Source organism: Thermococcus sp. 21S7, from assembly GCF_012027615.1.
GTDB lineage: Archaea > Methanobacteriota_B > Thermococci > Thermococcales > Thermococcaceae > Thermococcus.
In genome coordinates this window covers 1-53030 of sequence record NZ_SNUT01000008.1, presented here as the reverse complement: position 1 = coordinate 53030, position 53030 = coordinate 1, and the positions used below count along the sequence as shown (strand labels likewise).

62 protein-coding genes, 1 tRNA gene and 1 pseudogene (1 of these 64 running past the window's edge) are annotated in these 53030 nt (G+C 54.8%); 31 read left to right on the top strand and 33 right to left on the bottom strand.

The window, feature by feature from the left end; genetic code table 11:
* The 3 genes in view from E3E51_RS11975 to E3E51_RS11965 are tightly spaced (at most 4 nt apart) and all read right to left on the bottom strand, a layout consistent with a single transcriptional unit that may run on beyond the window.
* Nucleotides 1-744: the 5' portion of a biotin-dependent carboxyltransferase family protein gene (locus E3E51_RS11975; RefSeq protein ID WP_167913389.1), read on the bottom strand. 261 nt of this gene lie to the left of the window's left edge; the window shows 744 of its 1005 coding nt (coding positions 1-744); it begins with the start codon at nucleotides 742-744; its stop codon lies beyond the left edge, outside the window.
* Nucleotides 737-1432 carry a 5-oxoprolinase subunit PxpB gene (pxpB, locus tag E3E51_RS11970; protein ID WP_167913335.1) on the bottom strand — a complete coding sequence of 232 codons (696 nt, stop codon included), beginning with the start codon at nucleotides 1430-1432 and terminating at the stop codon, nucleotides 737-739. The genes E3E51_RS11975 and pxpB overlap by 8 nt, the downstream gene beginning before the upstream one ends.
* 4 nt (nucleotides 1433-1436) lie before the next feature.
* On the bottom strand, nucleotides 1437-2204 hold the full coding sequence (locus tag E3E51_RS11965) for a 5-oxoprolinase subunit PxpA (protein WP_167913388.1): 768 nt from the start codon (nucleotides 2202-2204) through the stop codon (nucleotides 1437-1439).
* A gap of 59 nt (nucleotides 2205-2263) precedes the next feature.
* Here E3E51_RS11965 and E3E51_RS11960 point away from each other — a divergent pair, with 59 nt between their 5' ends.
* Nucleotides 2264-2767 carry a type II toxin-antitoxin system VapC family toxin gene (locus E3E51_RS11960; protein WP_167913334.1) on the top strand — a complete coding sequence of 168 codons (504 nt, stop codon included), beginning with the start codon at nucleotides 2264-2266 and terminating at the stop codon, nucleotides 2765-2767.
* Nucleotides 2768-2886: 119 nt separating this feature from the next.
* Here the strand turns inward: E3E51_RS11960 and E3E51_RS11955 are convergent, their stop codons facing one another.
* The 4 genes from E3E51_RS11955 to E3E51_RS11940 are packed head-to-tail and all read right to left on the bottom strand — an operon-like array spanning nucleotide 2887 to nucleotide 4753.
* Nucleotides 2887-3285 carry a hypothetical protein gene (locus E3E51_RS11955; protein WP_167913333.1) on the bottom strand — a complete coding sequence of 133 codons (399 nt, stop codon included), beginning with the start codon at nucleotides 3283-3285 and terminating at the stop codon, nucleotides 2887-2889.
* Nucleotides 3286-3312: 27 nt separating this feature from the next.
* Nucleotides 3313-3645 (bottom strand): hypothetical protein, encoded by a 333-nt coding sequence (locus E3E51_RS11950; protein ID WP_167913332.1) that lies wholly within the window; start codon nucleotides 3643-3645, stop codon nucleotides 3313-3315.
* Entirely contained in the window at nucleotides 3642-4472 is an 831-nt protein-coding gene (locus tag E3E51_RS11945) for a DNA-3-methyladenine glycosylase (protein ID WP_167913331.1), read from the bottom strand. The genes E3E51_RS11950 and E3E51_RS11945 overlap by 4 nt, the downstream gene beginning before the upstream one ends.
* On the bottom strand, nucleotides 4454-4753 hold the full coding sequence (locus tag E3E51_RS11940) for a hypothetical protein (RefSeq protein ID WP_167913330.1): 300 nt from the start codon (nucleotides 4751-4753) through the stop codon (nucleotides 4454-4456). The genes E3E51_RS11945 and E3E51_RS11940 overlap by 19 nt, the downstream gene beginning before the upstream one ends.
* 93 nt (nucleotides 4754-4846) lie before the next feature.
* On the opposite strand from E3E51_RS11940, the gene E3E51_RS11935 reads away from it, so the two are divergent.
* From E3E51_RS11935 to E3E51_RS11910, 6 genes are all read left to right on the top strand, one after another.
* On the top strand, nucleotides 4847-6184 hold the full coding sequence (locus tag E3E51_RS11935; protein WP_167913329.1) for a nodulation protein NfeD: 1338 nt from the start codon (nucleotides 4847-4849) through the stop codon (nucleotides 6182-6184).
* A gap of 1 nt (nucleotide 6185) precedes the next feature.
* Nucleotides 6186-7034 carry a slipin family protein gene (locus E3E51_RS11930; protein WP_167913328.1) on the top strand — a complete coding sequence of 283 codons (849 nt, stop codon included), beginning with the start codon at nucleotides 6186-6188 and terminating at the stop codon, nucleotides 7032-7034.
* A 172-nt stretch (nucleotides 7035-7206) separates the two neighbouring features.
* Nucleotides 7207-7986, top strand: a complete 780-nt coding sequence (gene minD / locus E3E51_RS11925; RefSeq protein WP_167913327.1) for a cell division ATPase MinD — start codon at nucleotides 7207-7209, stop codon at nucleotides 7984-7986.
* Nucleotides 7986-8234 (top strand): hypothetical protein, encoded by a 249-nt coding sequence (locus tag E3E51_RS11920; RefSeq protein ID WP_167913326.1) that lies wholly within the window; start codon nucleotides 7986-7988, stop codon nucleotides 8232-8234. Before minD ends, E3E51_RS11920 begins: the two co-directional genes overlap by 1 nt.
* An 89-nt stretch (nucleotides 8235-8323) precedes the next feature.
* The gene (locus E3E51_RS11915; RefSeq protein ID WP_167913325.1) at nucleotides 8324-8572 is read left to right on the top strand and encodes a hypothetical protein; all 249 of its coding nucleotides are present in this window, start codon (nucleotides 8324-8326) and stop codon (nucleotides 8570-8572) included.
* 125 nt (nucleotides 8573-8697) lie between these two features.
* Entirely contained in the window at nucleotides 8698-10209 is a 1512-nt protein-coding gene (locus E3E51_RS11910) for an AMP phosphorylase (protein ID WP_167913324.1), read from the top strand.
* Between the two features lie 13 nt (nucleotides 10210-10222).
* Here E3E51_RS11910 and E3E51_RS11905 read toward each other — a convergent pair whose 3' ends face one another.
* The 6 genes from E3E51_RS11905 to E3E51_RS11880 all read right to left on the bottom strand — a co-directional run bounded on the left by E3E51_RS11905 (nucleotide 10223) and on the right by E3E51_RS11880 (nucleotide 15572).
* A complete protein-coding gene (locus E3E51_RS11905; protein ID WP_167913323.1) occupies nucleotides 10223-11218 on the bottom strand; it encodes a class I SAM-dependent methyltransferase family protein in 996 nt (331 codons plus the stop codon).
* 82 nt (nucleotides 11219-11300) lie between these two features.
* Nucleotides 11301-11377, bottom strand: a tRNA-Val gene (locus tag E3E51_RS11900).
* Between the two features lie 38 nt (nucleotides 11378-11415).
* Complete coding sequence (gene tgtA / locus E3E51_RS11895; RefSeq protein ID WP_167913322.1) at nucleotides 11416-13158, bottom strand: tRNA guanosine(15) transglycosylase TgtA; 1743 nt, start codon at nucleotides 13156-13158, stop codon at nucleotides 11416-11418.
* Between the two features lie 41 nt (nucleotides 13159-13199).
* Nucleotides 13200-14108: an inorganic phosphate transporter gene (locus E3E51_RS11890; RefSeq protein WP_167913387.1), complete on the bottom strand. Its 909-nt coding sequence runs from the start codon at nucleotides 14106-14108 to the stop codon at nucleotides 13200-13202.
* A 91-nt stretch (nucleotides 14109-14199) separates the two neighbouring features.
* Nucleotides 14200-15249 carry a glycosyltransferase family 2 protein gene (locus E3E51_RS11885; protein WP_167913321.1) on the bottom strand — a complete coding sequence of 350 codons (1050 nt, stop codon included), beginning with the start codon at nucleotides 15247-15249 and terminating at the stop codon, nucleotides 14200-14202.
* 44 nt (nucleotides 15250-15293) lie between these two features.
* On the bottom strand, nucleotides 15294-15572 hold the full coding sequence (locus tag E3E51_RS11880) for a hypothetical protein (RefSeq protein WP_167913386.1): 279 nt from the start codon (nucleotides 15570-15572) through the stop codon (nucleotides 15294-15296).
* 90 nt (nucleotides 15573-15662) lie between these two features.
* Between E3E51_RS11880 and E3E51_RS11875 the strand changes: the two genes are divergently transcribed.
* Nucleotides 15663-19841, top strand: coding sequence for a DEAD/DEAH box helicase (locus E3E51_RS11875; RefSeq protein WP_167913320.1), 4179 nt, complete (start codon nucleotides 15663-15665; stop codon nucleotides 19839-19841).
* On the opposite strand, the gene E3E51_RS11870 is transcribed toward E3E51_RS11875, so the two are convergent.
* On the bottom strand, nucleotides 19833-20537 hold the full coding sequence (locus E3E51_RS11870) for an ATPase domain-containing protein (protein WP_167913319.1): 705 nt from the start codon (nucleotides 20535-20537) through the stop codon (nucleotides 19833-19835). The genes E3E51_RS11875 and E3E51_RS11870 overlap by 9 nt on opposite strands.
* Nucleotides 20538-20670: 133 nt before the next feature.
* On the opposite strand from E3E51_RS11870, the gene E3E51_RS11865 reads away from it, so the two are divergent.
* Both E3E51_RS11865 and E3E51_RS11860 read left to right on the top strand, forming a co-directional pair.
* Nucleotides 20671-20943: a hypothetical protein gene (locus E3E51_RS11865; protein ID WP_240924337.1), complete on the top strand. Its 273-nt coding sequence runs from the start codon at nucleotides 20671-20673 to the stop codon at nucleotides 20941-20943.
* Nucleotides 20944-20985: 42 nt separating this feature from the next.
* Nucleotides 20986-21912, top strand: coding sequence for an SDR family oxidoreductase (locus tag E3E51_RS11860; protein ID WP_167913317.1), 927 nt, complete (start codon nucleotides 20986-20988; stop codon nucleotides 21910-21912).
* Here the strand turns inward: E3E51_RS11860 and E3E51_RS11855 are convergent.
* Together E3E51_RS11855 and pfdA are read right to left on the bottom strand one after the other, a co-directional pair.
* Nucleotides 21897-23318 carry a hypothetical protein gene (locus E3E51_RS11855; protein WP_167913316.1) on the bottom strand — a complete coding sequence of 474 codons (1422 nt, stop codon included), beginning with the start codon at nucleotides 23316-23318 and terminating at the stop codon, nucleotides 21897-21899. The genes E3E51_RS11860 and E3E51_RS11855 overlap by 16 nt on opposite strands.
* Nucleotides 23319-23400: 82 nt before the next feature.
* On the bottom strand, nucleotides 23401-23841 hold the full coding sequence (gene pfdA, locus E3E51_RS11850) for a prefoldin subunit alpha (protein ID WP_167913315.1): 441 nt from the start codon (nucleotides 23839-23841) through the stop codon (nucleotides 23401-23403).
* Nucleotides 23842-23941: 100 nt separating this feature from the next.
* On the opposite strand from pfdA, the gene E3E51_RS11845 reads away from it, so the two are divergent.
* Entirely contained in the window at nucleotides 23942-24781 is an 840-nt protein-coding gene (locus E3E51_RS11845) for a hypothetical protein (protein WP_167913314.1), read from the top strand.
* On the opposite strand, the gene E3E51_RS11840 is transcribed toward E3E51_RS11845, so the two are convergent.
* Nucleotides 24782-25669 carry an ATP-binding protein gene (locus E3E51_RS11840; RefSeq protein WP_167913313.1) on the bottom strand — a complete coding sequence of 296 codons (888 nt, stop codon included), beginning with the start codon at nucleotides 25667-25669 and terminating at the stop codon, nucleotides 24782-24784.
* Nucleotides 25669-26538, bottom strand: coding sequence for an ATP-binding protein (locus E3E51_RS11835; RefSeq protein ID WP_167913312.1), 870 nt, complete (start codon nucleotides 26536-26538; stop codon nucleotides 25669-25671). Before E3E51_RS11835 ends, E3E51_RS11840 begins: the two co-directional genes overlap by 1 nt.
* Before the next feature lie 72 nt (nucleotides 26539-26610).
* On the opposite strand from E3E51_RS11835, the gene E3E51_RS11830 reads away from it, so the two are divergent.
* From E3E51_RS11830 to E3E51_RS11820, 3 genes are all read left to right on the top strand, one after another.
* Entirely contained in the window at nucleotides 26611-27018 is a 408-nt protein-coding gene (locus E3E51_RS11830) for a NifB/NifX family molybdenum-iron cluster-binding protein (RefSeq protein ID WP_167913385.1), read from the top strand.
* A gap of 189 nt (nucleotides 27019-27207) precedes the next feature.
* Nucleotides 27208-27696 carry a tRNA (N6-threonylcarbamoyladenosine(37)-N6)-methyltransferase TrmO gene (gene tsaA / locus E3E51_RS11825; RefSeq protein WP_167913311.1) on the top strand — a complete coding sequence of 163 codons (489 nt, stop codon included), beginning with the start codon at nucleotides 27208-27210 and terminating at the stop codon, nucleotides 27694-27696.
* A gap of 96 nt (nucleotides 27697-27792) precedes the next feature.
* Nucleotides 27793-28239, top strand: coding sequence for a CGGC domain-containing protein (locus tag E3E51_RS11820; protein ID WP_167913310.1), 447 nt, complete (start codon nucleotides 27793-27795; stop codon nucleotides 28237-28239).
* A gap of 35 nt (nucleotides 28240-28274) precedes the next feature.
* On the opposite strand, the gene E3E51_RS11815 is transcribed toward E3E51_RS11820, so the two are convergent.
* Nucleotides 28275-29084: a hypothetical protein gene (locus E3E51_RS11815; RefSeq protein WP_167913309.1), complete on the bottom strand. Its 810-nt coding sequence runs from the start codon at nucleotides 29082-29084 to the stop codon at nucleotides 28275-28277.
* Nucleotides 29085-29211: 127 nt separating this feature from the next.
* Between E3E51_RS11815 and E3E51_RS11810 the strand changes: the two genes are divergently transcribed.
* The 7 genes from E3E51_RS11810 to E3E51_RS11780 all read left to right on the top strand — a co-directional run bounded on the left by E3E51_RS11810 (nucleotide 29212) and on the right by E3E51_RS11780 (nucleotide 32931).
* Nucleotides 29212-29829 carry a NifB/NifX family molybdenum-iron cluster-binding protein gene (locus E3E51_RS11810; protein WP_167913308.1) on the top strand — a complete coding sequence of 206 codons (618 nt, stop codon included), beginning with the start codon at nucleotides 29212-29214 and terminating at the stop codon, nucleotides 29827-29829.
* 56 nt (nucleotides 29830-29885) lie between these two features.
* Nucleotides 29886-30107, top strand: coding sequence for a hypothetical protein (locus E3E51_RS11805; protein WP_167903380.1), 222 nt, complete (start codon nucleotides 29886-29888; stop codon nucleotides 30105-30107).
* 55 nt (nucleotides 30108-30162) lie between these two features.
* Nucleotides 30163-30621 (top strand): NifB/NifX family molybdenum-iron cluster-binding protein, encoded by a 459-nt coding sequence (locus E3E51_RS11800; protein WP_058937848.1) that lies wholly within the window; start codon nucleotides 30163-30165, stop codon nucleotides 30619-30621.
* A 119-nt stretch (nucleotides 30622-30740) separates the two neighbouring features.
* Nucleotides 30741-30929 (top strand): hypothetical protein, encoded by a 189-nt coding sequence (locus E3E51_RS11795; RefSeq protein ID WP_167913307.1) that lies wholly within the window; start codon nucleotides 30741-30743, stop codon nucleotides 30927-30929.
* Nucleotides 30930-30948: 19 nt separating this feature from the next.
* Nucleotides 30949-31965, top strand: a complete 1017-nt coding sequence (locus E3E51_RS11790) for a hypothetical protein (RefSeq protein WP_206204573.1) — start codon at nucleotides 30949-30951, stop codon at nucleotides 31963-31965.
* Between the two features lie 63 nt (nucleotides 31966-32028).
* A complete protein-coding gene (locus E3E51_RS11785) occupies nucleotides 32029-32328 on the top strand; it encodes an antibiotic biosynthesis monooxygenase (RefSeq protein WP_206204577.1) in 300 nt (99 codons plus the stop codon).
* Nucleotides 32329-32334: 6 nt separating this feature from the next.
* Entirely contained in the window at nucleotides 32335-32931 is a 597-nt protein-coding gene (locus E3E51_RS11780; RefSeq protein ID WP_167913305.1) for a DUF998 domain-containing protein, read from the top strand.
* On the opposite strand, the gene E3E51_RS11775 is transcribed toward E3E51_RS11780, so the two are convergent.
* From E3E51_RS11775 to E3E51_RS11765, 3 genes are all read right to left on the bottom strand, one after another.
* Nucleotides 32906-33109, bottom strand: a complete 204-nt coding sequence (locus E3E51_RS11775; protein WP_167913304.1) for a helix-turn-helix transcriptional regulator — start codon at nucleotides 33107-33109, stop codon at nucleotides 32906-32908. The two genes, E3E51_RS11780 and E3E51_RS11775, sit on opposite strands and share 26 nt — an antisense overlap.
* 5 nt (nucleotides 33110-33114) lie before the next feature.
* Nucleotides 33115-33537, bottom strand: coding sequence for a hypothetical protein (locus E3E51_RS11770; protein WP_167913303.1), 423 nt, complete (start codon nucleotides 33535-33537; stop codon nucleotides 33115-33117).
* Nucleotides 33538-33645: 108 nt separating this feature from the next.
* Entirely contained in the window at nucleotides 33646-34068 is a 423-nt protein-coding gene (locus E3E51_RS11765; protein ID WP_167913302.1) for a PPC domain-containing DNA-binding protein, read from the bottom strand.
* 57 nt (nucleotides 34069-34125) lie between these two features.
* Here E3E51_RS11765 and E3E51_RS11760 point away from each other — a divergent pair, with 57 nt between their 5' ends.
* A complete protein-coding gene (locus E3E51_RS11760; protein WP_167913383.1) occupies nucleotides 34126-34743 on the top strand; it encodes a hypothetical protein in 618 nt (205 codons plus the stop codon).
* Here E3E51_RS11760 and E3E51_RS11755 read toward each other — a convergent pair.
* Both E3E51_RS11755 and E3E51_RS11750 read right to left on the bottom strand, forming a co-directional pair.
* A pseudogene (locus E3E51_RS11755) lies at nucleotides 34712-35129 on the bottom strand (chromate resistance protein ChrB domain-containing protein). The gene E3E51_RS11760 and the pseudogene E3E51_RS11755 overlap by 32 nt on opposite strands.
* A 94-nt stretch (nucleotides 35130-35223) precedes the next feature.
* The gene (locus tag E3E51_RS11750; RefSeq protein WP_167913382.1) at nucleotides 35224-35682 is read right to left on the bottom strand and encodes a 6-carboxytetrahydropterin synthase; all 459 of its coding nucleotides are present in this window, start codon (nucleotides 35680-35682) and stop codon (nucleotides 35224-35226) included.
* Nucleotides 35683-35777: 95 nt separating this feature from the next.
* Here E3E51_RS11750 and E3E51_RS11745 point away from each other — a divergent pair, with 95 nt between their 5' ends.
* Nucleotides 35778-36131 carry a DUF134 domain-containing protein gene (locus E3E51_RS11745; protein WP_167913301.1) on the top strand — a complete coding sequence of 118 codons (354 nt, stop codon included), beginning with the start codon at nucleotides 35778-35780 and terminating at the stop codon, nucleotides 36129-36131.
* A gap of 360 nt (nucleotides 36132-36491) precedes the next feature.
* On the opposite strand, the gene E3E51_RS11740 is transcribed toward E3E51_RS11745, so the two are convergent.
* The 3 genes from E3E51_RS11740 to purB all read right to left on the bottom strand — a co-directional run bounded on the left by E3E51_RS11740 (nucleotide 36492) and on the right by purB (nucleotide 39633).
* Entirely contained in the window at nucleotides 36492-36806 is a 315-nt protein-coding gene (locus E3E51_RS11740; RefSeq protein WP_167913300.1) for a hypothetical protein, read from the bottom strand.
* A complete protein-coding gene (locus E3E51_RS11735) occupies nucleotides 36803-37528 on the bottom strand; it encodes a hypothetical protein (RefSeq protein WP_167913299.1) in 726 nt (241 codons plus the stop codon). The genes E3E51_RS11740 and E3E51_RS11735 overlap by 4 nt, the downstream gene beginning before the upstream one ends.
* Nucleotides 37529-38277: 749 nt before the next feature.
* Nucleotides 38278-39633 (bottom strand): adenylosuccinate lyase, encoded by a 1356-nt coding sequence (purB, locus tag E3E51_RS11730; RefSeq protein WP_167913298.1) that lies wholly within the window; start codon nucleotides 39631-39633, stop codon nucleotides 38278-38280.
* Between the two features lie 191 nt (nucleotides 39634-39824).
* On the opposite strand from purB, the gene albA reads away from it, so the two are divergent.
* The 3 genes from albA (at nucleotide 39825) to E3E51_RS11715 (ending at nucleotide 41453) form a co-directional block, all read left to right on the top strand.
* Nucleotides 39825-40100 carry a DNA-binding protein Alba gene (gene albA / locus E3E51_RS11725; RefSeq protein ID WP_048165212.1) on the top strand — a complete coding sequence of 92 codons (276 nt, stop codon included), beginning with the start codon at nucleotides 39825-39827 and terminating at the stop codon, nucleotides 40098-40100.
* Nucleotides 40101-40212: 112 nt separating this feature from the next.
* The gene (locus E3E51_RS11720) at nucleotides 40213-40869 is read left to right on the top strand and encodes a helix-turn-helix domain-containing protein (RefSeq protein ID WP_167913297.1); all 657 of its coding nucleotides are present in this window, start codon (nucleotides 40213-40215) and stop codon (nucleotides 40867-40869) included.
* A gap of 50 nt (nucleotides 40870-40919) precedes the next feature.
* A complete protein-coding gene (locus E3E51_RS11715; protein WP_167913296.1) occupies nucleotides 40920-41453 on the top strand; it encodes a CBS domain-containing protein in 534 nt (177 codons plus the stop codon).
* On the opposite strand, the gene E3E51_RS11710 is transcribed toward E3E51_RS11715, so the two are convergent.
* Nucleotides 41443-41985 (bottom strand): NTPase, encoded by a 543-nt coding sequence (locus E3E51_RS11710; RefSeq protein WP_167913381.1) that lies wholly within the window; start codon nucleotides 41983-41985, stop codon nucleotides 41443-41445. The two genes, E3E51_RS11715 and E3E51_RS11710, sit on opposite strands and share 11 nt — an antisense overlap.
* 55 nt (nucleotides 41986-42040) lie before the next feature.
* Here E3E51_RS11710 and mtnA point away from each other — a divergent pair, with 55 nt between their 5' ends.
* Complete coding sequence (gene mtnA / locus E3E51_RS11705; RefSeq protein WP_167913380.1) at nucleotides 42041-43108, top strand: S-methyl-5-thioribose-1-phosphate isomerase; 1068 nt, start codon at nucleotides 42041-42043, stop codon at nucleotides 43106-43108.
* Here the strand turns inward: mtnA and E3E51_RS11700 are convergent.
* Nucleotides 43060-43350, bottom strand: a complete 291-nt coding sequence (locus E3E51_RS11700; protein ID WP_167913295.1) for a hypothetical protein — start codon at nucleotides 43348-43350, stop codon at nucleotides 43060-43062. The genes mtnA and E3E51_RS11700 overlap by 49 nt on opposite strands.
* 119 nt (nucleotides 43351-43469) lie before the next feature.
* On the opposite strand from E3E51_RS11700, the gene E3E51_RS11695 reads away from it, so the two are divergent.
* Complete coding sequence (locus tag E3E51_RS11695) at nucleotides 43470-44606, top strand: iron-containing alcohol dehydrogenase (RefSeq protein ID WP_167913379.1); 1137 nt, start codon at nucleotides 43470-43472, stop codon at nucleotides 44604-44606.
* Here E3E51_RS11695 and E3E51_RS11690 read toward each other — a convergent pair.
* Together E3E51_RS11690 and E3E51_RS11685 are read right to left on the bottom strand one after the other, a co-directional pair.
* The gene (locus tag E3E51_RS11690; RefSeq protein WP_167913294.1) at nucleotides 44594-45472 is read right to left on the bottom strand and encodes a M23 family metallopeptidase; all 879 of its coding nucleotides are present in this window, start codon (nucleotides 45470-45472) and stop codon (nucleotides 44594-44596) included. The two genes, E3E51_RS11695 and E3E51_RS11690, sit on opposite strands and share 13 nt — an antisense overlap.
* A 50-nt stretch (nucleotides 45473-45522) precedes the next feature.
* Entirely contained in the window at nucleotides 45523-47001 is a 1479-nt protein-coding gene (locus E3E51_RS11685) for an MFS transporter (protein ID WP_167913293.1), read from the bottom strand.
* A 95-nt stretch (nucleotides 47002-47096) separates the two neighbouring features.
* On the opposite strand from E3E51_RS11685, the gene E3E51_RS11680 reads away from it, so the two are divergent.
* Genes E3E51_RS11680 through E3E51_RS11670 form a run of 3 tightly spaced genes read left to right on the top strand, consistent with a single transcriptional unit; the run spans nucleotide 47097 to nucleotide 50517 of the window.
* On the top strand, nucleotides 47097-47300 hold the full coding sequence (locus E3E51_RS11680; protein ID WP_167913378.1) for an antitoxin family protein: 204 nt from the start codon (nucleotides 47097-47099) through the stop codon (nucleotides 47298-47300).
* Entirely contained in the window at nucleotides 47284-47733 is a 450-nt protein-coding gene (locus tag E3E51_RS11675; protein WP_167913292.1) for a PIN domain-containing protein, read from the top strand. The genes E3E51_RS11680 and E3E51_RS11675 overlap by 17 nt, the downstream gene beginning before the upstream one ends.
* Before the next feature lie 3 nt (nucleotides 47734-47736).
* A complete protein-coding gene (locus tag E3E51_RS11670; RefSeq protein ID WP_167913291.1) occupies nucleotides 47737-50517 on the top strand; it encodes a DEAD/DEAH box helicase in 2781 nt (926 codons plus the stop codon).
* Nucleotides 50518-50546: 29 nt separating this feature from the next.
* Here the strand turns inward: E3E51_RS11670 and E3E51_RS11665 are convergent, their stop codons facing one another.
* Together E3E51_RS11665 and E3E51_RS11660 are read right to left on the bottom strand one after the other, a co-directional pair.
* Entirely contained in the window at nucleotides 50547-51863 is a 1317-nt protein-coding gene (locus tag E3E51_RS11665; RefSeq protein WP_167913377.1) for an ATP-binding protein, read from the bottom strand.
* 81 nt (nucleotides 51864-51944) lie between these two features.
* Nucleotides 51945-53030, bottom strand: a 1086-nt coding sequence (locus tag E3E51_RS11660) for an ATP-binding protein (protein ID WP_346765970.1), incomplete at its 5' end; no start/stop codon positions are given.

Genomic DNA, 53030 nt, shown 5'->3' with positions numbered 1-53030 from the left:
GAGCATCACTATTGGCTTTCCGTTGGCCGGAACCTGAATCGAGCCTGTCGGTATGGCGTCCGTCACTATCCCTGCGCCCTTCTCCGAGTGCTCTATGGCCTTTCCATCGAGACGGTAGCCCATCCTGTCGGACTCGGGAGTTACGGTGTAGGACTCGCTCAGGAAGGTCTCTATCCCCTCCCCGGTGAAGTGGTCGAGGTTGGGGCCGAGAACAACGCGAACGGTCTTTTCTTTCGCTGAATAGTCCGGCCTCAGTTCCGGAGGGAGGTATCTCCCATCCTTCCCGGTCAGTATCGCGTAGCCGATGTTCAGAACATCCCCGGCCTTCAGCGGCCTTCCAAGCCCGGCCTTGGGATAGGCCGAGCAACTCCCGAGGAGCGGCTCACACTTTATCCCTCCAGCGAAGGCTATGTAACCGTAGAGCCCACTTTTCAATGCGCCAACCTCAAGGATATCCCCCCTCTTTGCCCAGTGGCTCATCCAGGGTTCTACGGGGGTGCCGTTGAGCTTCACGTCAACGTCCCCAGCAACAGCAAAAACGCAGGAAGCGTTGAACCTGAGCGTTGGGCCGGCGAGGAGGAACTCAAGGAGGGGCGCGTCACCGGGGTTTCCGACGAGGTAGTTCGCTATCCTCGCGGAGTAATCATCCATGAAGCCGGAAACAGGGACACCGAGCTTTCGGTAGCCCCTCCTGCCGGAGTCCTGAACGGTGAGGAGTGAAGGAACGTTGAGGAGCTCAATCATCTCCATTCCCCCATTCGGCCTCGTAGAGCTCCCGGAACTCGGACTCGTCGATTGGGACGAACCTCACCATGTCACCGGGCCTTAGAAGGGTCGGGGGTTCCCTCTCAGGGTTGAACAGTCTGAGCGGAGTCCTTCCAATGAGCCTCCAGCCGCCGGGGCTTTCGAGGGGATAGATGCCGGTCTGCTTCCCCGCTATTCCAACGGAGCCGGCGGGAACCTTCAGTCTGGGCTTCTCAAGGCGGGGTGTCGCTATACGCTCGTCCATGCCTCCGAGGTATGCGAAGCCCGGCAGAAAGCCGAGGAAGTAGACGCGGTAGGTCGGCTTGGAATGTATCTCGATAACGTCATCGACGGCCAGGCCGTTGTGGTCCGCCACAAAGCCGATATCCGGGCTGTACCGGCCGCCGTAAACTACGGGTATCTCGACGAGCTTCCCCTTGAAGGATTCCGGCGGAACCTGAAGGAGGGGCTCAATGGCTGCCTTCACCTCGCTGAAGCTCGCCTTGATGGGGTCGTAGAAGACGTAGACCGTCGAGTAAGCCGGCACCACCTCAACGAGCCATTCAAAGTCAGCCCTCTCCACTGCATCGGCAATGGCATGGACTCTGGCGTTTACTTCCTCGTCGATGACCTCGCCGAAGGACACGAGCAGCGCTGAATCGCCGGCGGGTTTTATCGTTGGTTGCATGGTCTCACCGCACGACTTCCCTCATCGGCACTACCCTAACGCCCTCCTCCTCAAGGACCCTCCTTATCCTCGCCGCGAGTTCAACCGCCCTTGGGTTGTCACCGTGGACGCAGATTGTATCTGCTCTAAGCTCGACCCATTCCCCGTTTATTGCCCTGACTCCACCGTCCTTGACCATCGAGACCACGCGCTCCGCTATCTCCTCCACCTCGTGGATAACCGCTCCGGGCTTCGAGCGCGGGACGAGCGTTCCGTCGGGGTTGTACGCGCGGTCCGCGAAGACCTCGTGGGCTACCTTAACCCCCATCTCCTCCGCTATCTCTGCAGGTCTTGAGCCGGAGAGGGCCACGAATATCAGGTTCCTATCGAAGTCCGCTATTCCCTCTATCACAGCTCTCGCGAGCTCTTCCTCTTTAACGAGGGCGTTGTAAAGTGCCCCGTGCGGCTTGACGTGCTGGAGCTCGATTCCTTCCGCCCTCGTGAAGGCGTAGAGGGCGCCGATCTGATAGAGGATGTAGTTGCGAGCTTCCTCGGGTGAGAGCTTCATGTACCTCCTTCCGAAGCCGAGAAGGTCCGGGTAGCCGGGGTGCACCCCGACGGCAACGCCCTTCTCCTTCGCGAGCCTGACCGTCCTTCTCATGACCATCGGGTCACCGGCGTGCCAGCCCGTTGCAACGTTGGCGCTCGTAATGTAGTTCATGACCTCCTCGTCGAGGCCGAGCTTGTACCTCCCGAAGCTCTCGCCGAGGTCCGAGTTCAGGTCAACCTTCATCCGCACCACCGGCTTCATTTCGACGGAAATCTAAAAAAGGGTTTCTCCGAGTTTAGGCCATGAAGGTTCAGGTCATCGATGCGGCGGTCTTCATTCAGGGGTTCGAGGTGGAAGGCGTTACGACGCCGAAGGTCGTCGATGAGGTGAAAGACCCCGAGTCGAGGCTTTTCTTAGAGGGGCTGATAAGCGCCGGAAAGGTGAGGGTTCTGTCCCCATCTCGGGAGAGCCTTGAGGCTGTAAGGGAAGCGGCCAGAAAGACGGGCGAGTTAAACGAACTCAGCGAGGCAGACCTTGAGGTTCTCGCCCTCGCGTACGAGCTCGGGGGGGTTCTCTTCACCGACGACTACAACCTGCAGAACATAGCGAAAACCCTAGGGATAGAGTTCAGAACCCTGAAGCGCGGGATAAAGCGAGTCATCCGCTGGAACTACGTCTGCATCGGCTGCGGGAAGAAGTTTTCCGAGATGCCGCCGGAGGGAATCTGCCCCGACTGCGGCAGTCCCGTGAGGCTGCTGCCAAAGAAGCGCCGGAGAAAACGCCCCGGACGGGCTCGGCGCTCATAGGGTACGTCACAACCGCGGAGCGGTTCAGCCCGTCTTGGAATCGTCACTGCCCGCCCGGGACGGCGTCAGATAGCGTTGCTCTTCACCGATCCGCGCAATTCGCTGTCATCATCCGCGGTTCAACCTTGGAGGTAGTAGGATATAAGCTTTCTCAGCTCGACGTTGCGCTCGGGCTTCATTCTCAGAAACCTCTTAAGCTGGCTGTTCTCGGCTATTAGGCCCGAGAGCTCGATGGCGAGTATCTTGTTGTCCTCGCTCAGGCCGTAGGCCTTGAAGCGGAGCGGGGCGTACTCCTTCTCAAGCTCCCATGTTTTTTCCTCAAGCTCTCTCACCTTCCTCTCAAGCTCCCCAAGATCGCCTTTGGGCTCCTTGAACTCCCCGGCGAGGGCAATCTCTATGACCCTCTCAGGAGAAACGCCGTATCTCTCGCCGAGACGCTCTATCTCCCCCCACAGTTCTTCGTTTATCTCGACCTCGATTTTCCCGAAGCCCTTGTTCGGCTTGATGATAAGCTTCATCTCGTTCACACTCCATGAACGGCCCGTTCATGATCTGTGAACTTTCTCAAGCTCTCTCCTTTTCTCCTCGACATTCTTTCTGAGCTCTTCGTTTTCCCGTTTCAGCCTCTCACGTTGGGCCATCATGAATTCCTTGTCCCTCAAAGCCCTCTCATAGAATTCCCTGAGCTCCTCTATCTCCCCTTCCATCTCCCCGAGCTTCTCCTCCAGCTTGGCTATCCTCTCCAGCAGAACCTCCTCGCGCTCGGCCCTCAGTGTATCCTCCACCCGGGGGAGGTTTTCGCGAAGGAGAGCGTTGATGTCGTGCCCCTTCAGGGCTTTGAATCTCTCTTTTTCCAGGACAATCCTAACCTCCCTCATTTTCTCTTCCTCTCCATCTCGGTCTTCCTGTCGTAGCAGGTGATGTAAAAGGCCAGAAGCCCTTTCCACTTCCCGTATGGCTCGATTACTTCCCTCACGTCGTTCTCACGGACTTCCTTAACGCGCTTTCCAAAAATCTTTGCTATCCCCCTCCTGAGCCCGAGGTCCCCGGCCGGATAGACGTTCTTTCTAAGGCCATACGCGAGGAGAAGCTCGGCGCTCCATCTCCCTATTCCCCTGAACCCCGTGAGATACTTGATGGCCTCCTCAACGTTCCAGTCCCAGAGTTCGAGGTCGAGCTTTTTGGCAAGATAAAGCTCCGTCAGGGACTTTATGTAGCCCGCCCTATAGCCGAGCTTGGCCCCTTTCAGCTCCTCCTCGCTCAGGGACGCTATTCTCTCGGGGGCGGGGAATGCGTGTAAATCTCCCACCTGTCTGCCCGCGAGCTTCACGAGGTTCGCGATAGTTCTCTGGGCGAATTCGAAGCTGACCTGCTGCTGGGCTATCGTCTCAACCAGCGCCTGGTACGTGCTCGGTGAGGCGGGAGCGGTGAGGCCGTGAAACTCGTCGACCAAGAAAGCGAAGGGGGAATCGCTTATCTCGGCGTAGAAGGAATCCAGATCAGTTTTGAGACCGAGGACAAAGGACAGCTTTTCCTTCGCGGACTTCCTTTCCCCTCTGCCCCACGAATCGGGAAGAATGAAGTCCTCTCCATCGTAGCCGGCGATACCGCTCTCAAAAGCCTGGTAGAAAACACCGTCTTCGAACTTCCACGTTCCGTTGCGTATCATCTCGCCCGCCGTCTTCCTCAGGTCAATCCCAGCCATCGGTCGAGCCTAACGGGGTTCTCCCTTATATCCTTTAGGGTCGAGACGTAGAGCCTCTTACCGTCAATGGAGCGTTTGATTTGAACCTCTCCGTGTTCTTCGAGGAAGCGGAGGGCGTCCTTTATATCCTCCGCGCGAACGTCAAAGCTCTTTTTGAGAAACTCCCAATAAGGTTCATGGATGGAATACCTGGCCGCCTCCCGCACAAGCTTCCATGCCAGCCCAACCTTCTCATCGCCCCTGGCGACGCGGTAGAGCTTGACGAGGGTCTTCAAACTCATATTAAAAGATTGACGTCGGAGGTATAAATCACTTTTGGATAACAGGCAAAAGATTTAAACCCTTCAGTGGTATCCTTCTATTAGGCGGTAAGGATGAGGCCAAGGTTTGCTCTGATTGCACTGCTGATGCTCCTCATGCTCATTCCGAGCGTCCATGCCCGAAGCAACGTGGTTTACGTGGCCAAAGTTGACGGCATGATAACGGGATACACCGTTGACCAGTTCGACAGATACATCAGCGAGGGGGAGAGGAAGGATGCCGAGGCGATAATAATCGAACTCAACACCCCGGGCGGCCGCGCCGATGCAATGCAGGCCATCGTCACGAGGATACAGGACTCAAAGGTTCCCGTCATAATCTACGTCCATCCCTCCGGCGGGATGGCGGCCTCCGCGGGTACGTATATAGCCCTGAGCTCGCACCTGATAGCGATGACGCCGGGCACGGTCATAGGGGCATGCAGGCCGATACTCGGCTACGGTCAGAACGGTAGCATCGTCGAGGCGCCGCCCAAGATAACCAACTTCTACGTGGCGTACATCCGTGAGCTCGCGAGAATCAGCGGGAGAAACGAGACACTCGCCGAGGAGTTTATAACGGAAGACAGGAGTGTGACGCCGGAGGAGGCCCTGAGGTACGGCGTCATCGAGGTCATCGCGACGAACGTTGACGAACTCCTCCAGAAGGCCGACGGAATGGAGACAAAGGTCCCCGTGGCTGGAAAGGGTAAGGTAACGCTGCATCTCAAGAACGCAAGGCTCGTTTACATCGAGCCGTCCTTCAGGGACACGGTCGTGAAGTACATAACCGACCCGACGATAGCGTACCTCCTCCTCAACCTAGGATTCATCGGCCTCATATTTGGCTTCCTCACGCCCGGCTGGCACGTTCCAGAGACGGTAGGTGCCATAATGCTCGTCCTCGGCCTCATCGGTCTGGGCTACTTCGGTTACAGCAGCGCCGCCCTCATACTCATCGTCCTCGCCATGATATTCTTCATAGCAGAGGCGCTGACGCCGACCTTCGGACTGTTCACCGTGGCGGGCGTTGTAACGTTCGTCCTGGGTGGAATCATGCTCTTCAGCGGAAACGGGGGTGAATACCTGGTGACCGATGAAACGTACTCGATGCTCAGAATAGCCATCATCGTCATGGCGATACTTCTCGGACTGTTCTTCCTCTTCGGTGCGGCGACGGTTGTCAAGGCGCACAGGAAAAAACCGGAGGCCGGAAGGGAGGAGATGGTGGGAGCGGTTGGCAGGGTCGTTGAAGACCTCGACCCGGAGGGGGTCGTCAAGGTCCACGGCGAACTCTGGAAGGCGGAGAGCAGGGATGGGGGGGACATCCCCGTCGGGGAGAAGGTCAGGGTTGTTGAGGTTAAGGGGCTCACCCTGATCGTCGAAAGGATAGGTGGAAGGAGGGATGGATAATATGGGCTTAGTAACTGCTGGAAACGTTGTGTTGGCCATAGTTTTGTTGTTTGTGTTGATTATACTGGCAAGCGCCATAAAGATAGTCAAGGAGTACGAGAGGGCAGTGATATTCCGCCTCGGAAGGATAGTTGGGGCCAGGGGGCCCGGACTGTTCTTCATAATCCCGATATTCGAAAAGGCGGTGATAGTTGACCTCCGTACCAGGGTCCTCGATGTCCCGGTCCAGGAGACCATAACCAAGGACAACGTTCCCGTCAGGGTCAACGCTGTCGTTTACTTCCGCGTCATAGAACCCGTCAAGGCAGTCACCCAGGTCAGCAACTACATAATGGCCACCAGCCAGATCGCGCAGACAACGCTCAGGAGCGTCATCGGCCAGGCTCACCTCGACGAGCTGCTCAGCGAGAGGGAGAAGCTCAACCTTCAGCTTCAGAAGATTATAGACGAGGCTACTGACCCGTGGGGCATAAAGGTCAGCACGGTCGAGATAAAGGACGTCGAGCTTCCGAGCGGAATGCAGAGGGCAATGGCAAGGCAGGCGGAGGCCGAGCGTGAGAGGCGTGCGAGGATACTCCTCGCCGAGGCCGAGCGCCAGGCCGCCGAGAAGCTCCGCGAGGCGGCTGAAATTATCAGCGAGCACCCGATGGCACTCCAGCTCAGGACGCTCCAGACCATAAGCGACGTGGCCAGCGACAAGAGCAACGTCATCGTGCTCACCCTGCCGATGGAGATGCTGAAGCTCTTCAGGAGCCTGGGAGAGACCGCCGAAGTGGCAAGAATAAAGCTAGAGAAGGAAGTCCGTGAGGAAGCTGAAAAGGAAGCAGAGGCGAAAGCCGAACAAGAGTAAGGCGCGGATGGCGTTTCTTCCATCTTTTCTTTTCTCTCCCTGGATGAACCGCAAAAAATAAAAGCATTGGAGTCATAACTTGTACTCGACTAGTTTACCTTCAGTTTGTTGCATTCGTGAGGGATATTGTTAAAATTGTCGAGGAAATGGCTCTCACTTGGAGGTGTTGCCTTTGGAAGGCCGTTCAATTGTTTTTGCTTCAGGAAAGGGCGGAACGGGTAAGACAACAACCGTCGCAAACTTGGGCGTTGCCCTTGCCCAGTTTGGAAAGGAAGTCATCCTGCTGGACGCCGATATAACCATGGCGAATCTCAGCCTTGTTCTCGGTATGGAGGACATCCCAATAACGCTCCACGATGTTCTTGCAGGGGAGGCAGACCTAAAGGATGCAATCTACGAGGGGCCGGCTGGGGTAAAGGTCATCCCCGGTGGATTGAGCCTTGAGAAGATAAAGAAGGCCAAGCCGGAGAAGCTCAGGCAACTGATCAGAGAAATCGGCCAGATGGCAGACTTCGTTCTCATCGACGCCCCCGCGGGTCTTGAGATGACGTCCGTCACCGCACTCCTCATCGGAAAGGAGCTTATAATCGTCACGAACCCTGAAATCTCAGCCATCACAGACTCACTCAAGACCAAGCTTATCGCCGAGAAACTCGGAACCCTTCCGCTTGGTGCTATACTCAACAGGGTAACCAACGAGAAGACCGAGCTGACTCAGGAGGAGATAGAGGCCATCCTGGAGGTGCCGGTTCTGGCCATCATCCCCGAAGACCCCGAGGTCAAGCGCGCAAGCGCCTACGGCGTACCCCTCGTCATCAAGAACCCGACCAGTCCGGCGGCCATAGCCATCAAACAGCTCGCGGCCAAGCTCGCCGGGATCAAATGGCAGCCGCCTGAGCCAGAGAGCCCGATCAAGAGGGTGTTCAAAGCCCTGTTCGGAGGGAAGAGGTAATGGCCGAGGCACTGCTCTACGGCATCGTTATCATACTCATAGTGCTTAATATAGTCCTCCTCATGCTCTACTACTCGGCCAAGAGCAACCCGTACTACGTTGTCTATGATGAAGAGACCAAGAGCGCCCTCAAGAGGCGCGTCACCAGCCTGAAGGAGGAGCTTGAAAGCGAACTTGTCGACTTTGACGTTGATGATTGGGAGAGGACATTGGAGGAGTCCATAGACGAGGAAGTCAGAAACCTTTAAACTTTTTCACCTTTTTGTTATTAAACATTTCTGTGGCGTTAAATTTTAAAAGTCCTTTAGTATTAAGTCCATTCTGGGGGTGGGGCGCTATGAAGGTTAGGCTCGGCTATCCAGACAGGATAGTCGAGGTGGATAATGGCGTGGTTCGCGTTTTTAAGAGCAGGCTCGTCAGCGCCCCCATCAGTGAGGTTGTTGGCTACTATCTCAGAGGGGACGGACTCCTGCCCCCCGCGGTAAAAGAGATAGTCCCCGATGTTGTGAGGGTTCTCCTCCGCACCGGTGAGCTTAAGAACAGCGTGGTTCCGGTGGCAGAGTACGGCCACGGCCTCAGCGGCTGACTTTTTTACATTTCCCTGCAGATTCTATGAACGGCTGTGATCATTTTGACGACCAATAAGTTGAAAACATTTAAGTACTCTTCTGTCCAATACTGTGAACTCGTGTGTGAAAGGGAGGGAGAATCATGAAGGCCAAGATTAGGATACTCGACATGTACAGCGGGAGGTATTCGGTCTTCATCAACGAGAAGGAGGCTAAGAAGGCCAAACTCCACCCGGATGACCTTGTGAAGATTGAAGCAGGAAAGAAAACCGTCTACGGAAGCGTTGTCGTGAGCAACCTCGTGAAGGAGGGAGAGATAGGGATAAGCAGGGACATACTCGGACTTCACAGCTTCTCCGAGGGGGAGGTCGTCACCGTTATACCGAGCGGCACTCCCGAGAGCGTCCGCTACATAAAGAAGAAGATGCGCGGGGAAAAGCTCAGGAAGGTTGAGATAGAGGCGATAATCAAGGACATCGTGGACAGAAAGCTCCGTGACATCGAGATAAGCTCCTTCGTCACTTCACTTGAGATAAACGGCCTCGACATGGATGAGATTGCCGCGCTGACGATAGCGATGGCCGAGACTGGGGACATGCTCGACATAGACAGGAAGCCCATCATGGACGTCCACAGCATCGGAGGTGTCCCCGGAAACAAGACCAACATACTCGTCGTGCCCATTGTTGCCGCCGCCGGGTTAACCGTGCCCAAAACCAGCTCAAGGGCAATCACCAGTGCCGCGGGGACGGCGGATGTCGTCGAGGTCTTTGCGGACGTCAGCTTCTCCCTCGACGAGATAAAGCGCATAGTGGAGAAGATAGGCGCCTGTATGGTCTGGGGCGGCGCCCTGAACCTTGCTCCGGCCGACGACATCACGATAAAGTCCGAACGCGCGCTGAGCATCGACCCGACCGGCCTCATGCTCGCCAGCATAATGTCAAAGAAGTACGCGATGGGAAGCCAGTACGTTCTCATCGACATCCCGACGGGCAAGGGCGTCAAGGTGGAGACCGTTGACCAGGCCAGGGCCCTCTCCAGGGACTTCATAGAGCTGGGCAGGAGGCTCGGCCAGTACGTGGAAGTGGCCATAACCTACGGCGGCCAGCCGATAGGCCACACCGTTGGTCCGGCTCTAGAGGCCAGGGAAGCCCTCTCCGCCCTCATGACTGGGAAGGGCCCCGGAAGCCTGATAGAGAAGGCCACAGGGCTGGCGGGCATTCTCCTTGAGATGGGAGGAGTGGCGCCGACGGGGATGGGCAAGAAGATGGCGAGGGAGATTCTGGAGAGCGGAAAGGCCTACGAGAAGATGAGGGAAATCATAGAGGAACAGGGCGGAAATCCAGATATCAAGCCGGAGGAGATACCGATAGGGGACAAGACCTATACATTCACTGCGCCGGTCAGCGGCTACATAACCGGGATAGACAATAAGGCCATAACGGGAATAGCAAGGGCAGCCGGAGCACCGGAGGACAAGGGGGCCGGAATAGAGCTTTACGTCAAGGTAGGAGAGAAGGTTAAGGAAGGAGACCCCCTCTTCACGATACGCGCCGAGAGTGAGGCCAGACTCGACCAGGCGATAGTCCTCGCTAGGAGAACGGAGCCGATAAGGATAGAGGGGATGGTCCTCCAGAGGATAGGGAACATCTAACCCTTTCCTCTCTTCACTTCAGAACCCGAAAGTCAATCGCGATGTTGAACTGCCTCGGTGCGTAGGGGCGGACCTTTCTCTCCCCCAGGAACTCAACTTTAAAGCCGAGTTCCCTCGCGGCTGCTTTAATCTTTGCCTCGTGCTCCGAAAACAGGTCCTCCTCAGGGCCGAAGCCGTAGTAGTGCACTACGCCACCATCCCTAACGCTCAGCATTGCCTCCCTCAAAAAGCGGTCTGCAAACTTGGGGAGGTTCATTATAACCCTGTCCGCCTCAACTTTTCCGGCAACCTTCCTAACGTCGCCAAGGATTGGAACGACGTTGCCGGTTTTGTTCAGCCGGAGGTTCTCCTCAAGGTAGCGAACCGCCCAGGGGTTCAAATCGACGGCAAAGACCCGCCTTACCTTCTTCGCAAGGAGGATTGAGTAGGGCCCAACACCTGCAAACATGTCGAATACGATTTCTCCAGGTTGGGCTTTCTTGAAAATCCTCATCCTCTCCGTCGCGAGGCGCGGTGAGAAGTAGACCCTTGCAACGTCGAGGGCCAACCTTATCCCGTTCTCGCGGTGGAGCGTCTCGGTTCTCCTCTCCCCGGCGAGATGGACGAGCCCCCTGACCCGGTATTCCCCAGAAACCCTGCTGCCCTTGGCAAAGACTGCTTTAATGTGGCGGTGCACCTTAAGAATCGCCCCGCCGATTGCCTCCCCGTACTCCATCAGCTCCGCGGGGAGCTCGATTATCGCGATATCGCCTATTATATCGAAGGAGCTGGGGAGAAGAGGTTTAACCCCTTCCGGAACCTCAACGACCTCCCGGTAGCTGTGAGGTTTCCTCTCAAGCCGCTCAAACTCGGCCTCGACAAGTTCAAAGCCTTCAACTTCTCCGATTACTGGAAAGAGAACGAAGTCACCTTCTCTTTTGACGGCGTACCCTTTAGCTAAAACTCCAAGTTCTATGAGCTTCCTCCGCGTTCTTTCGGCTTCGCGCTTGGGGACTTTGACGGCGAGCATGATGTTCACCGTGGTGCGAATTTCATCATTTCTCCAAAAAAATCACTCCTCGATCAGATTTTTGCTCGGTAAAAGGTTCTTATGGTGGGCCCGCGGGGATTCGAACCCCGGACCTCCACCTTGTAAGGGTGGCGTCATAACCATCTAGACCACGGGCCCGCCCGAAATAGGAGAAGGGAGGGACGTTATAAAATTTTCTACTTCCCGACGCCCCTGCGAACCTTCACAGCTAGACCGCTCTGGAAGACCTTCAGTTCCTCACCACTCAGGAGTGTCTGTCCGGTGGCCAAAAGCTCGTCCCTCTCGTTCACCACCAGAACCTCGTCGTAGGGCCGTATCCCCGGATCGGCATCAACTACAAACTTGGCGAAAACGTTTTTTCCGCGCTTCGCGAAAGGCTCCGCGTCTTCGTTAACCACAACGCGCATCCTCGGGAACGGCAGAACCTCGTGAAGCCTTCTGGCACCTTCAATTCCGAGGGTTAAGAGGCCGTCCTCGGCCCTGAAGGTCGCGAGGTGCTTGCCCTTCGCTTTTATCTGCCTCGGCATGCCAGTCTTCCGCGATAGCTCGACGAATGCATCTCTGAACGCTTCCCCGGCACCTTCGCCGAACTGGTACTCCGCTATGGCCATGATGTAGCTCCTTGCTTCTCCCCCGGCGGGCTTGGTTATGGTGAAGTCTTCCTCTCCCTCACTCTGGGCGAAGGGGTAGCTCAGGCTGAGGTACTTCGGAATCTCGCCGAAGATTGGGTGGCTTACCCTCTCCGGGAACTTTTGAGCAACACGCTCGGCCCTCTCTTTAGCGCGCTGGACGATCGGCCAGCTCATCGCTTCCTCGCTCACCTTGAAGAAGGCACTCGCCTTGGTCACCGGCTCGTTCTTCTCAAGGTACTCCCTGTACTCCAGCAGTCTCTTGTAGGCGGCGAACATCTTCGGGTGGGAGCGGGCCCTCTCATCGACGAGCTCCCAGAGGGTTCCCTCCTTTATCGCCTGCTTGACCCGGTTGAGCTCCTCGCGGATTACCCAGAGGTTGTGCAAAGCCAGAAGCCTCGTCCTCTCTTCCTTCGGCATCTCGCGGAGCTCCTGGGGAGTGTAGCGGGAGCACACAGGGCAGGAGCACGGGAAGTATTCCAGCTCTTCAAGCCTCTTGGTGCCCTCGGACGTCAGGTAGCGGTCATCCTTCGCGTAGAGAGCGTAGCTCGCCGAGTCGAAGAGGTCGATTCCCATCGCTACGGCCAAAGCAAAAATCATCGGGTGGCCGGCACCGAACAGGTGAACCGGCCTGTCGGGCCTTAAACCGAGTTTTGAGGCTATTACAACGTCTACCAAGTCCCGGTAGCGGTAGCTCTCCATCAGGGGGACGACTGCCCCTACCGGGTGAATCTCGAAGTTCATCTTGCTAAGCTCCCTCGCGGCGTAGGTTCTCAGGTCCGGGTACGTTGAACCCTGAACGGCGGCGTTCATCGCGATGTTCTTGACCTCTTCGGCTTCCCTAGCCCTTTCAAGGGTTATCCTGAGGTCTTCCTCTGCTTTCTCTCTCGGTGCGTCGGGCGGTGTCGGAATGTCGAGGAAGGTGCCGATGTCAACGCCTATCCTCTCCTGGAACTCGATTATCTCCCTGTTCGTAACGTCCACGCCGCCGTAGCGCATGAGCTGGAAAGAGCCGGAGTCAACCTCGATAATGCCATCGTAGTTGAGGAGCCTGTGGATTCCCACATCGAGGGCCTTCTCTCTGAGCTCGGGCGTCTTGTAGATGATGTACGAGTTGGTGATCACCATTCCAAAGCCCATCTCCTCGAGTTCCCTCGGCGTCACTATCAGCTGCTTCGGGTTGATGACCGGCATTATCGCCGGTGTCTCTATCGTTTTTCCGTTAACGGTCAGCTTTCCTATCCTTCCGGCGGCATCTCTCGCCCTGACCTCGAACTTGAACTCGACCATCTCTCAACACCGCTAAGCCCTTCGGCGGTCGGTTTAAAAGCCTAAGCTAAGAACGTTATGAGAACGTAGGATATTGCACCTGCGAAAACCGGCGCTATTACCCAGCCCTTCACGATTCCCACAAGGAGTTTGAGGTTCACGTGCTCGCCCTTGTAGAGGCCCAGGCCGCTTATGGCCCCAACTATGGCCTGACCCGAGCTGACGGGAAGGCCTATCAGGTTGGCCGAGCTGACGGCCAAAGATGCCCCGAACTGGCTCGAAAAGGCCGAGGTTGGCCCGAGGGGCGAGATGTCCCTTCCAACAGTCATCATCACGTCGTAGCTGAAGGTCAGCGCTCCCATGGTTAGGGTAAGCGCCAGGAGGAGCTTAAAAGGACCGTCTATTCCGAGGCCTTCCATCAGCCCGGCGACGTTGGAGAGCTCGTTGGCGCCGAGGTTGAAGGCCGAAAAGGCCGCCGCGGTGAAGACGAGCCACTTCTGGGTCAGCTCAAGGTTCCGCAGACACTTTATCCTTCTCAGCAGGGGCTTGTAGAGCCTGTAGACAGCCACCGCAAAGAGCGCGGCAACAATGGGTGAGAGAACCCACGCCGATGCTATTCTGCCAACCGTCCACCAGTCAACCGGCAGTCCGAGGGCGAGGGAAGCCCCGACGAGACCGCCTATTATGGACTGGGTCGTTGAGATGGGCCTTCCCCAGAGGCTCGCGAGGGTTACGGCAGAGGCCGCGCTGAAGAGGACGAGTCCGACCTCGCCCGCGGACATGCCCTCGGCTAGCCCGGAGACCGTTCCGGAAACGCCGGAACCTCCAAGAAAAACGCCCAGAGTGGTGAATATCCCTATGAGGAGCACGGCTCTCTTGAAGCCCAGTACACCCGAACCAACGGCCGTTCCGACGGCCTTTGCACTGTCGTTTGCACCTATCGCCCACGCCATGAAGAGCGCCGTTATCATCGTCATCACTATAGTCTATTTGTTGCACCATAATCTATATAGTCTATGTAGTACGGAAGTGAGCACTTAAAAGGGTTTCGCCCGGTACCCCTCATACCTTCCCGAGGAGCACCGAGAGATAGCCGTAGATGTGGAGGGTGAGGTAAAAGGCCGCCCAGAACCAGACTATAACCGGAAACAGGAGCGCGTTTATCAGCCTTCCGCCCTCGAAGAGGGTCGGTAAAAGCATCGTGAAGGTCTCGAAGAACCACCAGAGGACGAAGAATTCAAACTGGCCGGTGAGAAGGAGAAGCGGGGGAACTATCACATCGAAAAGCGCCACAACATCGGAGAGGAGCAGAAAGGCCAAATCCTTCGTGAAGCCTCCCCCGAGGTTTTTCAGGTCGCCGAGAAACCAGCGCTTCCTCTGGCGCCAGAGCACGGCAAGGCTCTTGGGCATCTTCGTCCATACCCTCGCGCGGGGAGCGTAAACAACTTTCCCAAACTTCTTAACGGCCTTTGTGGTTGCGTAGTCCTCGACGATATCCTCAACGAAGCCTCCGATTCTTTCAAGGGCCTCCCTGCGGAAGGCCGCTATCGGGCCGGGGGCGAGGCTCAGGTCGTCCAGCTCCTTGGCCCTGCGGAACATGGCTATCCTGAGGTGCTCCGCGTCCTGCGCCATCTCAAGGAAAGAGCCTCCGGAGACGCGGACCTGGCCGCCGACTCCGAGGACTTCATCCGAGTAGAAGCGTCTCACGAGCTCCTTAACCGCATCGGGTTCGAGACGGCTGTCTGCGTCGGTCGTCACTACAACCTCGCCGGAAGCCTTCGAGAGGCCGAAGTTCAAAGCCTTCGCCTTTCCGCCGTGCTCCACCCTGTAAACCTTCAACTTGGCGTTTTTGACAGATGAAGCGGCCTCAAAGGTGTCATCCTCGCTCCCGTCATCGACCACTATGACCTCAAAGTCGGGGTACTCCTGGGCAAGGGCGGATTCGATGGCGTTAAGAACCCTCCTTCCCTCGTTGTAGGCGGGGATTATAATGGAGACTCTGGGCTTCCATTCCCGAATTCTGTAATCACGGAAAAGACTAATTATGTAATTGAAGAAAAAGTAGCCGTCCCAGAGGAGGATGACGACGAGACCGAGGAGGAGCGGGTTCATGTTGGGAATTCCGGTGGGGAGCTTTTAATCTTTATCCGGGAGTTCTAAGGAGAGGGATTTCCCAATCTGTACCTCACCACGTACCTGCCGTGCTCGAACTCGTCTTCCTCGGCCTCCAAAACCTCCACGGGCTCGATTTCGAGACCGAAGTCCAGGGCTTCCCACTTGATATCGTCGAAGTAGTCGTAGAGCCCGCACGTGGCACAGAATGAGCCCGAGAACTCGATGACGGCCCCGTCTCCCTCAACTCGCAGTATCCTCGCTTGGGCCTCGCTTCCGTGGAGTCTGTTGAACTCATCTATGACGCGCCTCAGGAATTCCATGTTCCCACCGATTTTAGTTCTCAATTGACACTTAAAAAGTTTGTTAAGATAACCGAATAGCTTAAAAATCCAAAACCGAACCAACCTTCGATGAGCGAGGAAAGGATACGCTACGCCGAGAGGGAATACACGGATGAGGAGATATTCGAGATACTCACCGAGCCGGTTAGGGAGTGGTTTAGGAGGAAGTTTGGAACCTTCACCCCTCCCCAGCGCTACGCGGTTGTTGAAATCCACAGGGGTGAGAACGTGCTCATATCCTCTCCAACAGGTTCTGGAAAGACGCTCTCGGCGTTTCTCGCGGCCATAAACGAGCTGATACTTTTGGCCAAGGCCGGAAAGCTTGAGGATAAAATCTACGTGCTCTACGTCTCCCCCCTGAGGGCGCTCAACAACGACATCAAGAGGAACCTTGAGGGGCCTCTGGCCGAGATAAACGAGGTGGCAAAGGAGCTTGGCTATGAGATTCCGGACATAAGGGTGGGCATAAGGACGAGCGACACATCGAGCTACGAGAAGAGCAAGATGGTGAAAAAGCCGCCGCATATACTTATCACAACCCCCGAGAGCCTCGCCATAGCCCTGAACGCCCCCAAGTTCCGCGAGAGGCTCAAGACGGTCAAATACCTCATCATAGACGAGGTTCACTCGTTGGCGGAGAACAAGAGGGGAACCCACCTCGCGCTCAGCGTCGAGAGGCTCGCCAGCTGGTCGGAGAAAGAGTTTGTGAGGATAGGCCTGAGCGCGACGATACACCCCTTGGACGAGGTCGCGAAGTTCGTCTTCGGTTTTGACGACGATGGGAAGCCGAGGCCTGGCCTGATAGTTGACGTCAGCTTCGCCAAAGAGACGAAGATATGGGTCGAGAGCGTGGTTGACGACCTCGTTTATACGGACGCCGGGACGCTCAGCAATGCCCTGTACAGCCGCTTAGCGGAGCTCATCAGGGAGCACAGGACAACGCTCATATTCACAAACACGAGGAGCGGGGCTGAGAGGGTCGCCTACAATCTGAAAAAGCGGTATCCGGAGTTCGAAGGGCTGATAGAGGCACATCACTCAAGCCTTTCGAGGGAGGTTCGGCTGGACGTCGAGGAGAAGCTCAAGAGGGGAGAGCTTAAGGCGGTTGTGTGCGTCCCGGGCCATTCTAAACTCTTCACCTCGAAAGGAATCATGAGAATAGACAGCGTTGGGGACGGCGAGAGGATCGTTGGGATTGAGGACTCTAAAGGGAGATTGGTAAGATTCGAGGGAACCCATCGGATTAAATACAACTCAACGGGGGTCAAGCTCAGGACAAGGCTGGGATTTGAAGTTGAAGCCACACGGGAACATAAGTTTCTGACGATAAAGGACGGAAAGCTCACTTGGATTGAGGCGGAGAAGCTAAAACCCGGAGACTACGTTGGGGTTCTGCGCAGGTTACCAAGTCCCGATGAAGAAGTGTCCATTTTTGAAATCCTTCCAGACTCCGCTTATCTACATCTACGGATCGAATTTCTAAGGGAGTTAAAGAAGAACATTCGGGCTAAATTTGGCTCGATTAAAGAATTCACAAGAAGACTGAACATGAGTGAGAGTCACCTATCAAAGCAACTTAGGGGAGAATACCCCTTTGGCTGGAGTAAATTAAAGCTGATTCTCAGCGAAGTCGGCATGACCATTGAAGAAAACGATGTGGAGAAAATAACCTCAGACAAGAACAGCTACGAACTGCCCAAGAAGTTCACACCGGGACTGGCCAGATTGCTAGGTTTTTGGCTTGCTGACGGTTCGTGGAAGGGTGGCACAATAACACTGTTCTCCAGCGATTTGAAGATGCTTAAGCGTTATGCAGAGCTCGTCAAGGAGGAGTTTGGAATCGAGGGGAGCATAAGAAAGCAAAACGAGAGCACGTACTCCCTTGAGCTCTCATTTAACGTGCTTCTTCACATCTTCAAGGAACTCGTGGGGGAAGATGGTAAGAAATCCACCAATGGCAGATTTCCGGAAATACTCTACCGCCTTCCAAGGGAGCACAAGATTCAGTTTCTCTCCGGCTACTTCGATGGTGACGGATACCTTGAGATAAAAGAGGGCCGGCGTGTGTATTCGGCGGGCTTCGTTACGTTCAACTCCGAGTTCGCCGAAGGGATGCGCAATCTCTTGCTCCAGCTCGGAATCGTTGCGTCCATCAGGAGGAGGCACCACAATGAACGGCAGTTCTTCAGGGGGAGGGAGATAAGAAAAAAGGGTACATCCTACACCGTTGCCGTCTTGGGGGGTGAATATCTCAGGGAATTTGGGGAGCTAATAAAGCCCTGGCGTCCCAAACTTGAGAAAATAAAGGAGCTCACCGACGGTGGATACTCAAATTCAGATGTAATTCCTGGAGCTGGCAATCGTCTGAGGAGGATAAGGGAAGCGCTTGGCATCAGCTCTTACAGACTTCAAAAGATGGGAGTCTACAATCCCATGAAAGTCGAACTCGGAACCCGTGAAATCAGCAGGAGAAACCTAGTGAAACTGCTCGATTTTTACGGGAAGGTGGCCAGAGAGAAGGACGTGGACAGTGTCATTCCCGAGATTGAGGAGCTTCGAAAACTCGCTGAAGGGGACGTTTTCTTCGACAGGGTTGAATCTGTCGAATCAGTCTTCATCTCCGAGGCATACGGCATCTTGAACTCTGAAACCGGAAACTACACCGTTAATGGCTTTGTCTCGAAAAACAGCTCAACCAGCCTTGAGCTTGGAATTGACATCGGTACAATTGACCTTGTAATTCTTATCGGTTCGCCAAAGAGCGTCAACAGGGCTCTGCAGCGTATAGGGCGCGCCGGCCACAGACTTCACGACATCAGCAAGGGGGTAATCCTCGCCCTTGACCGCGACGACCTGATCGAGGTTACGGTCTTAGCTCACAACGCGAGGAACAGAAGGCTCGACAGGATAAGGATTCCCAAGAATCCCCTCGATGTTCTCGTCCAGCATCTCCTCGGGATGGCTCTCAATCAGGTGTGGAATGTTGAAGACGCATACAGGCTCGTGAGGCGCGCTTATCCGTACCGTGACCTGTCCTTTGAAGACTTCATGAGCGTTCTCCGCTATCTCGCCGGGGAGTACGCTGGGCTGGAGGAGAGGAAGGTTTACGCCAAGATATGGCTGGAGGACGGGAAGTTCGGAAAGCGCGGCAAGATGACGAGAGCCATCTACTACATGAATACCGGCACGATACCTGACGAGGCAAAGATAAGGGTTTACACCATGGACAAGCAGATGATTGGAACGGTTGAGGAAGAGTTCGCCGAAAGGCTGATGCCCGGCGACATCTTCGTCTTGGCGGGCAGAACCTACGAATTCGTTAAGAGCAGGGGCAATAAAATTTACGTAATCCCCCGCGAGGGGGCGAAGCCGACCATTCCAGCATGGTTTTCGGAGATGCTTCCGCTCAGCTTCGACCTTGCCCTCGACTTGCAGCGCTTTAGGAGAGAGGTTGCCAGCTTAATGGGCAACCACCGCGCCAAGAGCCTGCTCATGAGAAAGTACGGCATAGACGAGAGGGCCGCTAAGGCGATTTTGACTTATTTCCGCGAGCAGGCGAAGTATTCAACGGTTCCGGACGACGAGACGGTTCTCGTCGAGGAAGTCCTCGGGGAGAAGCGCAACCGCTACTTCTTCCACACCCTCATCGGAAGGCGCGCGAACGACGCCTTAAGTAGGGCCTTCGCCTACCTCGTGAGCAAGCGGAAGAACTGCAACGTCGGGATAGCGATAAACGACAACGGCTTCGCCCTGCTCCTTCCGCCCGAGAAGAGGTTGAGCGAGGAGGAGATAAGGGCGCTCTTTGAAATCGAAGAGCTCCGCGAGGTTCTTAAGAAGGCCCTCGACAACACGGAGCTCCTCAAGAGGCGCTTCAGGCACGTTGCGAACAGGGGGCTTTTAATACTGAGAAGGTATGTAGGCAGAAGCAAGCGCCTCGGCAGACAGCAGGTCATGGCCGTTGCACTCCTCAAAGTGCTCAAGGAGAATCATCCGGACTTTCCACTGCTCAAGGAGGTTTACCGTGAGATAATGGAGGACAAGATGGACGTGGAAAGCGCCGAACTCTTCCTCGGCTGGGTCAGGGAGGGCAGGATAAGGGTGGTGATCGAGCACAACGAACTCCCGAGCCCCTTCGCATTCAACCTTGAGGTGATAGGCTCAAGCGACGTGGTTCTCATGGAGGACAGGAGGGAGATGATAAAGCAGCTCCACAGAAAGATAATGGCAATGATAGATGCCTCAGGGTAGAGATATAAAGCGGTCGTGATAGACGACGATTCCACGGTCGGTTATCTCGTACGGCCGTATCGTACCATCAAAGCCACTGCCCCTGAATTTTGTTATTCGTATACCCCTCGTTAGCTTGCCCTGAATCTCAAACATCTTAAGCTCAATTACACCGTTCACCAAGTACTCCTCAACGTTCGTCTTTTCCAGCTCGGAGGTTATCAGAACGGTTGTCTTAAGCCGTGTCATGGTCTTCACAAAGGTCAAAAAGGCACGCCGATACTCTATCTCCTCGCGGGTTGTCATTTTAATCATGGTTATCGGGTCAAGAACCACACGATGGTAGTACCTCTGCCGGAATTGGTCCTTTATGGCCGAAATCATCTTGTCCATACCTTCGGAAAACGACTCAAAGAAGTTCTCCACGAGGACGTACCTCTCCGCGGTCGGGGTTGCGTCTATTATAGTCAAATTGGGAGAACTCAGGTTAAAGCCAAGCCGCTCCATATCGGTTTTCAAATTTTCGGCCGGCTCCTCCAGCGTAACATACAACACGTTCTCTCCACAGGCCACACCGGCCATCGCGAAATGCATGGCTAGGGTAGTCTTCCCTGTACCGGGGGCACCTTTTATCAGATACGTCCGTCCCGGAATCAGGCCGCCCCCGAGCATGGAATTCAACCCGGGTATGCCAACTGAGATTCTCTCGACGGTCATCTGCGCCCTCCCAATTGATGATTTGTTCTTGTGAAGATATAAGAACTTTTCGTGGTGTTCTACCGACCAGCCAAAACCAAAAAATTAAAGTAATACAATCATCACAGAATATAAATTGGTGGATACTGTGAAAATGGGAAGGTCGATCAAACTGGTTATAGAGGAAGGGAAGCTAACAGTCACTCATTGCGAGGACGGTACTAACCTTGGAGAGTTCACAATCGATGAGCTGGCCGAACTTATTGAATTTAGATACGCCACGCCATGGAACAAGAGCAAGGACATCCTTGAAAAGCTGGTTCTCATCCTCGGGGACATAAAGAACGCGTACGAACGTTCCGACGAGCCGTACCCCAAGAAGGAGAAGATACTGAAGGAGATAAAGATACGCCTCCAGAAACAGTGAAAAGTCGAAAACAGTTATAAGTTCCCCCTCCAACCACAGACCATGGCGGTAAAAAACAAACTCGTCGTGGTCACGGGAGGGGCGGGCTTTATAGGCTCCCACATCGCCTGGGAGCTGGTTAAGGACAACGAGGTAATCGTCATCGACAACCTCCACACTGGGAAGGAGGAGAACATCCCGCCGGGAGCGAAGCTCGTGAGGGCGGACGTAAGAGATTACGAATCGATAGCGGAGCTGATAAGCCACGCCGATTACATTTTTCACGAGGCGGCGCAGGTGAGCGTCGTCGAGAGCGTACGCGACCCGGTCTTCACGGAAGAAGTCAACGTCCTCGGAACGCTCAACATCCTGAGGGCCCTCCTGGAAGGCCATGGGAAGCTGGTCTTCGCCTCCTCCGCCGCTGTTTACGGGGACAATCCGAACCTGCCGCTGAAAGAAACGGAGAGGCCGAGACCTCTTTCCCCCTACGGTGTGACCAAGGCGACCGCAGAGGAGTACCTCCGCGTTTACCACGAACTCTACGGCCTGCCCGTCGTCTCTCTCCGCTACTTCAACGTCTTCGGACCGAGGCAGGGCTTTAACCAGTACGCGGGAGTTATAAGCATCTTCATCAACCGCGCCCTGGAGAACGAGCCCCTCGTTATCTTCGGCGACGGCAGGCAGACCAGAGACTTCATCTACGTGAAGGACGTCGTTAGGGCAAACATACTGGTCGCCGAAAGCAGGAGGAGCAACGGAAGGGTTTTCAACGTCGCAACCGGAAAGGGAACGACCATTCTCGAACTGGCGATGAAGGTTATCGAGATAACCGGCGCCAACAGTCCGGTACTCTTCGACAAGCCCAGGCCCGGGGATATAAGGCACAGCCTCGCGGACATAAGTGAGATTAGGAGTCTCGGCTTCGAACCGGAGTTCTCATTGGAGGACGGACTGAAGAAAACGGTGGAGTGGTATCAGGGGCGGAAGTAGAGGGTGAGGGCGTAGTCTCCTCCTCCACCCGTCCAGCAGTCATCGGGGACGGTTACCTTCGGCGCTGGATAGGTTATGGGCCTCATTCCAATCCAGTCGTAGACGCTTGGGTCATCCATTCCAAGGAACCCTTTCTGACCCAGAACGAAGTACGGGCTGAAGTCAAGGCCCAGCCGGGATGGCCAGGGGTGTCTCAGGAACCCCTCCGATTCGAAGTACATGTCGGTATGGAGGATTCCCCCGCGGCCGTACACGGCTATTGAATAAATCCCCGGACCCCATGAGGGAAGTTCTCCCAGCGGATTCCCCGCTCCGTTAACGCCATCGAGGAAGCGGCCGCTGACCTCGTAAAGAAAACCGTCGTCCGCAACCCCTATGCCGTAGTAGTTCCCATTGGTAAACGCCAGAAAATACGGACACACGGCGGGGATATCCAGACCCACCCTCCCAAGACTCGCACCGGTATCCACAGCGTATCCTGGGTAGCCGGCGTTTAAGAAGCCGTAGACATCGAATGGAAGGACGCGAACCGATGCCCCCCACAGGGTTCCTTGCAGCACAACATCGACGTCGCTGAAGTACCAGAAAACCCTGTCGGGGTTAAGGTACTCCCCCACACCGGTCCCGTTCAGATGGACGACTATCTCGGTGACCGAATCCGCCGGTACGGTGTAGTTCACCCAGAACCAGATTTTCCCGTTCGGGGAGTCGTTGAAGGCCCAGAAGTAGAGCGGGTTTCCGGAGGAATCCGTAACGTAAACCCTGCCCAAATCCGGTACGCACGACGGAGAAACCGTAAAGTTGACGACGTAGTTCCTCAGCTCGGGGTTTCCGGTGTTGTCGACGGTGACGTTTATATCTGGAACGTCCGCGGGGGGCGGGGAGTAGCTCGTTGAGCCCATCCCTATTCCCTCCACGAGGACCCCAATCCCCCCGGGACACGCGGACAAGCCCCCCAAAACCGCACCCCGTGCCTCAGAAACGGACGGCTCCGGAATCCCAAAGAACGGCGATACAACGTAGCTGGGGCTCGCGTTCAGTACAAGCGGATAGGGAGTCCCCGCGGTTACACTGGAGGGGGTTGAAAACGCGCCCCCAACGGAGTCCGTGGAGGGGAAGCCGTCCCAGAAGGAGTGGTAGCCCACCACATCGAAGCGTACCGTGAAGTTGAAGGGCCCAGGAACGTCGTCGGAGAAGACAACGGATGCTCCGGAGAGAGTCCACGTCCACCCTTCCCTGTCCCAATCCAGGGTGAGCGTTGCCCACCTGACGGGACTCCTCACTTTACAGCCACCCGCACCAACCTCCTGCACGCCAACCCTCACGCTGGGAACGGCTAATCCAACGCCAAGAACGAGCGTTACAACGAGAACCACGGCCAAGAGCTCAAACTTCCGCGGCATCATCAATCAGTATCCGCGAAGGGGTTTATAAACCCAGCCAAACACCGTTGAAAACCGAAGCTTAAAAATGAAGATGCAGCCGGAATCACCTGACTTTGAAGCCCATGGCCTGCTTCTGCTGAAGCTCCTGCGCCTTCTGGGCAAGCTCTCCCAGCTGACCCTCCAGCTTTTTGAGAGCCTCCTGGGTCCTGGCTATCGCCTCGTCGTACTCCTTTATCCTCGCATCGAGGTATGCCACCGCGTCGTCGAGGTTCTTCTCGATGGCGTAGCCGGCGCCGACGCTGACTATCGCGTTTTCCTTGTCATCTATCCTCGCCTTGAGGAAGGAGCCGGCCCCGATCGGCACCAGTATCTCTGGCTTCTCCTCCTCGACCTTCTTGAGTTCCTCAAGCGTCTCCTTCACAGCCTGGAACTCGTTCCTCCCCAGGGTGAGCAGTTCGAGGTTCTGGGCCAGGAGCTGCGCCTGGGCCTGAAGGAGCTGGTACTCGTAAGCGAGCCTTTCAAGCTGCTCGTTCATCTCGGCCATTTCACACCACCGGGAAGACTACGCGGGGAGGCTTTTAAGGTTTGGGTCCGGATTACCAAGCAGGCAAAAAAGTTATTTACTGTGTGCACGACGAAATTATGTGGTTGACATGAGCTTCGGGAAGCTACTGGTTGTTGGAATGATTCTTGTTATCGCAGCCGGACTTATCTTATCCTTCTCAGACATCCAGAATCATGGTGAAAGCACCCAACCACCAAATCACATCTCGTACACGGTATGCCCCTCCGTGAATCCAGCGTACGTTAAAGAATGGGCCAGGGAAGTGAACGGCCCTGAAAGCCTCAGGACTGTTCTGATAAAGTCATTCAACGCCTCGCTCGATCCGAATTATCCCATTGCCCTTGTGAAAAAACTGGTCGAGGACGGAAAGGCGGAAAGGGTCTATCAGAGGTATGCCTACTCCTTCGCCAACTGTTCCAAGACCGTCAGCGCCTCCTCTGGTTGGTATATGGAAGAACGTTACCTGGCCGTGCCTCCGATCAGAGAGATAACCCCCAACACCAAGGAGTTTGACATCCTCTACGGCATGATATACACGGAGATCGACGGAAAAGGAGTTGTGTTCCTGTATTATCTCTCGAATCCCGAGACTGTTGAAAGAGTTGAGGGCATCTCATTCTTCTATCCAAAGAACCTCAGCATCGCCGAGACTACCGGCGAGATAGCCTGGAGATGCTGGCACTACACCGAGAACGGGGCAGAGATAGGCTCCTGCGAGGAAGACGGGAAAGGCGAATTTGCACCCATCTTAACAGACACCACAGACTCAATAGGAATAGCAACCAACGGCATATACGGATACTTTGTGGTCGTCTTCAACGGTACGGTAAATGAGCAGGATGGCCTCCCAATCTCCCTAAAAATCGCAGTGGTAACAAACGGGAAGGAAGCAGGACTCCCCCTGGGGGGAGTCCCCTGATCACTTCAGTATCTCTTCCCTGACCCGCTCCGCTATTTCTCTCATCGCATCGGCCGCCTTTGAGTCGGGGAAGGCCTCGACAAAGGGCTTGAGCATGCTCATGCTTCTCGGAATGGCCCTGTCGTAGGGTATCTCGCCGAGTATCGGGATTCCCTCGGCCTCGGCCCACTCCCTCAGGGCAGTGAAGCCCGGGTTGAAGTCGGCCTTGTTGATGATGAGGTAAGCCGGCTGCCTGAAGTGCTGGACGACCTTGTAGGCCCTCTGCACGTCGCTGAGGGAAGCAGGGGTAGGTTCCGCCACGAGTATCGTCAGATCAGCCCCGCCTATGCTCGCTATAACCTGACAGCCGATTCCGGCGGCGCTGTCAACCACCATGTGCTTCAGGCCAAGCTCGCCCATGAGCTTCTTCGCCCACTCCTTCTCCTCGGTGACGAGCTTTCCGCTGTTGGGCCTGCCGACGTCAAGCTGGGCCGAAATCAGCGGGAAGCCGTAGCGGGTGGTCGTCTTCCTGACGACTCCAGAGCGAACCTCGTCGAGGCTTATCGTCCCCGGAACCGGACAGACGAGGCCGCAGACGTTGCAGCCCTCACAGGTCAGCTCGCTGACAACGTAGTCCCCATCAATAACCTTGATGCAGTCGTAGGGGCAGCGCTCCTGGCAGATGCCGCACCTTATGCAGCTCTCCGTGTTTATCCTCGCCACTTTTGCCCCTACCAGCTCCCTCTCCTCCTCCCAGCGCTCCACGCCGAGGAGCAGGTCGAGGTTCGGTGCGTCAGCGTCGGCATCAACGGCAACGAACCGGTACTCGTCCTTCAGCAGGTAGAGGAGCGAGGCCGTGACGGTGCTCTTTCCAACGCCTCCCTTGCCGCTCGCTATGACCAGCTGCATCACTCACCACCTCCGAGGAACTCAACGACCCTGGAAGCAATCTCCCTGAAGAGCCCCGCCTCGGGATAATCCGTCAGGACTATGGGCCTCCCCTTAACGTAGCTCCTTATGATGTTCTCGCTGTAGGGAATCTCCGCGATTACCTCCGCGCCATACTCCCCGGCAATCTCATGAACCTTGGCCACGTCGCCGAGGTCCGAGCGGTTCACAACGACCACCGCGGGAATTTCCATCAGCTTCGCCAGCCTGAGAATCAGCTCGCCGTCGTGAATGCCGAGGGGAGTTGGCTCGGTGACGGCTATGATGAGCCTTGAGTCCTCAAGGGCTTTTGATACTGTGTTGCTCGTCCCCGCGGCGGTGTCAACCATTAAAAGCTCCTTCCCAAGCCCCTGGGCGCGCTTCTTGGCCCGGGAAACTATCGGCATCGCCCTCTCCTCACCCTCAAGGAGCCTCCCAGTGACCAGCGGGAAGCCGTAGGGGGTCTCAGTGAGGTAGGTGTGCCCCATCAGCTTCTTGCCCGGCAGAATCGCCCCCGGAACCGGGCAGACTATCTCACAGGCGGCGCAGCCGGAGCAGAGGTTCGGCATCAGGAAGGGCGTCCCATCGCGCATGGTTATTATCGCGTGCTCCTCACAGACCTCCGCACACTTCCTGCAGCGGGTGCACTTCCCATAGTCGAAGCGCGGCATGAACAGTTCAACCGGCTCCTCGTTGGCCAGCTCCACGCCCAGCAAAAGGTGGTCGTTGGGAGCTTCGACATCGAGATCCGCCAGGACAAGGTCGTAGCGCTCCCTGAGCGCTATCGCCAGGTTAATCGCGACCGTGGACTTTCCGGTGCCACCTTTTCCACCACTCACCGCTATCTGCAAGTTCTCACCTCCAGAATTAGGCTAACCTAAAAGCTTTTAAGCTTTGTGCATACGCTCAAAACGGTGATGCTCATGAGGTGCCTGAAGGTCGCGTTTGGAATGGAGAACGACGAGACGCTCATAGATGCACACTACGGGGACTCGGAGTTCTTCGCGATATACGAGGTCTGTGAAAACGGGAGCGTTAAGCTGCTCGAAAAGAGGCACAACAAGGCCAGGGACTTCGAGGAAGAGGACGACGGCCACGGCGACCCCAGAAAGTTCAGGGCCGTCGTGAGCCAGCTTCTCGATGTCGACGTCCTGGCTGCTTTTAGAATGGGCCCGAACTTCCTGAGGATCCGCGACAAGACCAACAAGGTGGCATTCTTCACGAGGACGAGGGACCTTAAGATAGCCCTCCAGCGCATCGTTGAGAACTTCGACGACCTCTACAGCCAAGTTCAGGCGAAGAAAGCCGAAAAGCCGCCGATAGAGGAGTGAGCGGCGGAGTTCCTTGGACTATTCCCGAAGTTTCCCTTTTTCGCGGCTCCTGCGCGGTTTCGACTTTTCTCTTTCGCAGAGGCCGCTTAGAAAGAACTTACGATGAGGTGAGGGGCCACATCGCGCTCATCCCGCGAATTCTTTGAAAGAATTTTAAACCTCCATTCCCAACCAAGGTAGGGAACTGCCGTGAAGAAAGTAACCTACCGCTTTGTTGGAGTCGTCCACAGCCCGTTCAAAGAGCCAAGGGGTGTTCCGATACAGCCTTCGGCGGCTAGAGGGGTTAGAGGGGCCGTTGAGGTCTTCCCGGAGTACGCTCTCGGACTGAAGGATATCGAAGGGTTCTCACACATCATACTGCTCTACCACTTCCACCTCGCGGATCCAGGAAGGCTCCTCGTCAGGCCCTACATGGACGACGAGGAACACGGAGTCTTCGCCACCCGCGCCCCAAGCAGACCGAACCCGATCGGCCTCTCGGTAGTGAGACTCATCGGCGTCGAGGGAAACGTGCTCCACATCGAAGACGTTGACATCGTTGACGGGACGCCGGTACTCGACATAAAACCGTACGTGCCCGAGTTTGACATCAGAAGGGTCGAGAGGACGGGCTGGCTGGAGCGAAAGGTTCACAAGCTCCCGGAAACTAGAGACGACGGCAGGTTCGTGAAAGGATAACCGTTTATTCTTCCGCATTCACGTTGAGCAACTGCATCAGTACAAAAGCTTTAAGCCAACTTTTTTGTTAAGATGTCTGTCTAAACATTTAGGGAGATGCCGAAAATGGTAAAGATTGGAATTATAATTTGCGACCGCTACCGCACCTGCGCGGGCGGTAAGTGCTTCAGGGCGCTGAGGGAACGCGAGGGAGCCTTCAGCAGATACAAAGACCAGGATGTTGAGGTTGTCGGATACACCACCTGTGGAGGCTGCCCCGGAGGGAACATTGAATACGCCCCAGCAGAGATGAAGAAGAACGGTGCCGAGGTGATCCACCTCGCAACAGGCTTTCTGGTGGGCTATCCTCCCTGTCCATGGACAGACTACTTCAAGAGGTTCATCGAGGAGAACTACGGCCTCAAGGTCGTCCTTGGAACCCACCCCATTCCGCAGAAATACTACACGACCCACAAAGCTCTGGGCACGTGGAACTCGCCCGACTGGGAGGAAAAACTGAAGTACGTCATCTGCGATGAAGAAACGAGAAAGAAATACGACTAATGGCTGAATCAATTCCCAAAGCCAACGTTAAAACCTCACGGCCCCGTAAAGGTCAGCTTCACGGCTTCACCCTCCTCAAACCTGCCCACGAGCTTGAAGAGGGGGTTGTTGCAGTAAACCCCAACCCCCCTTATTTCCTTTCCGTTGGCCAGCACCTTGAAGTTCGCGTCAAAAATCGAGACGCCGTTTGATAATCTCTCCCCAACCGGAATCTCCAGACCGAAAAGCCTCACGTTTTCTCCATCACCAAAGAGCGCCCCGTAGCGGTAGTGCGGGAGACCGCCCTCAATGGAAAAGCCCTCTGATGCCAGGGGTGTGATGGAGCTTCCCGCGGTTTTCAATGGTCGTGCCCAGCAGTAGTTTTCCGTGCATTCCACTACCTCAAGCTCATTTCCCCTCAGAGAGAGAACCAGCTTAAGGGAAAGGGGATGCATTAAAAACGCCCCGCGCGCCCGGTAGGCGTCGTGGCAAGGCCTGAGCTCAAAGTGTGCGTGTCTGTCGCTCCAGGAGCTGAAGAAGCCCGAGACCACCATCTTCCCTAAGGAATCGCCAAGAACCAAACGTTCACCCTCCCCCACAGCGGGTTTCACGTGGAGCACCTTGAGACAGAAACCCTCAACCTTTATGATAGTGAGGTAATCCTCCCTCACGGGCACGTAGCCCGGCGTCCTGACCCTCCTCGTGGCCACCACCCTGCCCTCTTCAAAGGGAAAGAGTGCCTCGTCTGGAAAATAGACATCAACCGCAGTCCCGAGTCTGTGGGCCGGGTATGGACTGTTGTAGAAGCTCCACCACGCATCCTTTGGCACATCAAGGGCTAATTCCTCGACGATGGCTATCCTCATGGATCCCCGTTCCTTCTCCCCCCATATGAAAGTTGCGGGAACTGCGGTTCAATTGAATTAGGATAACCGAAAACTTTAAATACTGTGCATATGCACAAAATAACAGAACAAAAGTGAGGTGGTTGGGATGAGAATCGCGATACCCACCAACGGAGGGGGGCTCGAAGACACCGTTGCCCCTGTCTTTGCCAGGGCGCCCGCGTTCCTCATAGCGGACGTTGACGAAAACGGCAACGTCACCAACAGCAGGGTCATCCAGAACGGTGCCGCCATGGCCGGCGGTGGAGCCGGGCCGATGGCAGTGCAGACCCTCATCAACGAGGGCGTCGAAGCGGTGATAGCACCGCAGGTCGGCCCCAACGCCCTCGGAGCCATACAGGCCGCGGGGATAAGGCTCTACCAGGTCGCTCCGGGAACTCCAGTTGAGGAGGCGATAAAGGCCGCCACCACTGGAAGCGCCGGACAGCCTACCGCCCCAGTGCCTGCGGCTCCAACAGCCCCGACAACGCCGGCTCCAGCATATGGCCCGTATCCGGCGACGCCCACATACCCTGCCTACCCGGCTTACGGCTACGGCTTTGGCCCGGGCAGGGGCTGGGGCCGCGGTGGCGGCTGGGGAAGAGGCAGAGGCTTCGGCCGTGGATGGGGCAGAGGAGGAAGAGGCTGGGGGGCCAGACTCGGCTACTGCCCCTGGACCGGCCAGCCCAGCAGGAGAACCCTTCGCTGGCTCTACGGCTGGTGGTGAACCCTCTCTTTTTACCTTATGAGCACAAGCTTTGAGAACGTATCGGAGGAAGGAGAATGCCAAGGGGAATGGGAAGGGGATACGGCAGGCCAGGGTACGGATTTTATCCCTTCGGCGGTGCGTACGGTCTAATCGACCTGCTCTTCCTTGTGGGGATCCTGTATTTCATGTTCAAGCTATTCGTTGTGGCGTTTCCATACGCTCTGGGTCTCGCGGCCCTTCTAGTCCTCAGGTCATTCCTGAGGCCCCGTTTCTGGGGATGGGGGAGGCCATTTTGAGCGTATGCAAACTTTTTTAAGTTCGGTTTTCCTAATTCTCCAGGAGGTGATGTGAATGAGGATCATAGTCTCAACCGTAAACGGAGGGCTTGATGACAGGGTGAACCCGGCATTCGGAAGAACCCCCACTTTCACGATAGTTGACGTCGAGAACGGGGGAATAACCAACGCTCAGGTCGTCCAGAACCCCGGCTACAGCCAGCCGAGGGGAGCCGGAGTTACCGCGGCGCAGTTTTGCATAGACCAGGGGGCCAACGTTGTCATTGCGGGAAGCTTTGGGCCCAACTCATCGGGAGTACTCCAGGCCGCAGGCATAAGGATGGTCTCGGCCCCGGCCACGATGACCGTCAGAGAAGCCGTCGAAGCCTTCCTGAGGGGTGAGCTCACCCAGGCCGTTTTTGGCCCCGAGGGAGGTGGAGCCGGCGGAGGAATGGGAAGAGGTATGGGACGCGGCATGGGAAGAGGCAGAGGTATGGGCCGTGGAATGGGCGGCGGCCGCGGTGGTGGTTGGTGAACTTGAGCACCTTCTTCCAACATTTTTCGTGAGCACACTCTCAGCAAAAGTTAAAGTTCTAACATAGAGCCCGCAAAATGTTAAAATATCTCCAGAGCGGAGAAAACAATGGTGAGTCCATGCGCGGTCCGTTCCCCGACCAAGTCACCATCAAGAGGTCCGACCCCCTTGCCCGCGAAAGGACTGAAAGGTTCCAACGCGAGAGGGGAGCACTCCGGGAGTATTCAACCCTTGAAACCGTAATAGTCATCATTCTTGGAATACTCGCTCTGGGGTTCGCCGTGTTCATACTGAGAAACTACCTGTAAGATTGATAGTTGGTGAACCATGCGCCCGATAAACACCTACATGGGACACACAACGGGCGGGCGGGGGATGCAGGGGTACTTCTTCTGGTTTCTCCTCGCCTCGCTGTCAGTCTTCTTTGCCGAGGTGACGGTGGCCTCATACCTCTACCCGTACTTCACTCCCTGGGGAATAATTTCCCTCCTTCCCCTCTACGGCCTCCACACCCTGGTTCTAGCGGGAATCGTCTACCGCTTTGGGAAGCCCCGGTTCGAGACCCTCTACCTCGCGGGAATCCTCTTTGGCCTCTACGAGGCGTACATAACCAAAGTGGTGTGGAACCCTGAGTGGGACTCCGTCCTCAAGATCGGTGGCGTCGGAATCTTCGAGGTTCTCGTCGTGGTGCTCTTCTGGCACCCGTTCATGTCGTTCATAATCCCAGTTGGAGTCGCGGAGCTCCTGACTTCGGGGAGGAAGATTCTCCCCGATATCGTGCTCAGACATCCGTACATTACTGCCGCACTCCTCGGCATCGTCGAATCCTCAAATGCACCCACACCAGTCCACTCGTTCCTCTCCACGTTCTCCTCCTCGGCGTTCCTGATCCTCCTCGTACACATCTGGCTGGGGCGTTTTAAAGGCGGACGCTATGACATGGAAGGGCTCCTTCCAACGTCAAAGGAGCTAAAACCCCTGTTTCTGGCTCTCCTCGCGTATTACATCATCTTCGGCTCCCTGCTGAGAAGGGAAGCCCTCCCTGGCCTCTCCGCCCAGGCCCCAATCTGGCTGCTCTACGCGGCCACGTTCTTCCTGCTGTACCGCGCCCTAAAGAAGTCCCGAGAGCACGGAGAGGTTGGGCTCACGGAATGCAGGCTTGAACTTAGAAGGCTCAGCAGACTGACAGGGGTTTTCGTAATCTCTGCAACCGCCTCCACCTCAATCAAAACGTTCGCGCTGCCGGAGCTTGGGGTTGCAGTTATCATGGCCCTCTGGGCCTTTGCGAGCGTTGTTGCTGTCGTGAGTTTTGAGAAGAGCGCCAGATGGGCGTTTACCCAGTAATGCCGCGGGAGGTTTTTATATGATGCGGCCGAGAATAATGACGAGGTGATTTTAGTGGCAGTTATGAGGCTCTGGCACGGAAGGGTGCCGGTCGAAAAGGCGGACGAATACGAAAAGTTCCTTATCGAAAGGGCGGTCCCGGACTACGGTTCCGTTGATGGCCTTTTAAAGCTCTACTTCACGAGAAAAGATGAAGGAGATGTTGCCCACTTCCTTCTCGTCACGATATGGGACTCAATGGAGTCCATCAAGAAGTTCGCCGGTGAGAACCCGGAGATAGCTAAGTACTACCCGGAGGACGACGACTTCCTGCTGGAAAAGGAGAAGTACGTCCAGCACTACAGAATCTTCTACGAAGGGTGACCGAGGATGAAAAAGAGCCAGCTGTTGGCTGGCATTCTTTCTCCCCCAATCGCCCTCGGCGGGATAGGGGCGGCGATCCTCATAAACCGCTCCTGGTGGAGACTCACGAACAACGCGATAAGCGACCTGGGAAAGGTCGGCCTTCCGTACAACGGGGTAATGAACGTTCCTCTGTTCATATCCGCGGTTCTCGCCATCTACTACGTGACGGGCCTTTTCAAGGAGGTTAAAAATCCCGTCTCTAAGCTTGGAATCGGCGTTTTTATCCTTGGGTTGATCTTCCTAGCGGGGATAGCGGTCTTTCCAGAAGGAACTGAACCGCACTACCACGTCAGCTGGGGGTTCTTCTTGGGGGGAAGCCTTGGATTCCTGATAGCCGGGGCCGCCCTCTGGCTCGAAGGTCGAAGAAGATTCGGAGCCTTCACCGTTCTGCTCTTCACCGCAGAAGTTCTCCTCGCGAGGTGGGCGTTTAAGACCTTCAGCGGCGTCGCCATCGCCGAGTTCATCGGAATCTTCGCCATGATAATCTGGCACTACGCGTTGCTGTGGGAGAAGTTTCTCAAAAATGAAACCCCAGCTAAAGCTCGTCCTCATCGAAGATAAATAGCTCTTCCACCGTCGTGTTCAGGGCCCTCGCTATCTTGTACGCCAGCTTAAGTGAGGGATTGTATTTCCCCTTCTCAAGGAAAACTATCGTCTCCCTCCTCACCCCCACTATCTTTGCCAGCTCAGCCTGCGTGAGGTTGTACCGTGCGCGAAATTCCTTTATTCGCGTCTTCATCGACCTCACCCGAGGTTCCCTGTCCTGCCGAATTCCCACTTAAGCCCGAGGAAGAGGAGCGCCATGAAGAGCGCGGACATTATGATGGCCTCAGGGGCACTGGGTTCCGGCAGCGACAGTCCAAAGGCATGAATGCCCCACATGTACCAGAGCAACGCCAGCATGAACCAGAGGCCGGCGTTCATGGCATAATAGGCGGCCCTACCCTCCACGTACAGCGTCATCTCATCCTTGGACGGAAAGCCCTCCTCCCTTTCCTTCTTGGCTTCCCAAGCCCTCCAGCCAAGGAGGAAGAGGTTCGCAACGATCAGGGCAAATATCGCCGCAAGCAAAGCGCCGCTTCCCTCCCATCCCGTTCTCCACCAGAGCACGAGGAACGCCGCCAAACCGGCAATTACCACGGATGCCCATTTTTTGGTCAGTTTCATTTGGATCCCTCCGAATGTTAAATATTTCTAACATAATGTGAAGTATAGTTAACATGTATATAAACCTTTCCCAGAACTCGTGGAATCTTGCTCAAAGAAGGATAAAAATCAAAGTTCCACCGCGTCCCACAGTGCCAGTCCGTTCTCCTGCGGCTTTCTTTCAAGCAGCTCACCGAGGAGCTCCTGCATGAAAACCTCCGCCACAAAGACTTCCCCCTCAACGAGATGTCCTCCGTAGAGCATGCCATCCGAGTCGCCCAGGGCAACGTGGATGTGGGCGAACGGCTCACCGTCCTTAACACTTATGTTGCCCGCGAGGGAGACCAGCTCATAGGTGCCGGTCAGCTCAATGACCTTGTACTCACCGGCATCCTCATCGAAGTAACCTATCTTTGGATTCCTCAAACTCCCGATGGCACTGACCGTCCCGATCAGAACGTTGTTCTTCTTTGCAAATTCGTTTATGAACTTCAGGAGTTCCTCCCCTTCCGGAACCCTGAACAGAAAGTTCCTGCCTCTAGAGAACCTCACGATGCTCACCTCAAAGCTAATAAGCCTTCCCCGATTTAACGGTTTTGGGTGGAAAGAATGGATGCCAGAGGGGCGATAATGCGTATTTTCCCAGAGATTCCGGAATTAGGTGAGGTTGACTTCTCCCAGTACTCAACACCCTACGCGGCGGTGCTTAGGGCCTCCCTTGAGAGCGGGAAAACCGGTTTAAGGGAATTCGAGGAGTTCGTTGAGAAAAACGGCGGAACGAAGGCAGACGTGGGAAAGTTTCTCATCTCGATATTTCAGTATCTCCTCATCAGATACCGCCGCTACGGGGACGAAACCGTCGAGGTGCCTGCATTCAAAGTCTTCCTTACCCTCAGGGGCTGGCTCAGCGAAAACGGCTTCGGGAACGATTACAGGCGGCTCCTCCATTCGTTCGTTGGCTACCTCGTGGACATTGCGGAGAAAATTGCAGAAAGGTCCGACTGCGAGCTGGGGCCTGCCTACATGAAAACCGCATACCTGCTGGCAATAGAGGCGGAGGAAACCTTCAAGGAGGAGTATTTCAGCGAACTCAGAACGAAGGCTGGAGAGATTCTCGCGAGGGTTTACACGGACTGCGGAATCGACGAGGTCCTTCCTGAAAAGAGGTCCTTCCTGAAAAAAGGAAGGAGGGCCATTAAGCCTTCCCTTCTCCAACCTGGTCCCTAAAGTATGCGTACATGGCGTCGTAGAGGTAGAACTCCCTCTCAAGGGTTTCGTGATCATCCTTGCATATCATCCTGTACCCTCTCGCGAGTACATCGAGTGCAACCGCCAGAGGCTGGGGGTTCTCAACGTGAGTGTCGGCCTCCCGAACTATCTCGGCAATCTTCAGAACGGCGGGGTCGGTTATGTTGTACCTCTCGACGAAAGCGTCGAAGGAGCATTTCCCATCGTGATGACCGAGCTCAACCTCCTTAAAATCAAAGGGTACTCCCTCGGTGATGGTCGCGGGGCACGAAGACAAACTCCGCCTCAGGGTCAATAAAACGCTTTATAAGCCAAGGGCACGCCACGCGGTCAACGTGGACGTGTTCACGAGTCACCCACTTCATAAAATCGCCCCGAAGAACAGTCGACGTCTTTCTATTTACTGGTTTCTCTCTGTTCCCGTTTCAAATAGAGACAAAGGCAAAAAGACGTTAAGCATCATCTCTCAAGGATTACCTCCGCGTAGCTCCTCGGATCTTCCCAGATTTTCACGCGAATTTTCCTTACGTTGTCCCCCGCCTTCTCCGCTATCCTCTCCGCGAACCACTCCGCTATATACTCGGCGGTAACATTGGGCTTATCCAAAACCACCGCCTCGTCGGCAGGCAGTTCCAGCCGTTTTCCATTCTTTTCAATGACGATACTGTCCCCTTTCCTCCCCACAACCCATCTCCCGCTTACGATGATTCTGTGGTCGAGGAGCTTGATAAGCCTGCTGAGGTGGTTGAAGTCGAATATCATGCCGTTCTCGTTGAGGTCACCCCATATCTCGACGTCCACGTTGTAAGTGTGCCCGTGTATTCTGAGGCACTTGCTCTCGTAGGGCAGGGCAAGAAAATGCGAGCTGTCAAAGTCTTTGTGCCATCCTATCTTCCTCTCGGTCACGTGAAACCCCATATCTCCCACCACCCAGGGTTCGCGGGAGGGAGTTATAACCCTTACTGGGCAGGGAAATCCCTATAAACCCCAAACGTCAATGGGTTTTGATAGCCATGCCGATGGGAACGGGACCTGGCTGGGGCCGTGGAAGGGGAAGGAGAAGGAAAAGGCGGATGATAGGGTTCGTTCCAGAGGTTAGGCATTTCTATCCCGCGTTACCCCCGATGGGTCAGCCAAAACCACCTATTTTCATGACCTACGAGGAATTCGAAGCCCTTAGGCTGGTGGATCACGAAGGGCTGACGCAGGAGGAAGCCGGAAAGAGAATGGGAGTCTCGCGCGGCACCGTGTGGAGGGCGCTGAGCTCGGCCCGAAAAAAAGTCGCCCAGATGCTGGTGGAGGGGAGGGAGCTCATAATTTTACCGCAGGGAAACGAGGTGCCTAAAAGATTTGAGGAAGAACTCTGAGGTATTATTCTTTTAAATTCCCTCTTAAGCCTTCTTCTCAGCCCTTTTACTAAACGGCACTTTTTCAGGCCTCTTTTTATTTTTAGCGTACCTAATTGCTTGGTGCTTTGAGATTTTCAGAGGGTTTTTACTTTTAATTATCTTAGGGTCATGATTTATTTAATTTTGTTTATTATAACTACTATAAATATTTACCTAATACAAGAAAAGAGGATAAATAAAAATCACTAAAATTAGTTTAACAACTTTATTTTAAAAAAGTAATATAAACACAATTCAATAAAATTAAATTTTAGGAAGAATTTACAAGAAAAAGTTAAAAATATGATACAACAAACAAAACAAAAAAGATATTCACAATCAAGAACCACGATACACTTTAAGGATTAGCTCAGATAGGTGGGAGTCAATTGCCATGCTCTCCGTTGCAGGTATAACGAAAGCCATGACAACGCCATCTCCAACTCGTACAGGCTTGGGAGAATACCCCACAGCTTTCAGGACTTCCCTTTCCAGCCGGTTCAGAGACTTAGCTGGAATAACGAGCTCAACCTCCCCCGTGCGGGGATTCTCCTTAAAGAACGGCTTGGTGTAATTTTTTACGAATAGAACTTCTCTAAGTTTTGCCGATATAACTTCCCCCGCCAGGGGTCTAAGGTGTTTGTACTCGCTCATTTCAACTCCCCCCCATAGACGAAGAATTCTCTGTAGTCGAGTCTGTAGAGGATATAAACTGAACCGGTGAGCTCGCTCAGGCGTTCAATTTTCTCTGAGGATACGTTTTTGCCGACAATGACGTAAATATCACTATCCCCTCGGTATCTTCCATAGTTCTGAGTGTAGCCCCATGAGTATTTTATTTCAACTTTGACTTCCTCAAGGGGTAGATAAAGGTCATACCGTTTATTGGTCATTGTCCATTCTGTTAACACCACCGTCCTGCTGGCTAAACATTTGGCTATGTGGGTTTTTATTATCCAGTGGGGAAGCTTTGAGCGGGTATGGTTTAATTGTAGGGAATTAAGTTTGGAAGCTACTAACTCAACTCCCTCTTGAATTAAAGATAAAACTTCCCCCTCTCTTAATGGACCTTGTTTATGGGGAATATACTTAAGTATATCTTTAGCATTGTTCCGTTTCCATGATGCAACAGATTGAAGGCTGGAGAGCTTTGCTCTGAGTGTTGTGCTCAAATATAACGCAGATGTATAAGTATCCGCCCCCGTTTCAGCTCGCATTAAAAGAATGGCTGAAGTCCGCGGGTTTAAGTTTCTGAGGGATATTCTGAGCTCGTAGTACTTCCTAAATGGCCTCAGAATCTCAAATGGTTCCCAAGGAGTTAACCTCTCATATACCTCTGGACTATCAACCAAGTTTTTCGCACCCACTGCGCCCACCAAATACATGATTTGAGGTTTCTTTTTAAATTTTGTTAATATTACCACCAAACAAAATTTTAATATAAGGTACATTATATCCCAAACTAAAGTACAACTATATCCATGTGAGGGAAGGTAGATGCACCCCCTTGGACAGCGCCCGGCACTTGAATTCCGCCCCCACATTCTCAAATTAGATATACCCCCAGCGGGTGCACTCAACCAATTAAAGAGACCATAAAATCCCCGTTGCTGGACACACTACCGCCTCAGAGATTTTTCAATGGGCCTGTGTCCCAATGCCACGGCCTCAGCATCAAGTATACACCATCCACATACCACCTTTAATTGTAACCCGATTTTGTACCATGAAAGCCCGATCTTAGAACAGACTTTTGGCATCCCGAGAAGTTTAATCGACAACGTCTCCATGAACGGAGGATGCAAACGTGCGTGGAAGGGTCATTTATCTAGAGAATCCCCACCCACCAGTATAGACATTTCTGTACATTTGTCCCATTCATACTATATTGGATAGTCAGAAATCATCAAAATTTAATTTTTTAGATTGTAATTTTTAACCAATAAAAAGTATGATTAAAAACAAAAAAATTAATATTAAAAATTGAGCCAATGATATAAAATATAATCATAATAATATTAAGACGTAAAAATTTAGCAAAAAATTGAGAGGCATCCGGCCCCATCAGGGCAAGGGCCAAAAATCCAAAAAGGGAAATTGTAACTTCAAATTAAGAAAAAAAGGATTAAAGACCTTCTTTTTGCTCTTTCGCCTCTATCCAGGCGATTACGTTATCGACTATCTGCGGTGCCATCCCTATGTAGTTCTCCGGCTTCAGGCTCTCAAAATCGTCCTCAGTCAAGAATTCTTTCACATCTTCGTTTTCCCTGGCAACCTCGATCAGGTCCCTGTTCTCCCCAAACGCCTTCATGGCAAGCTGTCTGACGAGTTCATGTGCCTCCTGCCTCCCCATACCCTTCTCGGTCAGCTTCAGCATCAGCGGCTCGGCCATGATGAGGTTGTGGGTCATGTAGAGGTTCCTTTCAATGTTCTCAGGGAAGAACTCCAGCCCAGAGAGGACCTTCTTCATGCTCTTGAGCATTTCATCGAGCAGGACAAAGCTCTCGGGAAGGATAACGCGCTCAACGGAGGAGTTAGTGAGGTCTCTCTCGTGCCAGAGTGGATTATTCAGCAACGCGGGGATCACGTTCGAGTAGAGAACCCTCGCCAGACCGCTCACCTTCTCGCTCCTGATGGGGTTCCTCTTGTGGGGCATGGTCGAGGAACCAACCTGTTTCCTCCCAAAGGGCTCACTGATTTCGAGTATTTCCGTCCTCTGAAGGTTTCTTATCTCCAGGGCAATCTTGTCGAGGGTTGAAGCTATGAGGGCAAGAACCGCCATAAGCTCCGCATAGACGTCGCGCTGTATTATCTGGTTGCTTATCCTGGCAGGTTTTAGGCCAAGGTCCTCCATAACTAGGCGCTGTATCTCAAGTCCCTTGTCCCCGAAGCTCGCCATCGTTCCAACGGCGCCGCTCATCTGGCCGACTAGAATTCTTTCCTTCAGCTCTTCTATCCTATCCAGGTGCCGCTGTATCTCGTCGAGCCATATGGCAAACTTCATCCCGTAGGTCGTTGGAACCGCGTGCTGGCCGTGGGTTCTCCCTATGCAGACGGTGTACTTGTGCTCCTTGGCGAGGTTCTTGAGAATCGAGCGCATTTCCCGAAGGTCGTTCTCCACTATGGCAAGGCTCTCCTTTATGAGCAGTACGTTGGCCGTGTCTATTATATCGTTGGATGTGGCGCCGAGGTGGACGTATTTACCGTGCTCGTGGCAGACCTCGCTCAGAGCCTTGACGACGGCCATTATATCGTGGTGTATCTCAGCCTCTATCTCCTTAACGCGGTCGAGCTTCACCCACTTCGTGTTGGCCCTCTCGGAGATTACCCTGGCGCTTTCTTCGGGGATGTTGCCGAGCTTTGCGTGTGCCCTCGCGAGTGCGGCCTCAACGTCCAGAAGTTTCTGCAACTTGTTCTCTTCGTCCCAGATACGTCTCATTTCCTCGCTCCCGTAGCGGTAATCAATCGGGTGAACGGCCATCTCATCACCAAATCTATGGCAATTTTTTGGTCTTAAAACCTTTCGCTTGACACGAATTTGCAGGAGCATGGATGAACATTCGATTAATCCGTTAAAGCCACAGGATTGTCCAATAACGCAGGGAAAATACCGAAAAGTATTTAACCAAAATCCCACGACAGGTTAACGACAAAATTCCGGAGGTGCCAAAGATGGCAGAGGAGCATGTCGTCTACATCGGAAAGAAGCCGGTTATGAACTACGTCCTCGCCGTGATAACCCAGTTCAACGAGGGCGCTAAGGAGGTCAGCGTCAAGGCTCGCGGTAGGGCCATCAGCAGGGCTGTTGACGTCGCCGAGATCGTCAGGAACAGGTTCCTCCCAGAGGTCAGGGTCAAGGAGATCAAGATCGGCACCGAGGAGCTTCCGACTGCCGACGGCAGGACCGCCAACACCTCGACCATAGAGATCGTTATGGAGAAGCCGTAAATTTGAGCTTCCTTTCCTTTTACTCTCATGTCCTTACTAACAACTTCAGGTCAGCTTGAAGTTGTGAAAAGCTTTAATACGTCCGTGCCATATTCTTCCCGGGTGCCTCGGCTTGGACTACGAAACCATAGACATTCATGATGAACGGGCAAAGGAGCTTGCTCAGATTCTGATGAACGAAAAAGCGATAGCCATCCTCCACCTTCTGGAAGACCAAGCCCTTTCGATAAGCGAGATATCGCGCGAGCTGGACCTTCCGATTTCCACGGTATCGTACCACGTGGACAAGATGCTCAAGGTCGGCCTCATAGAGGTGGCGGGGAAGAAGTACGGGAAGAGGCTCCAGGAGGTCAAGCTCTATCGCGCCTCAAACAGGCCCATTCTCCTCGTCCCGAGAAAGAGCGTCTCCAAGGTCAAGAAGAAGGCCGCATTTGGTTTTGAGAGGCTTCACATCATCAGTCTCAGCATAGCAGGGCTAATCTCAGCCGGTGTGTACGCCGTATCGCGCAGCCTGTTGAGTCAGACGGGAAGTGCAAGATCTGGGGTTACCTACGAGGCCAGCAACTTCACGGTGATGTCGACGCCGGAGAAGGCCCTGGTTCCGATGACGGCTAACACGAGTACCGAGGCCGCACTCAAGACGACAACATCCGTAATGTCGTCCACGGCTCCGACAACGGGAAGTTCGAACCTTCCGGCAATTCTCGCCGTTGCGGCGTTCATCTTAACGTTTCTCCTCGTCTCGTATTTCCTGAGGCGCCGTGCTTGAAGAAAGCTTTTTAAGTTTCTCTCCCAACCCCCGGTTGACGAGGTGATAAAATGGCACCTAGGATAGCCGTGGGACAAGTGGTTAAGAGGAAGGCAGTCATCGTCAAGCCGGACGACACCGTCCACAGGGTCGCCAAGATTCTCTCAAAGAACAAGGTAGGGAGTGCCGTCGTGGTTAAAGACGACGAAATCGTTGGAATAATAACCGACCGCGATATACTGGACAAGGTCGTCGCGAAGGGACGCGATCCGAAGACCGTCAAGGTCGAGGAGGTCATGACGAAGAACCCGATAACCATCGAGGACGACTACGAGGTTCAGGACGCGATCGACAAGATGATGGACAAAGGCATCAGGAGGCTCCTCGTTACCCGGCTCGGAAGGCCGATAGGCTTCGTCACCGCGGCGGACCTTCTCGCTGCGCTCAACGCGTACAGCAGTGAGAGTGAGGAGGAAACCAGCGAGGAGACCGAGGTCTACGGTATCTGCGAGCTCTGCGGACAGTACGGCCCGCTCTACAAGGTCTACATCGAGGGCGGCGAGAAGTGGATATGCGAGAGCTGCAAGGACAGCCTCAACCTTTGACTCCCTTCAGTTCTTTCATAACTTCATCAAGCACCTCAGCGAAGGCTCTGTTTCTGTTCTCAACGCTCAACGTGTAGAGTTTCCCGAGGGGACGGAACTTATCGGCCATTCTTCTGTGGACAACCGCCAGAAGGGGCTTTTCTGATTTCAGGACTTCCCCGATAATCCTCACGAACTCGTCGCTTTTGTACTCCATCGGGCCGATTTCGTCTATGACTATCAGGTCTGCCTCGACCAGCGCGCGTTTTATCGCCGAAACACCGACGCGGTCTATTTCGTCAACGTGGACAACATACTTCCCGAATGGAACTCCCGGGAGGTGCGAGGTTCCGCGGAGGCTCGCGAGCGTCCCCTCCTCCCCAGTATCGAGGGCAGTGATCTTGAATCCCGCGCGCCTTCCCCCTCTCCGCACTTCCCTCGTGATCATTCCGCCGATGAGATAGCCCCAGCGGTCGGCTTCTTTAGCGATCCTCTCCACGAGCGTTGTCTTTCCGACTCCCGCCGGACCGGTAACGAATATTCTCAGTGTCATTTCAACCACCGAAGGAGATTTAAGTTCCTTCCTTAAACCCTTTGGGGTGGTGCTCATGCTGAGGTACAAGCCAGAGGAACTCACGAGACTGCCGAGGAGCGTGACCTACGAAACCGGAAAGGTCATCATGATTGACCAGACTCTCCTACCGAGGGAATTCAAGACCATCGAGCTGAGAACCGTTGATGAAGTCGCAGAGGCAATTATCACGATGAAGGTGCGCGGTGCTCCGGCCATTGGAGCGGCGGCGGCTTTCGGTCTTGCCCTCTACGCTGACACGACGAAGGCCAAAACCAGGGACGAGTTCATGGACGGCTTTTATCGTGCCTATGACAGGCTGAAGAACACGAGGCCCACAGCCGTAAACCTCTTCTGGGCCCTCAACAGGATTAAGAGGCTCGTTGAGGAGAACCTTGAGAGCCCTCTTGAGGAGATTAAAAAGCTCATCGTCGCTGAGGCGCAGAAGATAGCGGACGAAGACGTCGAGGCCAACCTCAGGATGGGACACTACGGAGCAGAGGCTTTGCCTGAGGGGAACGTTCTCACCCACTGCAACGCGGGGAGCCTGGCGACCGTTCAGCTCGGAACCGTTGGGGCGGTTCTGAGGGTCATGCACCGTGACGGCAGCCTTAAGCTCCTCTGGGTGGACGAGACGAGACCGGTTCTTCAGGGTGCCCGCCTTAGCGCCTGGGAGTATCACTACGACGGCATTCCGCTCAAGCTTATATCCGACAACATGGCCGGCTTTGTGATGCAGCAGGGGAAGGTTGACGCGATAATCGTGGGTGCCGACAGGATAGTGGCCAACGGCGACTTCGCCAACAAAATAGGCACCTATACCCTGGCTGTCCTCGCCAAGGAGCACGGGATACCGTTCTTCACGGTCGCACCGCTCTCAACGATAGATATGAGCCTGAAGAGCGGAAAGGAGATACCCATAGAGGAGAGGAAGCCGGAGGAAGTTCTGACCTGCGGGGGCTGTAGAATCGCTCCCGATGTTGACGTCTACAACCCTGCCTTCGACGTCACCCCGCACAGGTACCTGACAGGCATAATAACCGACAGAGGCGTCGTTTACCCGCCCTTCGAGAGGAATTTGAAGAGGCTGTTCAAAATTGAGTGAACTTTTCCCTTCTTTTCCTCAACAACCTCTTCCACGAAGACTCCCTTTATCTCTCCGATTTCCTCTTCTATGGCCGGCAGGAGGAGGCCGAGAAGCTCAAGGGGTTCCAGGCAGGAGCAGTCCGTCGAGTACTCGAAGGGTTCGCCCGGGAGTTCGACCCTGAGGGAGATGCCGTCCCCGGTTTTTAGAATCTCAAAGGGCGCGGTAACATTCTCGCCGATAACCTTGCCTCTCACGAGCATCGAATATAGGCTAAAAAGGCAAGGATTAAAGAGTTTCTCTACCGAAAGGTTTCGAACTTGAAGTTAATCCGGCCGAGAACGTTAAAAGCCCATCCACCCAATCTTCACCGGTGGTGGAGATGTTCTGGCTGAAGACGAAACTCATCGAGGGAGAGGGCTCCCTTAGAAGGCTCTCCAAGGAAGTGAGGGGGCACGAACGCGTTCTTATCTTGGCTTCCCGTTCAATGAAGAGGCACGGCTTCCTGAGCGAGGCCGAGGACTACGTGAAGGAGGCCGGTGCGGAGGTCTTCTCGATAGCGGGTCTTCCGGCGGAGCCAAGTGTCGAGGTCATAGAGGAGTTCCTGCCCGAGGTGAGGGAGTTCGAGCCCGACCTTCTGGTTGCCCTCGGTGGGGGAAGCGTGATAGACACTACGAAAGCGTTGAAGGTCTTCTACGATGCCCCCGAGCTGAACTTCGAGGAGATAGCATTCATAGACAGGTTTTCGAAGCCGAAGCCGGTTCCTAAGCTGAGGACGAGGTTAATAGCAATACCCTCGACGAGCGGAGCGGGAAGCGAGGTTTCAGGGGCGAGCGTGCTGAAAAAGGGCGGCGTCAAATACAACATAGTCACCCCCGAGATAGCGCCCGACGTGGCCATCCTCGACCCCCGGCTGCCGAGGACAATGCCAGCCGAGGTGGCCCGGAACTCTGGTCTTGATGTCCTCGTTCACGGGATAGAGGCCTACACAACCAAGGTCGCCAGCCCCTTCAGCGACGCCATGGCGATTAAGGCGATAAAGACCGTTTACCGGTGGCTTCCGCTCTCGGTTAGGGGCGACGAGGATGCTAGGGAGAGTGTTCACTACGCGGCAACGATGGCGGGGATAGCATTCCTCAACGCGCGCCTCGGCCTATGCCACGCGATGAGCCACAAAGCGGCATGGATTGGCCCGCATGGACTCCTCAACGCGATATTCCTGCCCTACGTGATGGAGTTCAACGCCGAGAGGAGCGACTACGCGAGGAAGCGCTACGCTGAGATAGCGAGGGAGCTTGGCTTCCAGACGGCGAAGGACCTCATTGAGGTCGTGAGAGAGCTCAACGAGATGCTCGGCGTTCCAAAACTGGGCGAGCTGGTTGATGAGGAGACCTTCACCGAAAGGGTCGAGGAGATGGCCGAAAAAGCCTACCGCGACGGGCTGGTGTTCTTCAACCCCGTCGAGCCAAAGCCCGAGGAGATAAGGGAGCTGTATCTGAGAGCATTTTACGGGGAGTGAAAGCCACACACGATTTCGTTCTTTAGGGGGTATTTTTCACAGTTTTTTCCTTCGGCAGTGTACCGCATTAACACAGGCAGACTTACGGCGTCATAAAAATCTCCTCTGTCCATGAGCTGGAAGTGGAGATGAGGACAGGAGGACATACCGCTGTTTCCTGCGAGACCGATAACAGCACCCGCCTTTATCCTCTCACCAGGCCTTACGGACACGCTACCGTTCTTTAGGTGGGCGTAGAGGGAATAAACACCTCCATGATCAATCACAACGTAATTTCCTAAAATTTCCTTGACCGAAAGGGGTATTCTTCCAACGGGATTGTCCTTCATACCATCAGAAACGTCAACGACTATGCCATCCGCCACTGCCACGACCTCGGAACCATAGGTTGCCCATTCATCGAGTTGCTTGTAAGAACAGGGATTTTCTAGTTTTGACGAGTCCTCCACCCGTACAAGGTCATAAGCGAATCTTTGCCCTACAAGTTCCCAGGAATGGCTTGTATCCCGGGTAACCCCTCCATTGACGACGTACCAGCAACCCCTAAACGGCGGGATCACCACAAGCCCGGGTCTGTAATGTTTAATATCAGCTACAGCGCGTTTTCTACCTTTTATCTCCGCCCGCAACTGCCTTGCCGTCGTCCAGATGCCCCACGGGGTAATACTCCAGAGAAACATGTCCGCATACAGCTTGGCATGACACTCATTTCTCAGCGCCTCAAAAAGCGATACTATCCCAACCCCTATGCCAAAAAGGGCAAATAATGCGCCCGCGATTCTAAACTCCCGCACTGCCATGTAGTCTCCCAGCAACTTGAAGAAGAGCCCAGTCAACAGGAGGTTTCTCGCAGCCCTCCACCCCATGGCTGAGAATATAAAGAAGAGGTATAAAAGCCTAAGCCCATCCTTGGGGCCTACAATACCTCGACTTCCCTTTCCCCCTCGTTCTCGACCTCATGTATCTTTCCGCCCTTCATGACCTCAACGATAGCAAGGCTCAGCAGGGCGAGGAAAAGGTAGACGAGCGCCGAAGTGCCGAAGAGCACTTCGTAGGCCTTCTCCGTCGGTATTTTGATGGGCACCGGAATCTGGGGGATGTGCACGAGTATGTAGTAGGTGCTCATGACTGTCCCCGCTATGGCCGGCCCCCAGGTCGAGCCGAAGTTTCTGAACAGGCTGTTCGCTCCGGTGGCAACTCCCATGACCCTCGGCGGAACCGAGAACACCAGCACGTTAATGAAGGAGACGTTCATGAGGGTTATCCCGGCCCCGACGACCGTTATGAGGGCCACGAACTGGGTGAGGGAGAGCTGGGTGGCGTACTGGGAGAGCAGGGCCAGGCCGGCACTCGCCGTTAGGGCACCGGTTATGGCCAAAGGCTTCGCACCTATCCTGGGCATCAGCTTGCCGGCCAGGGGAGCCACGACCAGCATGACGCCGGCCATCGGGGTCATGAGCAGGCCGCTTTCGAGTATCGTCTTACCGAAGCCGTAGGGCGGCTTCATCTGGAAGATGTAGGTGTTCGCCTGGCTCATCATGGATATTCCGAAGGCCGCGAACATTATGCCGAGGTTCACTATGGCGGGGTTTCTGGAGGATATTATGTCGAGCGGGATCAGCGGGTTGTCGGCTCTCTTCTCCCAGAGGTAGAGGGCGATGACTCCAACGATGGACACTCCGAAGAGCGCGAGAGTCTGCTCCGCCCTCCAGCCGACGGTGGGTGCCCTGGTCACCGCTACCAGGGCCGGCACGACGGCCCAGACCAGGAAGAGCGCCCCGGGCCAGTCGAGCTTTCCGGGGTTCACATAGCGGCTCTCGCGGAGAACCCTCCATGCGAGGATGAACATCAGAACCGCAAAAGGCGCCGCCGAGTGGTACGTCCATCTCCATCCATAATTCTGGGTTACGTAAGCTCCGAGGGGAAGCGCGATGACCATACCGACGCCAAACATGGCGCTTATCATCCCCTGAACCTGCGGCACCATCTCGGGCGGGAACTCCTCACGGACGAGGCTGAACGCTAACGGGAATATGGCCATCCCAAGGCCCTGGATTCCGCGGGAAACGAGAAGCCAGTGGAAACTCGGTGCAAAGCCGTTGAGTATGACACCGAGCGTGTAGAAGCCAAGGGCGACCAGAAACATCCTCTTCTTACCGTACATGTCCCCGAGCTTGCCGAGTATGGCGGCACTCACCGTTCCGACGAGGAGGTAGATTGTGAGAACCCAGCTGACGTCGTTGGGGTTTATCCCGAACTCCTTCTGTATCGTCGGAAGTGCCGGAGTGAGCATCGCCTCGGTGTACATGACGAGCAGTGGGAGAATGACCACTACCAGCATTGCTCTCTTGGCGTAGGTCATGTCGTAGGTTCCGTTATTCCTAGCGACGTTCATATTCTATCACCGATGTATCGAACGATATATCGTTTATAAATCTAACGGTGGTTGGGCTTATAAACTCCAAGGGAGATATACAGATGGGTGCGGGCATGTCCGAGGTAATCTCAGGGGTATATCGAAAGGGGGAGCTTATCATAATCGATGGGAAGGAACTCCACGAGGGAGACACCATCACTGTCAGGATACTCACAAGAAAGGAGCTGGTTGAAAGGCTGGCCGGAATCCTCGGCGAGGGGAGAGCGACCGAGGTGGAAGAATACCTGGGGGAACTTCACGATGAGGGTTCTCCTTGATACCAACGTCCTGTACAACTACCTCTACAGAACCGAACTAACGCCAAAGGCGAAGGATGTTCTGTCGAAGGATTACGAGTTCTACGTCAGCGGCAAAGTCCTGAACGAACTGAGCTATGCCATAATACGAAAAACGGCAGAGGTAGCTTTCGGGGCACGTTCGTACTACAGGGTCAAAGAGATTCTGAGAGAAAGGGGATACAAGCCTTTTGAGGAACCCCTGAGTAGAATGGAGTTCGTTCTGCAGGCTTTAGGAATCGAAAGGATTCCGGACTCGGGCGATTGGGAAGCCATAAGGGGATTCATGCGGAAGTACTCCCTCCTCCCAAACGACGCCACGATACTCGCCACCGCGGTGGAGAGAGGGATTGATGCCATCGCGACCTTTGACAGGGACTACAGTAAAGTTCAAGAGGTGAAGGTTCTCCCTTAAACCATGCACCCCCTCCTAAGAAAGGCCATCAGGGAGCGCTTCGGAAGGCTCAACGAGGTTCAGACCAAGGCATTCCGCGAGGTTAGCTCTGGGAAGAGCGTTCTGATCATCGCGCCAACCGGTTCCGGAAAGACCGAAGCGGCCGTTCTGCCCGTCTTCAACGAAATCCTTGAGGAGGGGCTTAAACCTATTTCTGCACTCTACATCGCACCTCTCAAGGCCCTAAACAGGGACCTGCTTGAAAGACTTGAATGGTGGGGGCAGAAGCTCGGAATAACCGTTGAGGTCAGACACGGCGACACCTCAGCCTACAGGAAGGCGAAGCAGACGAAGAATCCTCCGGGGATGCTCATCATAACCCCCGAAACCCTCGGCGTGATTCTGACGGTTAAGTCTCTTAGAAAGCACCTTGAGAACGTGAGGTTCGTCATCGTCGATGAGATAGCGGAGCTGGTGGACAACAAGCGCGGTGCGCAGCTCCTCCTCGGCCTTGAGCGTCTGGCCGAGATAGTGGACTTCAGGAGAATAGGCATGACGGCGACTGTGGGCAACGAGGAGGAGGTGAGGGAGTGGCTGAAGGCGGACGTCATAGTGAAGCCGAGCTGGAGGAAGAACTACCGCTTCCACGTCCTCTATCCAAAGCCCGGCGAGAGGGACATGGAACTCGCCAAGAAGCTGAGCCTCTCGCCCGAGATAGCGGCGAGGCTGGGGCTCCTCTGGGAGATAGTTGAGAAGCACGGAAAGGCCCTCATATTCACCAACACGCGCCAGTTCGCGGAGATTTTAGCGCATCGCCTCAAGGTCTGGGGAAAGCCGGTCGAGGTTCACCACGGCTCGCTTTCGAGGGAGGCGCGCGTTAAGGCGGAGAGGGCGCTGAAGGAGGGCAAAATCAAGGCACTAATCTGTACTTCCTCGATGGAGCTGGGCATAGACATAGGCGACGTTGATGTTGTGATCCAGTACATGAGCCCGAGGCAGGTGAACCGCTTAGTTCAGCGCGTTGGAAGGGCGAAGCACAGGATAGGCGAGGTGAGCGAGGGCTACGTCATAACATCCAACGTCGAGGACTACCTCCAGAGCCTCGTTATAGCGAAGCACGCCCTCGAAGGCCGCTTCGAGGCGGTCGAGCCGATGGGAGGGCTGGACGTTTTGGCTCATTTCGTCGTCGGCCTGCTCATCGAGTACAAAAGACTGCCCCGCGAGAGGCCCTACGAGATAGCGAAAAGGGCCTACGTTTACAGGGATTTGAGCTGGGAGGACTATCTCGACGTTCTCCGCGTTTTGGAGGATGCCAGGCTGATAGGCTACGACGAGGAGAGCGGCCTGCTCTATCTGAGGCGCGGGGCATTCCAGTACTACTACGAGAACCTCTCGACGATTCCGGATGAGGTTTCGTGGAGGGTATTCGACGCGGGGAGCGGCCACGTTATAGGCAGGCTCGACGAGAGCTTCGTCATGGATCTGGAGGAGGGCATGGATTTCGTCATGAACGGACGGAGCTGGATAGTGCTCAAGATAGACGACGAGGCGAGGCTTTTGAAGGTACGCGAGAGCAAAAGCCTTGAGAGTGCAATACCGAGCTGGGAGGGTGAGATGATCCCCGTTCCGTTCAGCGTTGCCCTCGACGTCGGCAGGCTGAAGAGGGAGCTAAGTTTCGACTTCGAGAAGGCGAAAAGGCTTTTGAAGGGGGTCGAGTTCAGCGAGGAGGAACTGAGGAGGGCCTTTAGGGAAATCAAAGACGAACCCTTCTCAACCGACCGCGATATCGTCGTCGAGAGCACACCCAAGGCGCTCGTCATACACGCCGATTTCGGGAACAGGGCCAACGAGGCCCTCGGACGGCTGGTTCACTCGCTTCTGATTCTGCGCTACGGGAGGGTTTTCTCCGTCCGCTCACAGGCCCACGCGATAGTATTCAAGACGCCGTTCCAGCTGAACCCGGAGGAGGTAAAGGGCTACCTCTACCAGGAACCGGAGAGCCTGGAGTTCATCGTCTCCCGCGCCATGAGGGATTCCCACGCCTACCGCTGGAGAATGCTAAACGTGGCGAAGCGGTTTGGTGCTCTGAGGAGGGACGCCAGGATAAGGAGAATCGAGAGGCTCTTCGAGGGCACCGTGGTGGAGAGGGAAACCCTGAGCGAGCTGTACCACGACAAGGTGGACGTTAGGAAGGGGGAGCTGGTTCTGGAGATGCTCAATAGGGGCACGATGAGGGTGAAGACCGAGCTTAGGAGGGAGCCGTCAACGCTGGCTAGGCTCAACATGACCGTTGGCGGCGAGTTCCTGCTCTCCGGCGTCCTGGAGAGGGACGAGATACTGGAGCTGTTCAGGAAGAGACTGCTCGACCACGAGGTCGTCTTGGTCTGCACCAACTGCGGCTGGCACTCGAAGACGAAGGTTGTGAGGCTCCAGAATATAGAGCTGAGGCAGTGCCCGCGCTGCGGCTCGAAGATGCTCGCCGTTGCCCACCCGATTGACGCGGAAGAGTTTCTCCCCGTCCTGGAGAAGGTCCGCCACGGGAAGCCGCTGGAGCGGAAGGAGGAGAGAACCTACAGGAAGCTACTGAAGGCGGCAGACCTCGTGGATTCCTACGGGTTCGAGGCGGTCTTGGCTTTGGCCAGCTACGGCACCGGTCCTGACACGGCGGCGAGGATTCTGGCCCAGTACAAAGGGGACGCCCTGCTCGTCGCCCTCATGGAGAGGGAGCGGCAGTTCATAAGGACGAGGCGCTTCTGGGTGGATAAGAAAGAGAATGAAACCGGGAACAGCCAGAAGGAAGTTTGACCTGTCCTCTGTTGGCGGTTTTGGAAGGACTAATAGAAATCACCCAAGTCCCACGCAAGATAGCCCTCGTCCCTCAGCTCCTCCTTCCCCTCGATGTTCCTTGCAATGATTCCGAAGCGGAAAGTGCCCTCGAACCTGACGAGCGTTGATTTGCCTTCCAGTTCCTTCAAAACCCTCCTCGCGTCCCTCTCGCTCAAGTCCTTCCACTTGACCTCAATCAAGCTGGCCGTATCTTTGCCCAAGGCCATGATGTCGATTTCTTCACCCCTGAACCACCACCTGCCGAGGGTCTCGAACTCAAGCGGCCTCTTGAGGAGAAGGAACTCCCTCGCGAGGTCCTCAAAGCGGACTGAAAAAACCTTGTAGAGGTCATCGAGCCTCGCAGTTCCGGAGGAGATGTCAGTCATCTGGGGGTAAGTCAGAACGAACCAGCTCAGCAGAACCGGGTCGCTTATCCTGTAAAGGCTCACCTTCCTGCTCCCTAGGATTGGGGTCTCCTTCTCAACGAAGCCGAGCCTCATGAGGGTCTCGATGTAGGGATAAACGCTCCTCGCCGGAAGGCCGAGGTAGTTCGCAATCCTCTCAAGCCTCCTGTTGCCCTCTGCAATCGCCCTGAGGACTGAGAAATAGCTTTTCAGCTCCCTCAGCTCCTCGCCGAGGATTACGTAGGGCTCGTCGTAGAACAGGCCGTAGTCGCTCAGGAACTCCTCCCTCACGAACTCCTCAATCGAGGAATAGCGGGAGGCGAGCCTCAGGTAGGGCGGAATTCCCCCAACGAGCATGTAGGCCCTTATCCCGTATTCCCCGTCCCGAAAAAACTTCAGGGCGTTGGGATAATCTAAGGGTTTTAAGTGAATGCTCCTCGTCCTCCTGCCGTAAAGGGGCGAAGCGTGGCTTAGAACATCGTCCCACATCATACCAAGTAGCGAACCGGAGATGACGAGCATGACGTTTTTCTCGCTCAAAATTCCGTCCCAGACCCTCTGGAGGTCGCTCAGAATCTTCCGATCAGACTTTATGGCGTACGTGAACTCGTCAAGGACTATGAGACAGTCATTAACTCTTTCGGCGAGATAGCTCAGCAGGTCGAACCAGTTATCAGTCTCGACCTTCAGGATTAGTTCGTCCCCAAGGAACGAGGCAATCGCGCGTTTGAACTCCCTCATCTGAACCTCCTTAATGGCCTCGGGGAACGTGAAGAAGGACGTCCTCTTGTCCTTAGAGAACTCGCGCATGAGCCTCGTTTTTCCAACCCTTCTCCTGCCGTAGAGAACGACGAAGGACGGCCGGTTTCTCCACTCGCGTGAGAGAACTTCAATCTCCCTCTCGCGGTCTATGAACTCCACGGTTTTCACAAGATAGTATAAGTACGATTATATATAAATATGTTTCGATGAAATTCGCCCCCACCAGTAACTGGTGGCCCCTTACCTAAAGGCATGCTCCACCAGCGGGTCGGGGATGAAGTAGCCCTCGATGGTCTTTTCCAGATAGCCGTAGCGGACGAGGTTGTTGAGGACGTTGGAAAAGTTCTTGTCGTCTATTCTCTTGCCCTCAAGGAGTTCAACGGTCTCCTTTATCTCCTTCCAGCGGTGTTTTCCGTTGGCCACCGCCCTCATTGCCAGCTCATAGCGGTGGGAGAGCTTTTCCAGGGCAGAGAATTCCGCAAGGATTAGCCTTCTCGCGTCCTCTTTGAGCCTGTTCAGCGCTTCCCTGTGGGACATGCCGAGGTAGCGGTTGTAGCCGTAGAGGGTCAGCCAGCCGACTATTCCGTCGAGCTCGCCAATTGCCTCCCCGATTTCGTCTTCCGGGACATTTATTCCAACCTCTTCAAAACCCCTTATGAGGAAATCTCTGCTCTGCCTTCTCTCAAACCTTTTCAGTCTTATCTCCCTGTGGGCTCTTCCAAAGAGGGCTGATTCTGGGTTATGGAGGTCCAAAAAATCCTCCAGCAGACCTATCTCCGAGCCCGTCAGGATGAAGCTCACGTTTTGAAGTTCGTCCATCGCCCAAGCTATTAGCTCCGGGTACCTTGAATTTGAGAACCTCAGGTACTGGGCCTCATCGATGGCTATTATGAAGCGCTCTCCGATGGAGTCTATGCGCTCAAGAACCTCGTGAAGACTCACTCTCCTGTCAACGCTCAGTTCTATCCCCAGTCCCCCAATACGAACCCCTTTGAGGGATTTTAAGGTCTCTCTGGCACGTTCCTTCGTGGAGCCCTTGAGGTAGCCCTGAAGTATGAGCTTCCCGATGGCTTCTTTTGGAACGCTTCCGAACTCGGAGTAAACCTTTCTTGCATCAATCTTAACGCTTCTATAAGGGAGCTCGTTCAGTGCAACGTTCAGAAGGGAACTCTTGCCGAGACGCCTGATTCCAAGGAGCACTATGAGTGAGAGGCCCTTCTCTATCGAGTTTTCAATCAGAGAAAGCTCCTCCTCGCGGTCATATAGCTCCCCCCGTCTCATCTTGGGTTTAGGGTTGAACAGCATACCCCCCCACCAGTTACTGGT

Excerpts from the sequence above, each read along its gene's own strand:
- E3E51_RS11950 (WP_167913332.1), bottom strand. The coding sequence starts at position 3,645 with ATGAGGGAGGTTAGGATTGTCCTGGAAAAAGAGAGATTCAAAGCCCTG.
- E3E51_RS11810 (WP_167913308.1), top strand. The coding sequence starts at position 29,212 with ATGAGAATCGCGATACCCACCAACGGAGGGGGGCTCGAAGACACCGTT.
- E3E51_RS11935 (WP_167913329.1), top strand. The coding sequence starts at position 4,847 with ATGAGGCCAAGGTTTGCTCTGATTGCACTGCTGATGCTCCTCATGCTC.
- E3E51_RS11870 (WP_167913319.1), bottom strand. The coding sequence starts at position 20,537 with ATGACCGTCGAGAGAATCTCAGTTGGCATACCCGGGTTGAATTCCATG.
- E3E51_RS11695 (WP_167913379.1), top strand. The coding sequence starts at position 43,470 with ATGTTCTGGCTGAAGACGAAACTCATCGAGGGAGAGGGCTCCCTTAGA.
- E3E51_RS11710 (WP_167913381.1), bottom strand. The coding sequence starts at position 41,985 with ATGACACTGAGAATATTCGTTACCGGTCCGGCGGGAGTCGGAAAGACA.
- E3E51_RS11795 (WP_167913307.1), top strand. The coding sequence starts at position 30,741 with ATGCGCGGTCCGTTCCCCGACCAAGTCACCATCAAGAGGTCCGACCCC.
- E3E51_RS11910 (WP_167913324.1), top strand. The coding sequence starts at position 8,698 with ATGAAGGCCAAGATTAGGATACTCGACATGTACAGCGGGAGGTATTCG.
- E3E51_RS11675 (WP_167913292.1), top strand. The coding sequence starts at position 47,284 with ATGAGGGTTCTCCTTGATACCAACGTCCTGTACAACTACCTCTACAGA.
- E3E51_RS11905 (WP_167913323.1), bottom strand. The coding sequence starts at position 11,218 with ATGCTCGCCGTCAAAGTCCCCAAGCGCGAAGCCGAAAGAACGCGGAGG.
- E3E51_RS11670 (WP_167913291.1), top strand. The coding sequence starts at position 47,737 with ATGCACCCCCTCCTAAGAAAGGCCATCAGGGAGCGCTTCGGAAGGCTC.
- E3E51_RS11740 (WP_167913300.1), bottom strand. The coding sequence starts at position 36,806 with ATGAGCGAGTACAAACACCTTAGACCCCTGGCGGGGGAAGTTATATCG.
- E3E51_RS11790 (WP_206204573.1), top strand. The coding sequence starts at position 30,949 with ATGCGCCCGATAAACACCTACATGGGACACACAACGGGCGGGCGGGGG.
- E3E51_RS11860 (WP_167913317.1), top strand. The coding sequence starts at position 20,986 with ATGGCGGTAAAAAACAAACTCGTCGTGGTCACGGGAGGGGCGGGCTTT.
- E3E51_RS11890 (WP_167913387.1), bottom strand. The coding sequence starts at position 14,108 with ATGATAACGGCGCTCTTCATGGCGTGGGCGATAGGTGCAAACGACAGT.
- albA (WP_048165212.1), top strand. The coding sequence starts at position 39,825 with ATGGCAGAGGAGCATGTCGTCTACATCGGAAAGAAGCCGGTTATGAAC.
- E3E51_RS11875 (WP_167913320.1), top strand. The coding sequence starts at position 15,663 with ATGAGCGAGGAAAGGATACGCTACGCCGAGAGGGAATACACGGATGAG.
- pxpB (WP_167913335.1), bottom strand. The coding sequence starts at position 1,432 with ATGCAACCAACGATAAAACCCGCCGGCGATTCAGCGCTGCTCGTGTCC.
- E3E51_RS11930 (WP_167913328.1), top strand. The coding sequence starts at position 6,186 with ATGGGCTTAGTAACTGCTGGAAACGTTGTGTTGGCCATAGTTTTGTTG.
- E3E51_RS11715 (WP_167913296.1), top strand. The coding sequence starts at position 40,920 with ATGGCACCTAGGATAGCCGTGGGACAAGTGGTTAAGAGGAAGGCAGTC.
- E3E51_RS11855 (WP_167913316.1), bottom strand. The coding sequence starts at position 23,318 with ATGATGCCGCGGAAGTTTGAGCTCTTGGCCGTGGTTCTCGTTGTAACG.
- E3E51_RS11760 (WP_167913383.1), top strand. The coding sequence starts at position 34,126 with ATGGATGCCAGAGGGGCGATAATGCGTATTTTCCCAGAGATTCCGGAA.
- E3E51_RS11920 (WP_167913326.1), top strand. The coding sequence starts at position 7,986 with ATGGCCGAGGCACTGCTCTACGGCATCGTTATCATACTCATAGTGCTT.
- E3E51_RS11945 (WP_167913331.1), bottom strand. The coding sequence starts at position 4,472 with ATGGCTGGGATTGACCTGAGGAAGACGGCGGGCGAGATGATACGCAAC.
- E3E51_RS11960 (WP_167913334.1), top strand. The coding sequence starts at position 2,264 with ATGAAGGTTCAGGTCATCGATGCGGCGGTCTTCATTCAGGGGTTCGAG.
- E3E51_RS11965 (WP_167913388.1), bottom strand. The coding sequence starts at position 2,204 with ATGAAGGTTGACCTGAACTCGGACCTCGGCGAGAGCTTCGGGAGGTAC.
- E3E51_RS11815 (WP_167913309.1), bottom strand. The coding sequence starts at position 29,084 with ATGAGGATAGCCATCGTCGAGGAATTAGCCCTTGATGTGCCAAAGGAT.
- E3E51_RS11700 (WP_167913295.1), bottom strand. The coding sequence starts at position 43,350 with ATGCTCGTGAGAGGCAAGGTTATCGGCGAGAATGTTACCGCGCCCTTT.
- E3E51_RS11940 (WP_167913330.1), bottom strand. The coding sequence starts at position 4,753 with ATGAGTTTGAAGACCCTCGTCAAGCTCTACCGCGTCGCCAGGGGCGAT.
- E3E51_RS11840 (WP_167913313.1), bottom strand. The coding sequence starts at position 25,669 with ATGCAGCTGGTCATAGCGAGCGGCAAGGGAGGCGTTGGAAAGAGCACC.
- E3E51_RS11800 (WP_058937848.1), top strand. The coding sequence starts at position 30,163 with ATGAGGATCATAGTCTCAACCGTAAACGGAGGGCTTGATGACAGGGTG.
- tgtA (WP_167913322.1), bottom strand. The coding sequence starts at position 13,158 with ATGGTCGAGTTCAAGTTCGAGGTCAGGGCGAGAGATGCCGCCGGAAGG.
- mtnA (WP_167913380.1), top strand. The coding sequence starts at position 42,041 with ATGCTGAGGTACAAGCCAGAGGAACTCACGAGACTGCCGAGGAGCGTG.
- E3E51_RS11770 (WP_167913303.1), bottom strand. The coding sequence starts at position 33,537 with ATGAAACTGACCAAAAAATGGGCATCCGTGGTAATTGCCGGTTTGGCG.
- E3E51_RS11915 (WP_167913325.1), top strand. The coding sequence starts at position 8,324 with ATGAAGGTTAGGCTCGGCTATCCAGACAGGATAGTCGAGGTGGATAAT.
- E3E51_RS11685 (WP_167913293.1), bottom strand. The coding sequence starts at position 47,001 with ATGAACGTCGCTAGGAATAACGGAACCTACGACATGACCTACGCCAAG.
- pfdA (WP_167913315.1), bottom strand. The coding sequence starts at position 23,841 with ATGGCCGAGATGAACGAGCAGCTTGAAAGGCTCGCTTACGAGTACCAG.
- E3E51_RS11750 (WP_167913382.1), bottom strand. The coding sequence starts at position 35,682 with ATGGGGTTTCACGTGACCGAGAGGAAGATAGGATGGCACAAAGACTTT.
- E3E51_RS11745 (WP_167913301.1), top strand. The coding sequence starts at position 35,778 with ATGCCGATGGGAACGGGACCTGGCTGGGGCCGTGGAAGGGGAAGGAGA.
- E3E51_RS11830 (WP_167913385.1), top strand. The coding sequence starts at position 26,611 with ATGAGGTGCCTGAAGGTCGCGTTTGGAATGGAGAACGACGAGACGCTC.
- E3E51_RS11820 (WP_167913310.1), top strand. The coding sequence starts at position 27,793 with ATGCCGAAAATGGTAAAGATTGGAATTATAATTTGCGACCGCTACCGC.
- E3E51_RS11865 (WP_240924337.1), top strand. The coding sequence starts at position 20,671 with ATGGGAAGGTCGATCAAACTGGTTATAGAGGAAGGGAAGCTAACAGTC.
- E3E51_RS11785 (WP_206204577.1), top strand. The coding sequence starts at position 32,029 with ATGAGGCTCTGGCACGGAAGGGTGCCGGTCGAAAAGGCGGACGAATAC.
- E3E51_RS11880 (WP_167913386.1), bottom strand. The coding sequence starts at position 15,572 with ATGGAATTCCTGAGGCGCGTCATAGATGAGTTCAACAGACTCCACGGA.
- E3E51_RS11680 (WP_167913378.1), top strand. The coding sequence starts at position 47,097 with ATGTCCGAGGTAATCTCAGGGGTATATCGAAAGGGGGAGCTTATCATA.
- E3E51_RS11955 (WP_167913333.1), bottom strand. The coding sequence starts at position 3,285 with ATGAAGCTTATCATCAAGCCGAACAAGGGCTTCGGGAAAATCGAGGTC.
- E3E51_RS11690 (WP_167913294.1), bottom strand. The coding sequence starts at position 45,472 with ATGGGGTGGAGGGCTGCGAGAAACCTCCTGTTGACTGGGCTCTTCTTC.
- E3E51_RS11805 (WP_167903380.1), top strand. The coding sequence starts at position 29,886 with ATGCCAAGGGGAATGGGAAGGGGATACGGCAGGCCAGGGTACGGATTT.
- E3E51_RS11780 (WP_167913305.1), top strand. The coding sequence starts at position 32,335 with ATGAAAAAGAGCCAGCTGTTGGCTGGCATTCTTTCTCCCCCAATCGCC.
- E3E51_RS11775 (WP_167913304.1), bottom strand. The coding sequence starts at position 33,109 with ATGAAGACGCGAATAAAGGAATTTCGCGCACGGTACAACCTCACGCAG.
- E3E51_RS11885 (WP_167913321.1), bottom strand. The coding sequence starts at position 15,249 with ATGAACCCGCTCCTCCTCGGTCTCGTCGTCATCCTCCTCTGGGACGGC.
- purB (WP_167913298.1), bottom strand. The coding sequence starts at position 39,633 with ATGGCCGTTCACCCGATTGATTACCGCTACGGGAGCGAGGAAATGAGA.